This is a genomic window from Yoonia sp. R2-816, assembly GCF_046762905.1.
Classification (GTDB): Bacteria; Pseudomonadota; Alphaproteobacteria; order Rhodobacterales; family Rhodobacteraceae; genus Yoonia.
In genome coordinates this window covers 112,885-169,735 of sequence record NZ_JBKQXN010000216.1, presented here as the reverse complement: position 1 = coordinate 169,735, position 56,851 = coordinate 112,885, and the positions used below count along the sequence as shown (strand labels likewise).

The window sequence follows — 56,851 nt, the reverse complement described above, 5'->3', positions numbered from 1 at the left end:
ATCCACCTTGCATCGTACGCCGTCGCTGGTGCCGCTGATCGTGCTGCTGGTTGCGATTATCATCTTTACCGGATGGCTTGGCCCCCGGTTCCTGCCGCAAATGGCGCTGGTCTTTCAGCAAATTCAGATTGTTGGTATCCTGGCGTTAGCTCAGTCACTGATCATTTTGACCGCTGGTATCGACCTGTCGGTTGGGGCGATTGCCGTCTTTTGCTCTGTCATCATGGGGCAGTTTACGTTTCGATACGGATTTCCGCCATCGTTTGCGATTTTGTGCGGCTTTGTCGTCGGCACAGGGCTGGGCGCCGTGTCCGGTTGGCTGGTCAGCCGCGTCAAGATCCCGCCTTTTATTGCCACGCTCGGCATCTGGCAGATCGTGCTGGCCACGAATTACATTTATTCGCGTAATGAGACGATCCGGCCCCGCGAAATCCGCGACGATGCACCGGTTCTGCAATGGCTGGGCTACAAGCCGAACGAGCAACTCGTCATCTGGATCGAAAACGCCCGCGGCATCACATATGAACGTCTTCGCCCCAATGAGACGGACCAGTTTCTGCTCGACCTGTTGTGGCAGACCAAAATCACTTACGGCGTGTTGGTGTTGATCCTGTTGGCGATCATTCTGGCCTATATGCTGCGCTCAACGGCCTGGGGCCGCCATGTCTATGCCGTGGGCGATGATCCGGAGGCGGCGGAACTGGCGGGTGTCAACGTCAAGGGAACGCTGATGTCGGTTTACATGTTGTCCGGTTTTATCTGTGCCATTGCGGCTTGGGTCATGATCGGGCGGCTGGGATCGGTATCGCCGTCAGCCTCGACCGGGGTTGTGGGGAATATTCAGTCGATCACCGCTGTCGTGATTGGCGGCATATCGCTGTTCGGCGGGCGCGGATCAATCTGGGGTGCGTTTTTTGGCGCACTGATTGTCGGTGTGTTCGAACTGGGCCTGCGCATGGCCGGGGCGAATGCCCAATGGACCTATCTTATCATCGGCGCGCTGATCATCGGTGCGGTGGCGGTGGACCAGTGGATCAGAAAGGTATCGGCGTGATGGAACCTATCCTGAAGGGAACGAACCTGACCAAGAAGTACGGCAAGGTTGTCGCTCTCGACCAATGTGATTTTGAGCTTTATCCCGGCGAAATACTTGCCGTAATCGGGGATAACGGGGCAGGAAAGTCAACGCTGATCAAGGCGCTGTCGGGGGCGGTTGCCCCGGACAACGGTGAGATTTATCTGGAGGGTCAGCGCACCCATTTCCATTCACCAACTGACGCGCGGGATGCCGGGATTGAAACGGTTTATCAGACACTGGCGGTCAGCCCGGCCCTGTCAATTGCCGACAACATGTTCATGGGCCGCGAGTTACGCAAGCCGGGGATCATGGGTAAGTGGTTTCGAAAGCTGGATAAGCAGGCGATGGAGGCATTTGCCCGCGACAAGCTGACCGAGTTGGGGCTGATGACCATCCAGAATATCAATCAGGCGGTGGAAACTTTGTCAGGCGGACAGCGGCAGGGTGTTGCCGTGGCCAGGGCCGCAGCCTTCGGATCGAAGGTGATTATCCTGGATGAGCCGACTGCTGCTTTGGGGGTAAAGGAATCCCGGCGTGTGCTGGAGCTGATCCTTGATGTACGGTCCCGCGGCATTCCCATTATCCTGATCAGCCACAACATGCCGCATGTCTTTGAAGTGGCCGACAGGATCCACGTTCACAGGCTTGGCAAGCGGCTCTGCGTGATCGATCCCAAGGAATACACCATGTCCGACGCCGTCGCTTTTATGACGGGTGCGAAGGACCCGCCGGCGCATTGAGGGGGTTGCATCGCTTCTAAGGCGCTGTAGCTTCGGCAACTACACGGACCCACACTCACTGCCTAACTAATTAATTTAAATACATAAAGTACAATCGCGCACACGCAATACCCCCAACGATACCCCCAAAAAATTCTGCTAGAGCCAATTTACTGGCATCAGTTGGCGTAGATATGCGTTTGAATGTCCATGAATGCGCGCTTGATATCAGGGATAGCACCAAGTGCATTCTTGGCGCCATTAGTCCCGCCATATCTGACGCGCAAGAAGTCGCTGATTTTCGATAGGGCAAGTTCATCAACCCCGTGGATTTCATAGGCTGCTAGCACAGCTTCAAGAAAAGAGCGCATCTCTCCTTTAATCCCAACCAACCCAATGTCGCGTGCCGCACTTGCCCGTTGTGACCGCGCCAAGGGAACCAAGGTGAATTTGACATAGGCCAGCACGTCAAAGACGTCGCTGTTAGGCGCGTCAATCAACCGTTTCATGTCTTCTAAACGGTCATTGTCATAGCCGCGATCCGCAAGCACCTTGAAGAACTGGACGCGGGTTTCGGGATTACTCCAAATCGTGCGCAAGTGATCTTCGTCTTCCACCAGATCACTAAGATCACCGAACAACTGGTGCATGAACTCTTCACCAGAGATCATCTTTCCATCATGCGAAAAATAGGTCGTAGTCGCGATGTATTTGATTTGGCGCTCTTTGCCGTCCGCCAACTTTATCACAATCTTTGCTTCGGGTTCCGCGCCCGGTTCAGGCGGGTCGCCCGGACCTACGCCGGTTGGACTAGAAGGCGCTCGTGGCGGCTTGGGATCATCAGGCGGTAACGGTTCGCCATCCCACTCAGGATCATTGAAATGCTCGTATGCCTTCACAAAATCAAAAACCGTGAAGAAATCTTTGCCTTCAAACGTACGGGTGCCACGCCCGACAATCTGCTTGAATTCGATCATCGACTTCACGGGACGCATCAAAACGATGTTACGCACATTGCGGGCATCGACGCCGGTGGACAGCTTTTGCGATGTGGTGAGGATCGTGGGGATGCTGCGTTCGTTGTCTTGGAACTCGCGAAGGTGTTGCTCGCCCAGCGCACCATCGTTTGCGGTGACACGTTCGCAGTAGTGCGGGTCGTCGATATCTTTGATCTGGTTGATGTAGTCGCGCACGGCGGCGGCGTGGTTTTGGGTGGCACAGAACACAAGAGTTTTTTGGCGTGGGTTGATCTGATCCATGAATTCGTGAATGCGGCTTTGTTCACGTTCGGGGATGACGATCTTCGAATTGATTTCGGCTTCGGTATAGACGTGATCGGGGTCAATTTCGCCACCGACGACTTCATCATCGGGATCATAGACGTAGGTATCAATCGTGCTGGCCATTTGGCGCACTTTGAACGGGGTCAGGAAGCCGTCTTCGATCCCGTCGCGCAGGGCGTAGGTGTAGACGGGTTCACCGAAATAGGAATAGGTATCGGCGTTGACCTTGCGCTTAGGCGTGGCTGTCAGGCCAAGCTGCACGGCGGGTGAGAAATACTCCAGGATACTGCGCCACGTGCTTTCGTCTTTGGCCCCGCCCCGGTGGCATTCGTCGATGATGATGAAATCGAAGAAGTCAGTCTCATAGGCATGGAAATTGAATTCGTCTTCGCCGCTTTTCCCTTCCGTCATGAACGTCTGGAAGATTGTAAAGAACACCGATGCGTTGCGAGGCATCTTGCCTTTCTTGCTGATCTCTTTGGGGTTGATGCGGCTTAGGGCGTCCGGCTCAAAAGCGGAAAACGAATTGTAGGCCTGATCCGCCAGAATGTTGCGATCTGCAAGGAACAGGATACGCGGGCGGCGGGTTGGCTCGCCTGTCAGGCTCCATCGTGATTGGAACAGCTTCCACGCGATCTGAAACGCGATAGAGGTTTTGCCCGTGCCTGTCGCCAATGTCAGCAGGATGCGCCGCTCGCCCTCTGCCATCGCCTCTAGCACGGCATTTACAGCGCCAGCCTGATAGTAACGCGGCTGCCACTTGCCGCCGTCGGTTTCAAACGGCACTTGCCCGAAACGGTCGCGCCAAGCGTTGCCAGTGGGGTAACAGCGCGCCCACAAGTCGGCAGGCGACGGCACCGCGTCCACTTCTTGTTCGGCCCCTGTGTGGCGGTCGATTTCCCAGTAGCGCAGACCGTTGGTGCAATAGGCAAAGCGCGCGTCGATGCGTATGGCGTAGTCGAGCGCCTGGCCGCGCCCTTCGGTAAAGGCGAGACCGGCGCGCTTGGCCTCCATCACCGCCATGACGTGGCCATTCATGCGCAACACGTAATCCGCAGGCTTGGGGGCGTTTGTCTGGCCACCAGACATGATGCGACCGGGCCAGAGCATTTCCTCGCGATGCACCCGCGCACCCTCAACCTTGGTGGCACCTTCCCAGCCGTTGGCGGCAAGATCGGGGTCGATCCGCATGGCGCGAGTGTCAGCTTCGGTTTCGTCGCGCTTCATCTAACATCCGCTTTCTCGATTTTTTCTTCCTTTTAGACTTAGCCTTTGTTCTGGCAACCTTCGCAGGTCGAGAACTGCCGCTTTTGCGCTCCTGCTTTGCCTGCTCAAGCCTTTCATCCGCCAACTTCTTTTCAAACTCAGCCAGAGATATCTTTTGCTCTTCAGTCAACCTTAGCGCGTAGTCGTTGGATTCTCTAATCCTAGACCAGCTTGACCTGAGCTTCACAATTGTTGAGCCACCTAGGTAGTTACCTTTTCCCATCGTGCCTCATGTCAGTTCACCCGCAAAGGCCTTTTGCAAGAGCGATTGGCGCAGGTCGACGATGTCAGTGAGTTTGGTGAGGTAGTTTGCTTCGGCGACTAATACCTTATCTTTAATCGCATTCAGAATATTGATCGAAGCTATTTGCTGGCCTTTGTCGGGAAGCGGCATAGGCAGCTTTCTAAGATCGGCAAGATTAATGCCTTTGTAAGCGGCACCGGTCGTCACACCTGTTAACCAGCTTTGTGCGGTTTTGCTTGCAATAAACAAGGCGACATAGTCGGGCACTGCTTCTTGATCATTGACATCGACCATCGCGACCTCTCGTGAAATATTCCACCCAGACATTGTAGAAGGTACAACAGTCACACCTCCCAGGGTTCCCCGGACGTTAACCAATACCTCGCCGCCCCGGAGTATGGTTCTTGAATACTCTTTCGACAATTTCGTCGAAATTGATTTCATTCCTTCAAGAGTAAATGACAATGAGCGAACATTGCTTGTCCTCAAGCAAGGTACGCCGTCGTCGATTTGGTCACCTAGCTTGATAACGCCATAAGTGATCCCCCTTTCGCGACAGACATCTAGCAACGGTTTAGGTTTGTACCGTTGCGAAAGCTCCCGAAAATAGCCTTCAACAAAGTTGTCAAACAACTCCCGCGCGTTTTGGAGGTTGGCTTCGGCGTTTTCTTTGGCGCGGGTCAGCCCCTCAAACGCCGCATCCAAAACCGCCACAATCCGCTTTTGCTCTTCGAGGGGTGGGATTGGCAGTGCACGCGCTTCCATCGAATGCTTTGAAACGTGGATCATTGTGGCACCGGCACCTTGCTCCTCTTTGATACGCTCCTTGTCCCAATCGAAATAGTAGTAAAGGAATTTGCGGTCTAGTTTTTGCTCGGGATGCTGCACATTCCAGATATGGTAGTGAAAAATAGACTTCTCTCCTTCCCATATTCTTGGACCAAACGAAGCAGACCAAGCATAAAGAAGGTCCCCCGTTTCACAGTATTTCTTCGGTTCAAGTTCTAGGTCGGAATAGTACCATTTGTTGCTCGTAAAGAAGTTCCCGACGCGAAGAACTGGGTACTTCCCTTGATCAAGCAGCTCAGGCTTTTTGTAGGCCCTCCCGTTTACGAGTTCACAAACCTCCCCAAGCGGCTTAACGTCCCAGCCCGCCTTCACAGCATCCCTCGCACATTAGCGCTCCAGTTCATCACAAAAGGCAACAGGTCTTCACGTTCCAGCCAATCCTGTTCGGTGTCACCGTCCTGAAGATGCTTGGCTAAAGAGCCATCAAATGGCGCAAGCTCATAGTTAATTGCCAGTCGCAGTACTTCCTCGGCAAGGTACGTAACCAAGGCAGTCAAGTTCGCGTTCGGAGTTGCTAAATCTCTGGGATAGTCACCAAGCTGATCCATCAGATCGCTACCAAGATGATCCGCAAGAATATCCATCCCAACTGACGGCGGGGCGTTCTTCCATGCCGCGTCATAGATCGCGGTCAGCTCTTCTTCTGTCATAGCATCCCCCTGATCTGTTCCAAGATTCCAGCGGTCTCGGCATCCCGCGCCAGCATATCCTCTATGATCTCCACAGGGGCGCGCAGCGGGGCTTCCTCGGGCGCGTTGGGGTTCTTTACGGACATATCCATCGTCTCTGCATCAATATCTCCGCGCTGCACTGTCCAGCTTTTGGGGCTATCGGCTTTGGTCTTTTGAAACTCCACAAACTCTGCCAGCTCATCATCGCGCAGGGGGGATGATTTGCCCAAGGACCGTTCCGGGTCCAGCGCGTAGAACCACGTCTTATGCGTCTTGCGCCCTTTTTCAAAGAACAGCACGACGGTTTTCACCCCCGCCCCTTGGAACACCTTGGCGGGGCAATCCAGCACCGTGTGCAGATCGCAGGTTTCCAACAATTCGCGGCGCAATGCCGCCGCGTCACCATTGGACAGAAACGTATTCTTGATCACCACAGCGGCCCGCCCGCCTGCCTTGAGCTTGCGGATGAAGTGCTGGATGAACAGATAGCCGGTCTCGCCCGATTTGATCGGAAAGTTCTGCTGCACCTCTGGGCGTTCGCCACCGCCAAAGGGCGGGTTGGCAAGGATCACATCAAAGCGGTCCTTTTGCTGAATATCCATGACGTTTTCATTCAGCGTATTGGTGCGCCGGATATTGGGGGCCGTGATGCCGTGCAGGATCATGTTCATGATCCCGATGATGTAAGCGAGCGACTTCTTTTCCTGCCCGTAGAAGGTTTTGGTTTGCAGGGTGTTGAAGTCGGTCGCGGATATGTCGGGCGTCAGCATGTAGTCATAGGCTTCGCACAGGAACCCCGCAGAGCCGCAAGCCCCGTCATAGACCGTTTCCCCGATCTTTGGGTCAATCACCTTGAGCATGGCGCGGATCAGCGGGCGCGGTGTGTAGTATTCACCGCCGTTGCGGCCCGCGTTGCCCATCCGCTTGATGCGAGATTCGTAGAGGTCGGACAGTTCGTGCTTGGCCTCTTGGGTGTTGAATTCCAGCCCGTCCACGATTTCCAGCACGTCGCGCAGGGAATAACCCGAGCGGAATTTATTGGTGATCTCAGAGAAAATTTCCCCGATCTTGTATTCGATGGTGTCCGGGCTGGTGGCGTCTTCGCGGTATTTCTTGAGGGTCGGGAACAGCGTTTGGTTGACGAAGGTGATCAGGTCTTCACCTGTCAGCACGTCCTTGCGGTCGGTCCCGTCGTCGTTCTTGGCTGACGCCCATGTTTTCCAGCGCATCGGCGTCGGCAATTTCGGGGCATAGTCAGCCCCAGTCAGCTCCGCTTCGTCCTGCCGTTCTTGTTCGATGTCATCGAGATATTTCAGGAAGAGTATCCATGAAGTTTGTTCGGCGTAGTCGAGTTCGGACGCCAATCCTTCTTCATTGCGAAGTTCGCGGTCAATGCTGTTGAAGGCGTTTTCAAACACGTGGGATTCCTTTGGTTTTTGGGCAGGGTAGGATCAGGAACCGGGTGTCACAATGCGAATTAGGCCATGGCCGCTGATTTTATGATCTCCCCTTGCCTTTCCGTGGACACCGGGCAGTAAGCGCTCACCGTGGTGATCACACTCGTATGACCAATGTTCTGCGAGAATGCCTAGAAACCTTCGCGGGTCGGATAGGCCGTGTCAGCCCATTTCACCAAAGTCTTGCGAAATGCGTGCGGCGTGAAGGATGGAAGGTCGGCACGGGAGAAGGCTTCTTTGATGGCTCGGCGGATAGCGTTTGCGTTCTTGTAGATGTCCCGCTCAAAACCGACGACTTGCAGCATGCCGTTCATTTGGCCCGTCTTGAGCGGTGGGAACAATGGATCGTCGGGACCGAACAGTTTTTCGGTTCTTAAGAACTTCACCCAAGTTTCAATGCATGCCAAATATGCGTCACCTGTTGGTAGGAAGAATGTCGTGATCGACTTGCTGTTCTTCGTCCGCACTTCGCGCGCATCCTGATATACGCAACCGTCGATCATGTTCATATGCTTAAGCCTCAAGGAGGCAACTGCGCCATCCCGCGCGCCTGTCAGCATAAGGAAAGCAAAAATCGCTTTGTTGCGTTTGTCCGCTTCGGTGACCTCGGGCATGAAGTTAAACGCGTGGCGGGTCATTTCCATCGAAGGGTATGGCGTTTCGCGCACTGTGCTGGCGACTCGTTGGCCCTTGGCATCCATGTTGAAATAGTCCGCGTCGGAATGGCGAATACGGCCTTTGTATCCTGTTTGATCTGCAAGCCAAAAGAAGAATCCCTTGTTGGCGGTTAGGATCGTGCGGATCGTTGATTTCGACAACGGCTCGCCCGTGGCCTTGCTGATCTCGGCATTGATCCGGTCTTGGAACTTGTTCACCTGTTCGATGTGAAAGCGTTTGAAGTCGGCGTAATTGGTGCTGGCCTCAAAGCGTAGAATGCCTTCGGCAGCCTTTTGCACCGTGCTGGCATCTTTGCGCCTGGCGCGCTTGAGGTATTGCAGGTAGCGACGTTTGATGCGTTCGTTTTCTTCATTGAATTTCCGCATGGGATTGCTCCGCTCGGTTTGTGTCAGTTTAGGAGGATGATGGAGGTATCAATTAGGGTTCGCTGCCTGCCTCTTTCGTGATCTTGAATGCCGCCGCGAAACTATCAGCCGTGGAAGTGGCAATCATGCGGGTGCAGACGCCATCACAGCGTTCGCAAACGCCTTTCAACAACGATGTCCTTTGAGAGATTCGTCCGATTGTGACGGACATGCCTGCGGGTCTTTGAGCGGCACGACATGATAGACAGAAGAGCTGATCCGGACCCAATGGACGCTTTGCGGCTTTGTATTTGGCGCGTAGATATTCTTGGATCGCTGCGCCCAGGATCAGATAGGGTTTGCGTGATGACATCACCGCTAACCCGTCTTTGATCCAATTGCGGATCGTTGCGGGTGTCTTGCCTAATGCCACGGCAGCTTCGTTGATGTCGTACGTGAGAGCCGATTTGACGGCCATCGGGTTTGCGCGCTTACCCATCTGTCTGCCCATCAAACAAGGCGCGGATATCTTCAACTTTCCAAACGGTTGTGCGTGGACCTAGCTTTTGAGGTTGGGGGAAACGACCTTCTTTGACCCCTTGCCACCAAGTGGACTTGGAAACCGGGATCGGTCCGACGGGGAAAGGATTTGCGATAGGCGGACCAATCCGGTTTCGGGAAATGTACTGCGGTGTGTCATGGTTTGACCTCATCCAATTGCGATTGATGACGTCATGCAACATTTCAGCACGTCGAAGGCAGAACAGCATTGTCGTTGCCAGATTAGACCTAACCTACTGGACAGTTGGTGTTTTATAAAATTATTCGTTCAAGGAACAATTATTTGTCCGGCTTCCAGTCTTTTGGAAGATGCTTTGCTCCAATTTGAAGATATTTTCGAATCGTATCAGCTGACATGGGTAAACCCAGCTTGTCGCAAGTGTCTTGAATCGCCTGGGGGATTGGACTGCGGCGTTGCGTGGGGTCGTAGCCATATTCATGTATTGCTATTGCGGTGAGTAACTTCGAAAGGGAAGCAAGTTCGCGCCCTTCCATGGGCTTCCTCAGGTTATCATTGCTGTCACGCCTTAAATCACTTGCGGCTCCACGGTGACGTCGCGTTCGACCATTAAGGAAAGCATCGCGTCAAATCCCGGATGAACCTGAAGGCTAACCTTGTTTATCCACGCAAAAAGCGGCTCTGGTGCAACACGCTCGGAATACCCGTGGGGATCAAACTGCCTTGAAAGTTGATCAGCACGCCGCATCAAGAAAACTGCCTCTGGGAAAGGACTTTTTCCGCGTTGTGGGATTTCGGCCATCTCTTCGATTAAATCTGTGTGAGGCTCAAGACCAACAGACAAAAAAACAACTTCGCGTAGCTCAAAAAATGCCGAACGCCCCCAATGCTCATAGTCAGCCAAGTAGTCCGGCTTACCAAGTCCGGCCATATTGAACGCCCGTTGCCGACGCAAAATATCATTGGCGTCGCTCCGCCAAGTGGATGTCCATTCGCGGGTCTCTTCATCGGTAGCCCGTCCACGTTCATCAAATCGCGTGAAGATGGTCTCGTCTTCCAAATCCTCAAGTTTGTCACGAACAATCTTAATGGCTTGTTGGCGGCTCGCTTCAAGCCTCTCCAAGCGTGCGTCGTACTCAGATCCGAGAACAAGTGGAACAGCTCGTGGCTGCCATTGAACAAGCCCTGCCAAACTGTCTTCCAAAATGCGTTGAACTAACGACTCTTTGAGAATGCGGGCACCTTTGGGTCAAATTGGAGCGATTTCTATTTTGACCGTAGTTCATCCAAATATCTAGCCCACCAATCAGCCAACTTTACCCGCTCATCCCAGTGTTCTCCTCTCGCGTATGCTCGGCGGACTTCGTTTTTCTCAACATGGGCTAAGGCCCGCTCAATGGCGTCGGGATTCCATAGGCCGCTTTCGTTGGCCAATGTAGAAAACGACGCACGAAATCCGTGTGCGGTCATTTCATCACCGGAGTATCCCATGCGGCGCAGCGCTGCGTTAAGGGTGTTTTCAGACATCGGGCGCGTCCAGGTGCGCAATGATGGGAATAGGTAGGCACCTGGATTGTTCATCGCTCGTAATTGCTTCAACAATACCAAAGCCTGATCCGGCAATGGCACATTGTGATCACGGCGCATTTTCATCTTGGCTGCTGGGATCGACCAGATCCTTTCGGCCAGATCGAACTCTTCCCATTTGGCATTACGCACCTCGCCCGGTCGTTGGGCGAGCATGGCCAGCAACTTCAAAGCAATCCGCGTGGCGGCTTGCCCATCAAACTCGTCGATCTCAGCCATCAAGCGTCCCAACGCCTCAGGATCAATGATAGCGGCGCGATGAACACGGATTGGGCGGATCAATGCATCGCGCAAGGCATAGGTCGGGTCTGTCTCAGCAATCCCACTGGCCACTGCATAGCGAAACACCGACCCGATACGGGCGCGCAGGCGGTGGGCGGTCTCATAATTACCCTTAGCCTCAACTTTACGGAGGGTCTTGAGGATCATGGGCGCGGTGATCTCGGTCACGGGCTTACGCCCAAAATCACGATTGGCCAGCTTGAGGTGATATTCAGTCTTAGCCAGAGTTGCAGAGGATTTTACCTCACTTTTTTGATTGGCAAGAAATGACGCACCGACCTTCTCAAAGGTGTGACCCATTGCTTCCAGCCGCGAACGTTTTTCATCTTGCTTGACTTCGCTTGGGTCGATCCCGGCTGCAACCTTCGCACGGGCGTCGTCTTTAGCCTTACGGGCCTGAGCAAGCGATATGTCGGGATAAACGCCAATAGAATAGAGCTTTTCCCTGCCGTCCAGTCGGTACTTGAAGCGCCACAGGCGCGACCCGTTCGGCTTCACTAGAACAAATAGGCCCTCAAAATCGGACACCTTATAGGCCCTTTCGCGCGGCTTGAGGTTTCGAATCTGAATGTCTGACAATGGCATCTCTGGGGGTATCACTTTTCTTGACCGAACTCGACACCCCCAAAAAAACCCCCTATCTGGGGGTATCGCATCGCACGCTATAAAACCGCGCTGGACAATGGAGCATCGCGAAACCTATATAAACAAGGTTCATTCGGATGTCATTGGATGAATTTGGATATTTAAATGGTGCCCCCACACGGACTCGAACCGCGGACCTACTGATTACAAATCAGTTGCTCTACCAGCTGAGCTATAGGGGCACTGTCGCGCGAATTACCATTGCGATTGAGAGTTGGCAAGTCGGCTCGATCGTTTCTTTTGTCTTTTTGCGTGAGATGGGAGCAGGCCGCAAAAGGGCAGGGTGGCCAAGTCATCAGTGAGAGGCATATCCGGACCAGCACAGGCCTGGGCAGCAGTTGCCTAGCCGCGCCAGCTGCGGATCGGGCCGCAATCCATATGCACGAAATTGGAACCGGCATAGCGCCCAACGCCACCGGCGCGACAGGCGATGGCGGCATTGGCCATCTGAACCGTGGTTCGGCTTTGCAACCGCAGATCGGCGGCCTGACCGCGCATATGAAGAGAATTCCGCGCAACGCCGGAAGAGCGGCTGCGCAACATGGCATTGGTCTGTGGCGAACGGTAGCCGGACAAGAGAAGATAGGGTTCGCTCGTATCCATCAGGTTCAGGGCGGCTGACATGATGTCGATGGTGCGCAGGTCGATCTGGATCGCCTCACTTGTGCGCCAGTCGCGCATGAAGACGTTGATCTCGCGCACTGCTTCGGGAATGTATTCACCTTCGATCCAGTAGATCGTGTCGATCCGTTCACCTGTCCGGCCGGAATGCATGGCGATGCGGCGAATGTCGCCCGCGCGCCCGCGCAAAAAACCTGCTGCGTTTGAATAGGTTGGTGCCGCTGCGATTGCCGATGCTGCAAATGCCCCCAGCAATCCACGCCGGGTCATCCCCGAGGAAGTCAGTTTTGTCATGTCTGTAGCGCCTGTCCCGTCGCTCAATAACTCCGCTTTACAGCGGATTTTCCATCATGCCCCCAAGATGATGCTAGTTTTATGGCATATTTCGATTCGATCACCAAGAGGTGTTTAGCCCGTTATTGGTTAACGGCGCGGAAATCGGCGGCAAATTGCGCAAAGATGACACGCGCTTCCGTTCAAAAACGCTCCTCAAGGCGGCATGTTGGCAACACACACGGGTCGTGGCCAGCGCTTCGCCGCATTGTGAGTGGACAGGGCTGGGGTATGGATATTGATACTCTTCCCCATGGTGACTTTGCGTTAGTGTCATTTGAAAGAAGTTATGGGAAATTTGATTTATGCGAGTTGAAAGCCTGCCAATTCAAAGGGTGATGCTTCGTTTTGCAGCGATGTGTATGTTGCTGGTTTTTGGTCTGTTCAGTGTGCCGCAGGCCCATGCGCAGGTGACTGAATTCCGGCAGGCTGTGGCCGAGGCTGCGGCCGGCGACGATGACCTGATGGCATTCTACCGCGCGCGCAATTTCGAAGGTATCTGGGATGAACGCCGCCGCCGCAATGCGTTGCTGGCCGCGTTCAGTTCTGCAGGCGACCACGGATTGCCGATTGACCGCTATAATCCCGAGACGCTGCGCGCCCAGTTCCAATCGGCCACGACACCCGCCGCACAAGGCCGGGTCGAGGTCGAGGTCAGCCGCCTGTTTCTGCAGTACGCCCGTGATGTGCAGACCGGTATTCTGATACCGTCGCGCGTCGATAGCGGTATCCGCAGGCAGGTCCCATACCGGTCGCGTCTGGCGACGATCCAGGCCTTTTCGCAATCCAACCGTGCCGGTTTCTTGCGGGCCTTGCCGCCCGCATCCCCGGAATACACCCGCCTGATGCGTGAAAAACTGGCGATGGAGCGTTTGCTGGCTGATGGTGGTTGGGGGCCGACAGTCAGTGCCCGCAAGTTGGAACCCGGCGATACCGGGCCGCAGGTTGTTGCACTGCGCAACCGGTTGATCGCCATGAGCTTTCTGTCGCGCACCAATACGCAGACCTATGATCAGGCGATTACCACCTCCGTTCAGCGGTTTCAGCAGGCCAATGGGCTTGCCATTGACGGCACGGCAGGCCCCGGCACTCTGACCGAGTTGAACACGTCCGTAGAGCGTCGGTTGCAGGCCATTATCGTTGCGATGGAGCGGGAACGCTGGATCAATCGCCCCCGTGGTCAGCGCCACATCTGGGTCAACCTGACCGATTTCACCGCCAAGATCATCGACAATGATGTGGAAACGTTCAGCACCCGATCAGTTATCGGTGCCAATGAACGTGACCGTGTTAGCCCTGAGTTTTCTGATGTCATGGAGTTCATGGTCATCAACCCCAGCTGGTATGTGCCCCGTTCCATCGTCACCAAGGAATATCTGCCCCAGTTGCAGCGCAATCCAAATGCGGTGAACCAGCTGATCATCACTGACAGCCGGGGCCGTCAGGTCAACCGCGGTGCCGTTGATTTCAGCCAATATACCGCATCTAATTTTCCCTATTCGATGCGCCAGCCCCCGAGCCGGGGCAACGCGTTGGGACTGGTCAAGTTCATGTTCCCCAACCGCTACAATATCTACCTGCATGACACCCCGGCCAAGAGCCTCTTTGGCCGTGAGACCCGGGCCTTCAGCCATGGCTGTATCCGCCTGAATGATCCATTTGATTTTGCCTATGCCTTGCTGGCTAAGCAGATGGGCAACCCCGAAGAGTTCTTTCAGGCGCAGTTGCGCACGGGTCGTGAGCAACGTGTCGACCTGACCGAGCCGGTGCCGGTGCATCTTGTGTATCGCACAGCCTTCACCCAGGCCGATGGCCGGATGCAGTACCGTCGTGATGTCTATGGTCGCGATGGCCGCATCTGGGACGCGCTGGCCCGTGAAGGGGTGGCAGTTCGCGCCGTTCGCGGGTAAATCTTTCCTCGGGTAACCGGTCCGGGGACAAGATGGCACATTCCATAGCAGACATCGCAGCAGCGCTTGGGGCAGAAGCCTTTGGCGCCGTTGATCTTTTGGTGGATGGTGCAGCTGAGCCTGGCAGTGCCGGTCCTGATGATCTGGCTCTGGCAATGACTCCTGCCTACGGCGATGCGCTGGCGAAAGGGCAGGCGCGTGCCGCCGTTGTCTGGCCCGACGCGGATTGGCAGGCCTTGGGGCTTGAGGCCGCAATTCTGGCCCCCCGCGCCCGATTGGCGATGGCAGGTCTGACGCGGATGCTGGACCGAAAGCTGCCGGGCGAAGGGATTTCAAAGAACGCCTTGATTGATCCTGCGGCTCGGATTGGCACCGATGTGGTGATTGGCCCGTTTGCCGTCATTGGTGCGGATGCGGTCATTGGTGACGGATGCTGGATTGGCGATCAGGTCAGTATTGCCGTTGGTGTCACCATCGGACGCGACTGTGTCATTCACCCCGGTGTCCGGTTGCAGCGGCACGTGCGTATCGGTGATCGTGCTATCTTGCACCCCAATGTGACAATCGGTGGCGACGGGTTCTCCTTTGTTACCGCCGAGCCATCCAATGTTGAACTGGCGCGCGAGACGCTGGGCGATGCGCCCATGTCTGCCCCGGCAGATCCGACATGGCACCGGATCCATTCGCTGGGCGGCGTAGAGATTGGCGATGATGTAGAGATCGGGGCGAATGCGACGGTGGATGCCGGAACCATCCGCGCGACACGCATCGGGCAAGGCACCAAGATCGATAATCTGGTACAGGTTGGTCATAATGTGATTGTCGGGGACCATTGCCTGCTTTGTGCGCAGGCGGGTGTGGCCGGGTCCACCGTGGTGGGTGACAGAGTGGTCGTGGGTGGCAAGGCGGGTATCGCTGATAATCTGAAGGTGGGCGATGATGTTGTGCTGGGTGGCGGTTCGGTCGTGCTGTCCAATGTGCCTGCCGGACGGGTTATGATGGGCTATCCTGCCACAAAGATGCAGACCCATGTGGACAGCTATAAGGCATTGCGCCGTTTGCCACGAGTTCTGAAAGGTCTTGGAAAAGGTTAACCGCCTGTTTCAAAGCGGCCCCATTGTGACTACATCACAGATGAACAGAAATGGACGTCGAAGCGACATGAACACCCAGAAAAAGGTTGTCGAAATCATTGCGGAACAGGCGATGCTGGAGCCGGCTGATGTCAAGCTGGAACACACGCTTGAGGACCTTGGCATCGACAGCATGGCATTGGTCGAAAGCATTTTTGCGATTGAGGAATGCTTTGATATCTCAGTGCCATTCAACGCGAATGAGCCGGGTGAGAGCGATTTCGATATCTCTTCTGTTGCGGCTATTATTGCTGCGGTTGAGCGGCTGAAGGCCGAACAGGGCAAGTAAATGCGCCGGGTTGTCATCACCGGAGCGGGCACGATCAATCCCCTGGGCGAAAACGTCCTTGCCACCTTCGAGGCCATGCGCGAAGGGCGTTGCGGCATTGGCCCGCTTGAGATTGCGGATGTGGACCGTCTGGCAATCCAGATCGGCGGCCAGATCAAGGGCTATGACGAGGCGCAGCATTTCAACCGCCAGCAGATTGCGCTTTATGACCGTTTCACCCAGTTCACGCTGCTTGCTGCGCGCGAGGCCATTGCACAATCGGGTCTGAGTTTTACCGGTGCATTGGCTGATCAGTCGGGTGTTGTTTTAGGCACATCCGGCGGTGGATTGACGACGCAGGATGAAAACTACCGCGCGGTGTATGAGGCGGGCAAGAACCGGGTGCATCCGTTTATCGTGCCCAAGCTGATGAACAATGCCGCGGCCAGTCATGTGTCGATGGAATGGAACCTGCGCGGTCCGTCCTTTACGGTGGCGACCGCCTGCGCGTCGTCGAACCATGCGATGGGGCAGGCCTTCAACATGGTGCGTTGCGGTATGGCCAAGGTGATGGTGACTGGCGGGTCGGAGGCGATGTTATGCTTTGGCGGGATCAAGGCCTGGGAAGGGTTGCGGGTCATGTCCAAGGACGCCTGCCGCCCGTTTTCGGCCACGCGCAACGGGATGGTGCAGGGAGAGGGTGCGGGAGTGTTTGTGTTCGAAGAGTATGAACACGCCGCTGCACGGGGGGCAGACATCCTATGCGAAGTCGTGGGTTTCGCCATGTCCTCTGACGCTGCCGACATTGTTATGCCCTCAAAGCAGGGGGCGGCGCGGGCCATTGGCGGCGCATTGAAGGACGCCGGACTGGCTGGCGACAGTGTTGGCTATATCAACGCGCATGGCACGGGGACAGCCGCGAATGACAAGACGGAATGTGCTGCGGTCGCTGATGTGTTCGGGGCGCATGCGGACCAGTTGATGATATCGTCCACCAAATCCATGCATGGACATTTGATTGGAGGCACCGGGGCGGTGGAACTGCTCGCCTGCATCATGGCCCTGCGGGACGGGGTCGTAGCACCGACCATCGGGTATGAGGCACCCGATCCCGAATGCGCGCTGGATGTGGTGCCTAATGTCGCGCGCGATGCAAAAGTGGATGTGGCGCTTTCGAACGCCTTTGCTTTTGGTGGTCTGAATGCGGTGCTGGCATTGCGGTCTATCTAAGATCGCACGGCGTACCGCCGCGAGCTACGCAGGGCATTTCGCAAAATACCCAGTCGCCGTTCAAAGAGTTCCGCGAAAACCAGGCCCACGGCGATAGCGCCTAAGAGTAAAATCGCGTGACGACCTAAAATGTTTGAGGGCAAACTGGCATCCAGCAAATGCAAGGCGGGGTAGTGGGTGACGTAGATCGAGAAGCTGGCGCCGGCAAACCAGCGAACAGACGTCCAATTCAACCTGCTGTTATGCAGCAAATGTGCCATCCCGATCAGATGTAACGTGGTGAATATACCGATTATCGTGTTCCAGATGAATTCGTCTGAGAAGCGCAACATCTGGCGTGCGTCAGGTAGGCCCAGTGCGTCAGCCGTCAAAGTACTGAGTTGATCAGGCAGGTTTATCGCTTGGCATATCACATAGAGGGCAGGGGCGCCGATGCTGAGTAAGTAGGCCGAGGCGGGTTTCAAAACTGGCAATGACCCGGAAGACAGCCGATGCCAAAACCAGACACCCATGAGCCAAGCCGGCATCAAGAGAATGATCCGCGGCCCGGCGATCATGATCAAAACCAGAAGCACGGCGATGCGGCGTGCACCGCCCAAAAACACGGCTGCGCCGAAGATGGCGTAATAGGCCGCCTCGTAACTCAGCGACCATAGCGGACCGTTTGTGCCCAGTCGCGCAGGACCGGGAAAGGCGAATTCATTGCTGAAAGTAAGGCCTCGTCCCAACATTTCCCATAGATTGAGGGGCTGGAAATATTGCTGTGGATAGGCAGATGGATCCAGACCAATGCCAAGCCGGTCGAACAGAAATGTCAGCAAAATGGCGGGGATCAGCACGGACCAAAGTCGGGTTAATCGATTGAAAGCAAAACGACCCGCAGTTTGATCGCGCCCCGCAGCATAGGCTATCACAATTCCCGAGATAACGAAGAAAACAATGACAGCGTCACTGCCGACATTCCATTCACGCAGGATAAAATAGGTGCCATCGGTGAAACGGGGGTAGGCCCAATGTGACAGAACAACGACGACAGTTGCAACGACACGGATCAGGTCCAGCCATATGGACAGGCCGGGTTTCACTGCTGTTTGATGTGTTCGGACGGTTTGGTTTCAGTCGGTTTACGCAGGCTTTGCCAGCTATCCCTGAAGGGCTGAATGATCGCGGCGCGCAAGGTTGGATGAGGTTGTTCTATCAGATTTCCCTGCCCATCAGCGATGCCGAATTGTAGCACCTCTTCCTTTTCGGGAACGTAAAGCGTGCCGAACATCCAGTCCCAAAAGGCAAAGACCTCTCCGTAATTTTTGTTGTGGTGTTCAACTGCACTGGAATGGTGGATCTGATGCTGTGCTGGAGAAATGAAAACATGTTCCAACACACGCCCGTAGCTCAGCCAGATATGCGTATGCCGCAGATTGGCGCCGAACAGGTTGAACAGTACATAGCCCACATTGGCAGATCCGATCGCAATCACGTCCACCTTGCCCATAACTGCAAACAGGATGATCGCCTGCACGATACCGACGCCGATGGCCAAAATGATATTCTGGGTGACCTTGTAGATGGGGTGGACTCGCGACACGGTCACGGGGGTCAACACTTCGGCAGAGTGATGCACCGCGTGAAATGGCCAAAGTGTCGGCGATTCATGATGAAAATAGTGCGTCCAGTACTTGCAGAAATCCAAAGTCAGGATGATGAGCACAGTCGTCACAAATGTCCGCCAAAAAGTGCTATCGATTGGCGTGTATTCTGTGTTCGTCAGCCCCAACAGTTGTTCGAGGACCACAATGGTCACAAGCGGTGTGAATGTCAGCAGCGCGAAGAATCCGACCACATTCAGCAGGAAGTTGAGCCCGAATAGCTGTAAATCAACAATATTGGACCGATGTTTATAGACTGCAGAAGGCATCAGCCAACGCAGAAACGGCTGAGGCTTCGCCCGCCAGATCCAGATTGCATAAGCCAGTACAACGGTCGTGATCAAATAGACCAATGCAAGTCGGGATTCCAAGCCAAGAAAGGTCGCTGAGAATGCGCTTCCAATATTGTCGATCATTTCGCCCATAGTAAGCCCCAATACAGACTACCGGTAAGCTTAACCATCAAATGTGGAGGAACAATGACGCGACTATGGAAACTTGGCGGGCACGTTGATGCCCGGCCAGCTTGCAGCACGGCGTTTTATTCGAGGGTCACGACACCTTCAAAACCTGCTGTAAAACCTGTCAGGGACATGGTCAGCAGGACTTCTTGATCTGGTGCTGCTGCTGGCACCAGCCGCAGTGTCGCGTTACTTCCGCGCTTGAACTGATCGACCTCGGCCTGGGTGAATCCAAGCCGCGAGACGCAGCCGGCGGCATTGCAGAAGGTGAATGGGTATCGGCGGGCTTCACCGCCATCCACCGACAGGGTCAGTTGCTGGGTTAGCAGTGTTTCGAGTGGGACGACAATTGTAGCACCAGCAGCGGCGCGCGATCCGTCGGGCAGGCGGAACAGGTTGACCTCGGCCACTTGATTGCCGTCATTGTCCAGCAATAGCTGATAAAGATTGCATGGATCATTCTGCCCTTCCGGGGCCTTGACGCAGCGCATCTCCCAATCACCGAATTCCTGCAGCACGTAGGGTTCGCCAACTTTCGGCGGCAGAGGTTCACCAAGGATCAGATCATCGGGTGCGCCATCCTGCGCGGGTGCGTTTTCTTCCGCTGGCGTTTCTGTTTCGGTTTCCTGCGCTATCGCGGCACCGGCCTGTGTCAACAGACCAGCCAGAATGATGGATTTGAAAAAGCTGCTCATCTTGTTTGATCCTTCGCGTGTTTTTAAGGGCTTTAGCATGGTCAGACAGGGCTGTCAGCGCCAAAATCCGCGCGATGGGCAGGCATCCGCTAAGACTGTTCAGCCATAGAAAAAGGGCCCCAAAGGACCCTTCTTCGTTTTCTCCCTGTCGGACTTGGCCGACTAATTGCAGGGGAAGCTACGCAAAGCCATTGTGTCCGTCAACCGGAAATCTTTGCCTATCGATGTCATAAGATGGTGATCTTGCCAGAAAAAAGCCGTGCCCGCAGGCACGGCAAGTCTAACAGGGAGGAAATATGCCAAACCGCCCCGTTTGGGTGGCGTGACAGGCGTTTAGACTGGCATGGATTGGTTAAGAATGTATTTTGATCTGAAACAATCTGACGAGGGAGCAGTTTAAATGGGCGATCATATCTTTATCGGGGGCGGCGGGGCCGAATACGGAACGCCGCAATCCCTGTTGCTCGACAAGGCGAACCGGCATGGATTGGTGGCCGGTGCGACCGGCACGGGCAAGACGGTCACCCTGCAGATCATGGCCGAAGGGTTTTCGGCTGCCGGTGTTCCGGTGTTCCTGTCGGATGTGAAGGGTGATTTGTCCGGTCTGGCCGCCGCCGGGTCAGCCGAGTTCAAGCTGCATGACGCTTTCATGAAACGGGCTGATACTATCGGCCTTGATCTGCAATATGACAGCTTTCCGGTGACATTCTGGGATCTTTTCGGGCAGCAGGGCCATCCGATCCGGGCGACGGTCGCCGAAATGGGGCCGTTGCTGCTGGCCCGTCTGATGGAATTGACCGATGTGCAGGAAGGCGTGCTGAATGTCGCCTTCCGGGTCGCGGATGAGGAGGGCTTGCCGCTTCTCGACCTCAAGGATTTGCAGGCGCTTCTGGTCTGGGTCGGGCAGAACGCGCAGGATCTGTCATTGCGATATGGCAATGTAGCGTCGTCGTCCGTTGGTGCGATCCAACGGCAGTTGCTGGTACTGGAAAATCAGGGGGGCAATGCCCTGTTTGGCGAACCGGCGCTGGATCTGGCGGATATGATGCGGACCCGTGATGGCCGGGGCGAGATCAACATCCTTGCCGCCGACCAGTTGATGGGTAGTCCACGGCTCTATGCCACTTTCCTGCTTTGGTTGTTGTCCGAGCTGTTCGAGGAACTGCCAGAAGTGGGTAACCCCGACAAACCCAAACTGGTGTTCTTTTTCGACGAGGCGCATTTGCTGTTTGATGATGCGCCAAAGGCGCTGGTGGATAAGGTTGAACAGGTGGCGCGCCTGATCCGATCCAAAGGGGTCGGGGTCTATTTCGTCACGCAGAACCCCGGTGATATCCCCGAGGATGTCTTGGGCCAGCTAGGCAACCGGGTGCAGCATGCGCTACGGGCTTTCACGGCCAAAGACCGCAAGGAGCTGAAGACTGCCGCCGAGACCTATCGTGACAATCCGGAGTTCGATACGGCTGAGGCTATTCAGGAGGTGGGGACGGGTGAAGCTGTCACCTCGTTCCTGAACCCCAAGGGTATTCCGACGGTTGTCGAGCGCACGCTGATCCGGCCGCCGTCATCACAGCTGGGGCCAATCACCACCGCTGAACGCAAGTTCGTCATGCAAGCCTCTGATATGGCGGGAAAGTATGACACGCCCGTTGATCGTGATAGCGCCTTTGAGATGCTCAGAAACCGGGCTGATGCGGCTGCGGCCGCTGCCGAGAAGGCGGAGGCGGAAGAAGAAGCACTTGAAGAGAAGGAACGCGAGTTTAAGGCGGCCCGCCGCTATGACGGTGGCGGGACAGGGCGGTCATCGTCGCGCAGATCGTCCCGGTCATCGGGTGGTGGGTTTGGCGGCAAGCTGGCTTCGGTCATCACCAAAGAGCTGACCGGCACCACGGGGCGCCGCATCGTTCGCGGAATTCTGGGTGGATTGTTCAAGGGGCGCTAGACAGATGATTGACGGCACAATGCATCGCGGCGCGCGGCTGGTGACCTTTTTGCTGGGGTTGAGCGGTGCGATCCTCATGGCGGGGTTCTTGTATGTGATCACCTATCAACCGCAGTTGATTGAGGCGAAGGCGCAATCTTTCGTCATCAGTACCGTGGAAGAGCGTGTCAAACTTGCGCTTGATGCGGCCCAAACCGCTGCAGAGGAGAGTGACAACAGTTTGCTTCAGTCTCTTGCGGGCCGGTTCGCGGACAATGCCGAGGTACTGGCCGAGCAAAGGGACGCGGCTATCGCGGCACTGGTTCGGAATACTGCGGCAAATCGGTGCGCCGGTGACTGCGATGCAGCAACGATACGGGGAACAATTGCCAGCCAGGCCCTGCAATCACGCATTGCGCAATTCAAGATTGGCGAGCGGACGGTGGGAGAGTTTGTTGTCCAGCGGTATGAAGATACATTGAACGGGTTGAAAAAGGATTTGCAGACCTTCAGCCTCGCCAACCTGATCGCCTTTCTGACGCTCATGTTCATGGCAGTCTTTCGGGGGCGACTGGGTGCGCGCATTTTGCCTATGGCGATCTTGCTTGCTGCCTACGTGATTTATGCGTGTTATTGGTACGTCTTCGCGCAGGATTGGGCCTCGGCCATCATGTTCAACGACTGGGTTGCGGGGCTTTATGTGCTGACGATGTTTTTCGTCTATGTCGTGCTGATCGACTGGACGTTTCTAAGGGGTCGTCTGACGGTTGCCTTCATCCGCTCACTGCCTGAGGCGTTTGGGGCAATGCTATCGGGGTTGATGATCGATCTTTCAATTTAGCTGGTGATCGGGCGGGGGAAGTGCCCCGCCCCAAGATGGTGCTACTCGCCCAATGCAACCCCTTCGCGCCGGGGGTCGGCCCCGCCTTGCAAACCGTCCCCGATTGCGATGGCATGCAGGCCGGAATTCAGGCCGCGGATGTTGACCTCGTATCCCAGTTCAGTGAGCGGTGCTTCAAACGATACCGCGTCGCTGCCTTCCTCAAGATCGTAGGTGCCGAAGCGATTGACCAGATGCGGCATTGCGACGGCTTGCTGCACATCCATTCCCCATTCCAAATGGGCGATAATGGCTTGGGCCACATAGCCGATAATGCGACTGCCGCCGGGGCTGCCGATGACCAGCACAGGCTCACCATCCTGGGTCACGATAGTCGGTGACATGGATGAACGTGGCCGTTTGCCCGGTTCGACCCGGTTGGCGATGGGATAGCCATCGCTATGCGTGGCAAAGGAAAAGTCGGTCAGTTCGTTATTGAGCAGAAAGCCCCGCACGAACAGCCGTGACCCAAAGCCATTTTCAATAGTGGTCGTCATAGACAGCGCATTGCCGTAGGTATCGACGATGGAGATATGCGAGGTTGAGGGAAACTCGATACTGACATCATCACCCCAAAGCTGCGCGTGATCCCATGTGGGGTTGCCCGGCGCCACTTCTGGCAGGGCGACAAAACCATCGATGCGATCGCCTTCGATCAGCCCCGCTCGTTCTTCCAGATAGGCGGGGTCGACCAGACCCTGGGTGGGCATCGGCACGAAATCACTATCGGCCATGTAACGCCCCCGGTCGGCAAAGGCGAGGCGGGACGCATCGCCAATCAGCCGCCATGTGTTCGAGTCGCTTGGGTCCGAGATGTCGAAATTGTTCACGATCCCGAGGATCTGCCCGACTGTCAGTGCGCCGGATGATGGCGGCCCCATGCCGCAGACATCGTACACCCGATAGGTGACGCAGACCGGCGCGCGTTCGACCACGTCATATAGCGCAAGATCCAGTGTCGAAAGGACACCGGGATTACCTTCGGCATTGCGCACGGTGGCGACGATATCCTCGGCGATGGGACCAGTATAGAATGCATCTGTTCCACGGGTCGCGATCTGACGCAGCGTGTCGGCATAGTCCGTATTGATCAGGGTGTCACCGGCCTGCAAAGCGTTGCCGCCCGGAAAGAAGTAGGCGGCGGTAGCCGGAAAGCGTTGCAGTCTTTCGCTGTCATTGGCGATGGCGCCCGCCATGCGCGGCGAGACGGCAAAGCCGTTTTCGGCAAGGCTGATTGCTTCGTTGAAAAGGCCCGCCCAGTTGGACTGCCCCCAGCGGCGATGGGTATCTTCCATCAATTTTGGCGTGCCGGGTGTGCCGACGGACAGACCACCGACGACCGCGTCGAAAAAGCCAAGGCGTTCACCGTTTTCGTCCTGAAACAGCGTGGGTGTTGCGGCTAAAGGTGCGGTTTCACGACCGTCCAGCGTGGTGATTTCGCCAGTTGTCGCATCGTACCAGACCAGGAAGGCGCCACCGCCCAGCCCAGATGATTGTGGTTCAACCAACCCCAGTACCGCCTGAACGGCGACCATGGCGTCCGCTGCTGTGCCGCCATCGGCCAGAACGGCAGCACCCGCCTCAACCGCGAGCGGATTGGCAGCGGCTACCATCCAGTCTTCCGCAGAGACAGGAACGCCCGCCGTCTTGGCATCAAGGGCGGCCTGTGCCGCCTCTGACAGGTTCTCGAACCCGGCCAGTGCTGTGGCCTCCTCTGGGGCGACCGCATCTGCGGCTTGTTGGGCGATGGCGGGAGACAGCAGGCAGGCACTGAATAGGCAAGGGGTAAAGAAACGACGCAACATCATGATGGACCTCATTGTTGGAACGAATGCGGTCAGGGTGACGCAAGGGCAGGTGGAATGTAAAGCGGGTCGTGGCGGGCACGATTTCTCGTCGAAAAATCGTAGGGCCAAAAATCTTCGCGACGATTTTTAACAGATCATCGCAAGCGGTGCGTTATTGCAGATCACGGTGAATTGGTTACCGTTGGCCATCAGGCCAAATCCGCGCCGGACCTCTCATTCAAAGCGTTCGCGCCCGATCTCGCGGTTAACATCGCTGATCTTCCACCGGATGACGCCAATGCAGTCCCAATTCTGGATTAAGCGCGCCGCCGCCGACCGGTCCGCGCGCGCCCTTCGCCCTCTTTGACCGGGGCGCGGTTGAACTTGATCCATTCTGCGCCCGACGGGTCATTGTCGGTCAAGAAGTTGGCGGCGCGGATTGCTGCCATCTCGCTACCAGCGCGCGGTTTTGTGGAGCCAAGGCCGAAGAGCGTGACAAAGGTTTCGTCGTCCATGTCGTCGGGCAGGATGATACCGGCGGCGGCTATTTCGGCCTTTTTCTCGGCGATCTTGATCGGGCCGATTGGCAGTGCCACCGGGTTCATGATGGCAGAGGTCATGCCGGCGGTCATTGCCATGGGCAGGAAGGCGTTGTTGATCCCGTGACGGTTGGGCAGACCGAATGAGATATTCGATGCACCGCAGGTCGTGTTGACCCCCAGCTCTTCGCGCAGGCGCCGCACAAGGGTGAAGACCTGCAGCCCGGCGGTGCCCATGGCACCGATGGGCATCACCAATGGGTCCACAACGATGTCATGGGCCGGAATGCCGAAATCGGCGGCCCGTTCCACGATCTTCTTGGCGACAGCAAAGCGCACGTCGGGGTCTTCGCTGATCCCGGTATCGTCGTTGGAGATGGCCACGACTGGCACATTGTATTTCTTGACCAATGGCAGGACGAGTTCCAGCCGTTCCTCTTCACCGGTGACAGAGTTCAGAAGAGGGCGCCCTTCGGCTGCCGCCAGACCATTTTCCAGCGCGCCGGGGACGGAACTGTCGATGCAAAGCGGGATGTCGACCACGGCCTGCACTCGTTTGACCAGTTCGGTCATCAGTGGTGGTTCGACAAAGTTGTTGTCGGCGTAGCGGGGGTCTTCGGCCATCTTGTTGGAAAAGACTGCACCGGAGTTCACGTCCAGCACATTGGCACCGGCTGCGGCCTGCGCAATCGCGTCCGCCTCGACCCGGCTGAAATCGCCGCGTTCCAGTTCCTCGGCCAGGATTTTTCGGCCTGTGGGGTTGATCCGTTCACCGATCACGCAAAAGGGCTGGTCGAACCCGATAATGGCCGTCTTGGTTTTGGATTCGACGATGGTGCGTGTCATTCTAGGGTCCTTAGGATTGAGAGGCTGGAACGGCTGAACTGCCGCCATGATCGATTGCCCATTTTGCATTGGTCTTGATCCCGCCCAGCGGGAAGAAATGGACACTTTCGATATTGAAATCAGGGTTTGCGGCCTTGTGGGCGGCAAGTTCAGTCAGAACCTCGGTTGGTTCGTAGGGGAGCAGCAGTTTGGTCACATCCATCGCCCGCTTTTGCAGAACCTTGAGCGATGGCCCGACGCCGCAGGCGATGGCGAATTTGATCAGGGTCTGCAGCTTGGCGGGGCCGGCGATGCCGATGTGGATCGGGATCGTGATGCCGGCGTCGCGCAGCGCGTCGGCCCAAGCGATGATCGGCTTTGCCTCGAATGCGAACTGGGTAGCCAGTGCCATGTCGGCATCTGTTGTTTCGCTGAATTTCTGTTTCCAGCGCAGGGCATCCATGACGTTTCTGTCGGTGCCGTCGGTGTCGATATCACGGTTGCCTTCGGGGTGGCCGGCGACGTGCAGGCGCTTGAAATCGCCGAATAGACCGGTTTCCAGGAGCTGCATGGAACTGTGGAAATCGCCATGTGGTTCCGCCACACCACCGGCCAGCAGCAGCGCCTGATCAACGCCAGCCTCACCTTTGTATTGTGCGATCCATTCTGCCAGTGTGGCCTTGTTCTTGATGATGCGCGCCGGGAAGTGGGGCATGACGTTGTAGCCATCGGTAGCCAGCCGCTTGGCTGTCGCGACCATATCCTCGATCGGGGTCCCTTCGATATGCGCGATGTAGACGCGGGTGCCTGCAGGCAGAAGATCGCGGAAATCATCGACCTTTTCGGCGGTGCGCGGCATCACCTCGATCGAATAGCCTTGCAGAAACGCCTCAACATCCGGGTTGACGCTGGTCTCTGCGATTTCTTTGCGCTTGAGGAATGGAAGCAAGGACATAACGACCTCCGTAAGGCGTGGGGGGATGCGGGGCGGGGTTTTCAAGCCCAACCGTCATTGGTGATCAGGGTCTTTATCCGTTCGGCATCGTATTCGGCATCTATGTGGGCGACGGCGGTAGCGGCGGCTTCGGCATCTGTGCCCTCAGCCGGGTACGGGTCGGCCTTTCGGAAACCGGCCATGTATTCATCGGATTCGGCGGCGCCTGACTTCATTGCGGCCCGGTCGATTGCCTGTTCGAATCGTTCCGGCAGGGGCAATTTGGTGCCCCGACGGCCACGGCCCACGATGACCTGAGCGGGCATGTCGCGCCAGTAAACGATGGTGACGTCAGGCATCTGATTCCTCTTTGTTCTGATCCCGGTTTAACATCCGTTTTTCCTTGCCGAAGTCGGTTTTCGACATCGTGGATGCTCTGAGCGACTGCATATGGGTAACGTGCACATCGGTCCCACACCAGAGCAGTTGGGGGTCATAATCCTCATATCCAAGATGTGGATGGCTCACGAATGCGTACACAAGACTTGCACCGCACCCGTTGTCGCCCTAGCTTGGAGGTAACTCGAAATGGAGGGCGTGAACATGGCGCCCAGGCGTCCCAAAGGTGCGGGCGCGTTCCCCAAAGCGGTCGAAACCCCCGCGCCAAAACCGCCTGATCCGGCGACGCTGTATGCGGCATTGGATTTGGGCACAAATAGCTGCCGTATGCTGATTGCCCAACCCAAGGGCAGCCAGTTTCATGTGGTGGACAGCTTTTCCAAATCGGTCCAGTTGGGGCAGGGTTTGGAAAGCACGGGCCGGTTATCGCGTTCGTCGATGAACCGCACGATTTCGGCCATGCGCATCTGTCGTGAAAAACTGAAGCGTTACGGTGTCGAGCGGATGCGTCTTGTCGCGACGGAGGCCTGTCGTCGCGCGTTGAACGGCGATAATTTTGTGGCTCAGGTCCGTCGCGAGACCGGGTTGAAGCTGGAAATCATCAAGCCGGAGGAGGAGGCGCGGCTTGCTGTTATCTCCTGCGCACCGCTGGTTAGCGTGAATACTGAACAGTTGCTCGTCGTGGATATCGGTGGCGGTTCGACCGAGCTTGTCTGGATTGATCTGACCAACGTCCCCAAGCGCGAACGCCCGCGTGCGATCATGCGTCTGCATGCCGGGTTCAAATCCGATCCTGGTCCCTTTGCCGCGGCCAAGGTGGTGGACTGGATTTCTGTGCCATTGGGTGTTGCCACGTTGCGCGATCAGTTTTCGGATGTGGAAGACGATGCGGCCCGCTTTGCCCTGATGAGCTGGTTTTTCGAGGAAAACCTTGAAGAATTCTCGCCCTCTGTGGCCGCACAGGCACGCGAAGGGTTCCAGATCATCGGGACCAGTGGGACGGTCACGACTGTCGCAGCGAGCTATCTAGGGCTCAAGCGCTATGACCGGACAAAAGTGGACGGGCTGCGCATGACATCTGATCAGATCGACAGCGTGATCCGCGATTATCTGTCGTTGGGTCCGGCGGGTCGCCGCGCTGATCCGCGTATCGGCAAGGACCGGCAGGCGTTGATCATGTCGGGGTCTGCCATCCTGCAGGCGCTCATGCGGCTTTGGCCCACGGACCGGCTGTCAGTTGCGGATCGTGGCCTGCGTGAGGGGTTGCTTTACGCACAGATGTCGGCGGATGGGGTCTTGGAAGATACGCCGTTTTAGGCGATAGGCACCCAATGGCCAAAAAACCCACCAAAAATACTTCTGGACGCGGGCAGCGTGATCTGACCGTCAAGGTCAAGACCGCGCGCGGACGCAAGCTGAGTTCGACCAAATGGTTGCAGCGGCAGTTGAACGATCCGTATGTGAAGCGCGCCAAGGCTGACGGATACCGGGGCAGGGCAGCCTACAAGATCCTCGAATTGGATGACAAATACCGGTTCCTCGTCCCTGGTGCCCGGATTGTCGATCTGGGTTGCGCACCGGGTGGCTGGCTGCAAGTTGCGGTCAAGCGCGCCAATATGCTGGGCGAGAAGAAGGGCAAGGCGCAGGGCTATGTGCTGGGCATCGACCTGCAAGAGGTCGAGCCGATTGCTGGCGCCGAAATTCACCAGCTTGATTTCATGGAAGATGACGCCGACCAACAGGTCAAGGAATGGCTGGGCGGGCCAGCCGATGTGGTGATGTCCGACATGGCCGCCTCCGCCTCTGGTCACAAACAGACGGACCATTTGCGGATCATCGCGCTGTGCGAAGCGGCGGCCTATTTCGCGTTCGACGTGCTGAACGAAGGTGGGACATTCGTGGCCAAAGTGCTGGCCGGCGGGGCAGAGGGTGAGTTGCAAAAGCTTCTCAAGGCGCGGTTCACCAAAGTCGCCAATGTCAAACCGCCAGCATCACGGTCTGATAGCTCGGAGAAATTCGTTGTAGCGACAGGGTTTAAGGGCAACGCTTGAAGTCAGAAGACTGACTTAGTCGCCCTCCGGTCAGTCACGCGCTGTAGGGTTTGAGGGCCAGACATCTGCCACAACACCATAATGATCAGAGCCGATCATTGGGCGTAGCTCTGCTTTGCCGCCCAAGGCCCAGACCTGATCAAGCGGAAGTCCGACGCCCCAGAGGCGAAAGGTGGTTAGCCTCGGGGGGATGACTTTCGCATTTGTTAAGTGGCCGATGGTCTTTGCAGCTGCGCTCCACGGTACTGTATTGAAATCACCAGCAACGATTGCATTCCCGTTCACTTCCGAAAGCACTGGCAGAGCTCTCTCAAGATGTGCCCATTGCACATCCGGCCATGGTTGTTGCAGATGCACACCGACCACCCAGAAGGGCCCGTCGTGCCCTATCACCTTCACGGCCATCAATGATCGTTCTGGCGAACATCGGGTCGCATCATTGGAAAGTGGCCAGCGGGACAGAATAGCAATCCCGTTCCAGCCTTGCCATGGGCAGCGCACCTGATGGGGCAGTATTGATTGCAAATCGGACATCAAGGCGACGTTGTTTTCCGAGACCTCCTGCAACACGACGATATCAGGATTGGCATTCGCGATATCGGCTGCAAGCGCGGTGATCTCAACGTTCCGGTGCCATAGGTTCTTTGTGTAGACGCGAATTTTTCCCGCCTCGCCATCACCGGCGATGCGTGAATTGGCGACAACCAGAACCAAGGTAGCCAGCGCAAGCGCAGCCAACACATACATGCGGTTCAACAGCACCAGCAGAAAGAGGCAAAGAAGCAAAACATAGATTGCGATCCAACGACCGATGGCCAAGGCATCAAACATGGGGTGCAGATACCCAAGAAAGCCCATAGTAAGAAATAAGCCAGAGAGGGCAGCTATAGCCAGACAGGCCGTTTTCATGGGATCTTATTGCAGGCCAACAAGTTTTCCAAACGTGCAATCAGCCGATCAGATATCAAACCGCGGAGGTTCCATAACTAGATCGCCGCAGTCACGATGATCTCTACATGAAAATCGGGTGTTGCCAGTTTGGCCTCACCAGTCCACCGGGCTGGTGCAGCGCCTTCGGGCACCCAGGCTTCCCATGCGGCATTCATTTCTTCGAACTGGCTGGCAATATCAGACAGCCAGATTTGCGCTGTCAGCAGGTTGGATTTGTCTGTGCCTGCCTCGGCCAGAAGCGTATCGATCTGCCCTAGGATGTCGTTGGTCTGCTGGGTGATCGACGCACCGGGCGTGCCCACCTGACCGGCCAGATAGGCCACGCTGTTGTGGATGACCAGCTGGCTCATCCGCGGACCGACATGTTTGCGTGTGATATCCGGCATTTTGGACCTCATCTGGTTGAAAGTCATGGAGCGGGTAACGGGAATCGAACCCGTAACTGAAGCTTGGGAAGCTTTCGTGATACCTTTTCACCATACCCGCAGCGGGGATCTGGATACGCCCCGGCGCGGCCATCGTCAACGTATGTTTTGTGTCCACTGGGAGGGCAAATTGACAGGCGGGGACAACCCCGCATCATGATGTCCGCGCCCGCCGCCGTCGCCCTTGGCGTTCGCTATTGCCAGCGTTGTGGTTCACGGTCGGTATATCTACGATACTCTTCAGGATCGGGAAGGGTTCGACCGCGTTGGGGATGGCGGACGCGTTGACGAAATGTTCCTGAAAGCGCGGTTCGATCGCGGTTTCGATTTTGTGGATCTTGTGCACGACATCTTCGATCTCGCGCCGGGCGTCGGTATTGAGCAGGGCGATGCGAGCCCCGGTGCCTGCCGCGTTGCCCGCGCTGGTGACCTTGTCCAGTGGTGCGTCGGGGATCATGCCGAGGATCATTGCGTGTTTCGGGCTGATATGCGCCCCAAACGCCCCGGCGAGCACGATCCGGTCGACCTTGTCCACGCCGAATTTATCCATCAACAGCCGTGCGCCGGAATAGAGTGCCGCCTTGGCCATCTGGATTTGCCGGATGTCGGTGTTGGTCACGGTGATTTTTGGCCCGCCATTTTCGCTGCCGTCATAAAGCAGATAGCTGTTGGTGCGTCCGTCGGGGAAGCAATTGGGCGATCCGGTCTGTTCGACAGTTCCGATCAGCCCCGGCCCGTCGACAATACCGGCAAGGCGCATTTCGGCGATCACCTCAATGATGCCGGACCCGCAAATGCCGGTGACGCCGGTTTGCGCAATGGCCGCGTCGAATCCCGGGTCGTCGGACCACAATTCGCTGCCGATGACCTGGAACCGGGGCAGTTTCGTAACCGGGTCGATTTGCACATGTTCGATAGCGCCGGGTGCCGCTCGCTGTCCGCTGCTGATCTGCGCCCCTTCGAAGGCCGGGCCAGTGGGGGAGGAACAGGCAAGCACCTTGTCCTTGTTGCCAAGGATGATTTCGGCATTGGTGCCCACATCGACGACAAGCACGAGGTCTTCGGATTTGTCAGGGGCTTCGGATAGTGCGACAGCGGCGGCATCGGCCCCCACATGCCCTGCAATACAAGGCAGGATATAGACGCGCGCGGCCGGGTGCAGGTTGAGTTCAAGTTCGACAGCGCGGAGCGATATCGCCTCTGACGTGGCAAGGGCGAACGGGGCCTGCCCCAGTTCATAGGCGTCGATGCCCAGAAAGAGGTGATGCATGACGGGGTTGCAGACAAAGACCGCGTCGACGATCAGGTTGCGGTCGATCCCGGCTTCGGTGGCGATTTGCACGAAGAGCGCGTTCATCCCTTCACGCACAGCACGGGTCATTTCCTCGGCCCCGCCGGGGTTCATCATGGAATAGCTGACCCGGCTCATCAGGTCCTCGCCGAAACGGATCTGCGGGTTCATGATGCCGGATGACGCGACGACCTGACCGGAATGCAGATCACAGAGATGCGCCGCGATGGTGGTTGACCCAAGATCGACCGCCAGCCCGTAGATGGTACCGTCGTAGAAGCCGGGCCAGATTTCCATGATCCGCGGGCTGAAGACCGCGTCGCCCAGATGCACGGCGACGGTGACCTTCCATTCGCCCTTGCGCAGGGCTGGCTGCAGGGTCTTCAGCACACCAAGATCGGCCTCAAGCTCTGGCAGGTCCCAGTCGCGGCGGAGTGCGGCGACAAGCCGTTCCAGATCGCCCGACGGGTCGTGCATATCTGGTTCCTCGACCTCGACATAGTAGAGCCGGGTGGAGGGGTTCATGATGATTTCGCGTGCTTCGGCCCGTTTGCGCACGACCTGTTTGTGGACCTGGCTTTCGGCCGGGACGTCGATGATCACATCGCTTTGGATCGTGGCCTGACAGCCTAGACGCCGCCCTTGTTTCAGGCCGCGCTTTTCGTCGTATCGCGCCTCGACCGCGTTCCATTCCGACAGGGCATCGTCGGCGACGCTGACCCCGTGTTTGGGGAATTCCCCGTAGGAGGGCGTGATCTGGCATTTGGAACAGATCCCTCGCCCGCCGCAGACCGAATCGAGATCGACCCCCAATTGCCGTGCCGCCGTCAGAACCGGGGTCCCAACCGGGAAATGGCCCCGCTTGCCAGAGGGGGTGAAGATCACAAGAGGGTCACTGGACATGGATACGCCTGTTTGTTGTTGGCCCATACATATCGTGTGATGCCGGTGGGGGAAGTCCCGAACCCGTCATAATAAATATGAAAACGGCCACTTAACGCAGGATATCTGTTCCCATGATCCAGACTGCCAGCGGGACGGGCAGGGTAAAGATGGCGATGGCGATGATGGTGTGCTGCGTCCGGAACAGTCGGCTGAGTCCGGCGGCCATCATGATGCCGCCGCCGCCGCCCAGCGCGATGTTGCCGGGCAGATTGATCAGCGCGCCCAGCGTGACATAGCGGTAATTGATCAGGACCGGGGCCAGCCAGCGCGGCAAACGGTCGTTCAGCGTGGTCAGCCGCTGGTCCAGCGGTGTCGTCATGATCGTATGCAGCAAGGCGCAGACCCGGAACATATAGAGATCCGCGCAGAACCGGCTGAGCCGGTCAAGCGGGACGAACTGCCCGAAGAGAAAGGCCAGCGACAGCCCTGTCAGGGTCGCCAGATAGACGTAAGGTGCGGCACTTGCCCCCTGGATCAGCAGGACAGCGATCCCGATTTCGACCCCGGGCAGGAACGGGATGGCCAGCATTAGGGCGTAACCGATCAGGACCAGGATGATCAGCCCGATCATCGCCCCTTTGGCGCTGTCGCTTTCCAGTTGTGTGACCTTTGCCGACAGCGCATCCATGCCGAGTTTGGCCAGCAGAACAATCCCGAAGATCACGCCAAGGCGCAGGATCAATCGGATCGCGCCGTAGCGCTGTGGCGCGATTTGCTGAGGCTCTTTCAGGGTCATGCCGCACTCTGTCGTGGGGGCCGGGCGGCAGCAACCCACATTCGGGTGAGTTTGCTCTTTCCGACAGGTGCGTTCCATGCAATAGGGACGTGCCAACGATGCCACCCAAGGAGACGGTTGATGGAAATTCGCGAGGCACTTACCTTTGATGATGTTCTGCTGGTGCCGGGGGCGTCCAGCGTACTGCCATCCACCGCAGATACCCGCACCCGTGTCACCAAATCCATCACGATGAATATTCCACTGCTGTCCAGCGCCATGGACACCGTGACCGAAGGCCGTATGGCGATTGCGATGGCGCAGGCGGGCGGCATTGGTGTGGTCCACAAGAACCTGAGTATCGAAGCGCAGGCCAAGGAAATTCGCCGAGTGAAGCGGTTTGTGTCGGGGACTGTCTACAACCCTGTGACCCTGCGCCCTGATCAGACCCTGGCCGATGCCAAGGAACTGATGGAGCGTTATCGCATCACTGGTTTTCCTGTGGTCGGCGAAGGGGGCAAGGTCGTTGGCATTGTCACCAACCGCGACATGCGTTTTGCCACCGATGACGAGACCCCTGTCAGTGTCATGATGACATCAGAAAATCTGGCTGTTCTGACCGAGCCTGCTGATTTGGATGAGGCCCGGTCACTGATGCAGGCGCGCCGGATTGAAAAGCTGCTAATCACCGACGGGCAGGGAAAGTTGACTGGGCTGCTGACCTTGAAAGACAGTGAGCAGGCTGTTCTGAACCCGATTGCCTGCAAGGATCATCTGGGCCGACTGCGCGTCGCTGCGGCCTCTGGCGTTGGCGATGCCGGCTTTGAGCGGGCCGAAGCGCTGGTGGATGCGGGTGTGGATATGATTGTAATCGACACGGCCCATGGTCATTCGGAAGGTGTGGCTAAGGCAGTTGAACGGGCCAAGATGCTGTCGAATGAGGTGCAGATCGTGGCGGGCAATATTGCGACCGGGGCGGCCGCGAAAGCGCTGATCGGTGCGGGTGCAGATGCCGTGAAGGTCGGGATCGGACCCGGATCAATCTGCACGACCCGTATGGTCGCAGGTGTCGGTGTGCCGCAACTGACTGCGATTATGGATTGTGCCGAAGGCGCCGGTGACGTGCCGGTGATTGCTGACGGCGGCATCAAGTTTTCCGGTGATTTTGCCAAGGCGATTGCTGCTGGCGCCTCTTGCGCGATGGTTGGGTCGATGATTGCAGGCACCGATGAAAGCCCGGGTGAGGTCATCCTGTATCAGGGACGCTCGTTCAAATCCTATCGCGGTATGGGCAGCCTTGGGGCAATGGCTAGCGGCTCTGCTGATCGGTATTTCCAGAAAGAGGCCGCCAGTGACAAACTGGTCCCCGAGGGGATCGAGGGGCAGGTCCCCTATAAAGGATCGGCACATGCCGTTGTTCACCAGTTGGTTGGCGGCCTGCGTGCCGCAATGGGCTATACCGGCAATGCGACGATCGACGAAATGCGCAGGAATTGCCAATTCGTGAAGATCACGGGTGCGGGCCTGAAAGAAAGCCATGTGCATGACGTGCAGATCACCCGCGAAAGCCCAAATTATCGCGTTGGCTGAACAATGACCCCTGGCGCACGCGTCGCAGCGGCGATTGAGATACTGGATCAGGTGCGCGGCGGCATCCCCGCAGAACGCGCCCTGACCGCATGGGCACGCGGCAGTCGTTATGCTGGATCCAAGGATCGCGCGGCCGTCAGGGATCATGTATTTGATGTTTTGCGGGCCAAGCGATCACTGGGCGATGGTGACGGTCGCGCACTGATGATTGCAGTGGCCTTGCGCGATGGGTGGGATGTTGATGCCCTGTTTTGCGGTCAGGGCCATGCGCCTTCGGCATTAACGGATGCTGAACGATCTCCGGTTTCTGTCACGGACGCGGCGGCGGCCTGTGACCTGCCAGATTGGCTTTGGCCGTTATGGCAGGACAGTCTGGGTGATCAGGCTGAAGCCGCTGCACATGCCCAGCAGGCGCGAGCTGCGGTCTTCCTGCGGGTCAATACGCGACGCGGTGATCGGGAGAGCGCCATCAGGATGCTTGCTGATGACGGGATACTGGCCGTTCCGCATGAATCGGTTCAAACCGCCTCGCGTGTCGTTGAAAACCCGCGTCGCATCAAAACGTCGCAGGCGTATCTGAACGGCTACGTCGAATTACAGGATGCGTCGTCTCAGCATGCGGTGGCACAACTGCAAGTGCCCGCAGATGCGCGGGTGCTGGATTATTGCGCTGGTGGTGGCGGCAAGGCGCTGGCCTTGGCTGACATGTATGATTGTCAGGTTGTGGCCCATGACATTGCGCCAGACCGGATGAAAGACTTGCCTGCTCGGGCAGACCGTGCGGGCGTGCGTATCGAAACCCGAACGACGGCGGCGCTGGCAAGCGCGGCGCCCTTCGACGTGGTGTTTTGCGATGCGCCTTGCAGTGGTAGCGGGACTTGGCGCCGGACGCCGGACGCAAAATGGCGATTTTCAGAGGATGATCTGGCGCGGTATCAGAACATGCAGTCCGAAGTTATCCTTTCGGCGGCAGATCTGACCGGGCAGGATGGCATGTTGGCTTATGCGACCTGTTCAGTCCTGCGGCAGGAAAACGATGCGATCATCGACAAGTTTCTGAAAACACGGCCCGAATGGCGTGTTTTATACCGTGAACAACTGGTGCCCTGCGATGATTGGGACGGGTTTTTCCTGTGTTGTTTGACCCGCGACAATAGCAACCTGTGATTGCGTTTCCAATTGCGCTATGCTGCTTAAGGATTGATTAATCCTTGATGCGATAAGTCTAAAACAAATGCGTGATTGAGGTTCGTGTGTGCCATCTGACCAGTTGATTGAGATCCCGCCAGGTGCAAGGCTGCGGCGCTTGCCGATTTCTGCGGTGTTGCTGCTGTTCGCGGTGACGTGTTTTATTGCCGCCGCATTGGTGCCAGTGATCGCTCTGCGATATGGCCTGCTGATTGCGGGCGGTATCTCGCTGTTGCTAGCCCTGCTGCTGGCCGCGCGATATCTCGTTTTGGGACGCTTGAATGAGGATCTGACAGCCGCTGCGACTCTGTTGATCGCAAAGGATGCTGACAGCGCATTCGTGACCGATGCGGCATGCATTGTTCAGGATGCGAACAGCCCATCGCACGCACGATTTGGCCAGACAATTGGTCAGTCGATGCGACAGGTTCTTGGCACATTGATGGCCCAGCCAGATGGTTTGATGCGGCGCGTGAAGGAGCGTGTTGCCGCAGGGGGCCACAGCAAAGAGGATATTGTGACCCGCAGCGGTCATTTCCGGCTGAGCGTTTCGGCCATCGGCGACGGTGCCATGTTGTGGCGGCTCGATGATCTGGAAGATACAAGATACGCGCCCTTGGGCACTGCAAATATCAATCTGCCACATCTGCAAATCAGCGCGACGGGGACGGTTGCACAGATCAACGACGCCGCGCGCCGCCTTTTGGGAGGACGGCCCAAGACGCTGTCAGATGTTATCGAAGATCTGCCGGTCCGTGCCGGTCAGGTCCACAAAATCAAGACGACCGGAAACCGGACAACAGCGGTTGTGGCAGAAGTCACGGGGCGTGGCGGTGAGTGTGATATCTATCTGCTGCCCGATACCGGCACGACGGCCCCCAGAAAATTCAATGCTGGCTGGGACGCGATCGAGGATCTGCCAGTTCCTTTGATGAAGATTTCACCGGATGGTGAAATTCTGGCGTCAAACCGCGAGGCACGGCAATTACTGAATCTGCAAGACACGGCTGGTAAACGTATGGCTGACGTGTTGGACGGATTGGGCCGCCCGATCAACGATTGGCTGCGCGAAGCGGCTGAAGGGCGCGGCGGCAATGTCTCGCAGTTTTTGCGCGGGCGCAGCGAAAACCAAGATACGTTTGTTCAGGTCACGCTGAATATCTCAGGTGAGACCACGGATACCCACCTCATTGCCGTGCTGAACGATGTGACCGAACTCAAGACGCTCGAAGCGCAATTTGTGCAAAGCCAGAAGATGCAGGCCATCGGCCAACTCGCTGGAGGCGTGGCACATGATTTCAACAACCTGCTGACGGCGATTTCCGGGCACTGTGATTTGCTGCTTCTGCGCCATGATGAAGGCGACCAGAATTATGGTGATCTGATCCAGATCCATCAGAACGCCAATCGAGCAGCAAGTCTTGTGGGACAGTTACTTGCCTTTTCACGCAAGCAGAATCTGCAGCCCGAAATCATCGATTTGCGCGATACGCTGTCTGATCTGACCCATCTGTTGAACCGATTGGTGGGTGAAAAAGTGACGTTGCTGCTGAACCATGACCCGGCACTGGCCCAGATCAAAGCCGACCGCCGCCAGTTGGAGCAAGTTTTGATGAACCTCGTGGTCAATGCGCGCGATGCCATGCCCAAGGGCGGCGAAATCAGGGTGGTGACTGAGAACCTGTCGCTGAAAACGCAGATGGTCAAGGATCGGGCCATCGTGCCACCGGGCGAATATGTTGTGGTGAAGGTCATTGATGAAGGTCACGGGATTCCAGCCGAAAAACTGCCAAAAATCTTCGAACCTTTCTATACGACCAAGCGTGTAGGTGAGGGGACCGGCCTGGGGCTTTCGACGGCTTACGGCATCGTGAAACAGACCGGTGGTTACATCTTTGCCGAAAGCGAAGTGGACAAGGGGACGCAGTTTTCCTTGCTTTTCCCCAGCTATGATCTGCCTGTTGCAGAACCGCTTGAGGTGGCCACATCTGCACCCCAACCGATCAACACCGAAGCCGAGGGCGTTGTCCTTTTGGTGGAAGATGAAGCGCCGGTGCGGGCCTTTGCGTCTCGTGCCTTGCGTCTGCGAGGTTACACGGTGCTTGAGGCCGATTGTGCAGAGGCGGCACTGGAGATGCTCAACGACACTGAACTGGGCGTCGACATTTTTGTAACGGACGTGATCATGCCTGGCATGGACGGTCCCACCTGGGTGCGCGAAGCATTGGTCGACCGGCCCGATACGAAGGTGGTGTTCGTTTCGGGCTATGCCGAGGATGCTTTTGGCGATGATCAGTCGCGGATACCGAATTCAGTCTTTTTGCCCAAGCCATTTTCGCTGAATGCGCTCACCCAGACGGTTCAAGGTCAATTGCAGGACCGCCGGATGACGGCTTAGCGGCTTTATCGTCTAGGTTGCGGGTGAGCCGAAGATAGAGTGATGCGGTCTTTTTTGGAGCGGCCAGGAACGATGAAGCAGTAAGATAGACAATCGCGTTGGCCTGCTGAACCCGTCTGCACCTCCGGTAAAACAATCAAGAGAGTGGGCGCAGATTTGCCCCTGCGATTGATGAATGGTTGATCCGCACGCTCACCGCCGGTTGACGCCAAGCTGTCAGATTGGTTTCTGCCAGCCAGTTTTCCTTAATTAGAAAGGGCGACCAGATGTGCCGCTGATCCGGTCAGGGCGGCGTAATCGTCTTCGATCACGTGCACGGCGAAGTTGCTCATGAAGCCCGCAAACCGACCCTTGTCGCGGAAGGCTTCACCGAAGCCGAATGTTGACAGATGCGGTGCAAAGGCACGGGCGACGCCGCCGACCAGATAGACACCCCCAAAGGGCAGTTGAATCAAGGACAGGTTGCCACAAACCGTGCCGAGAATACGGGTGAACAGGCGCGCAGCCTCGACCGCGCGTTCATCACTGCCATTGGCGCAGGCGGTCATGATATCTTTGGCCGCGCGTTCGCGTGGATCGTCCGCCTCGTTGCCGAAGAACGCATAGACCCGTTCCAGACCGCGCCCCGAAAGCACATCTTCGACCGCCGGGAACCCGTGCGCTGTGGAAACGAACTGGCACAGCCGCAGCTCCATCTCGTTGCGGATGGGCAGGTTGGCGTGGCCACATTCGGACGGGGGCACCATGCGTCCGCTTTCAAGATCGAACACCGGTGCCGCGTTGAAGCCAGTGCCGACGCCGACCACCAGTTTAGCGGCATTGTTTTTCGGCTCTGGCCCAGTCAGGATGCTGCGGATATTGGCGGGGTCCAAATGGTCGAGCGCATGGCCCTGCGCCTGCAGATCGTTCAGGATGGCGACCGTTTCGGCACGTGTCGCCCGGCCAAGCGTCTCCTTGTCGATGGTCCAGTCAAGGTTGGTCATCGCCGCTCGTCCGTCACGCACAGGGCCGGCCACGGCCACGCAAGCAGCGATAGGATCAACGCCGTCCTCGTCAGCGATGTAGCGTTTCAGGACGGATTCGAGCCCCGGAAAATCGCTGTTGCTGTAGCGGCGCACGGTGCCGTCGACAATGCGGCGCCCGTCAGCCAGAGCGACGCGCGTATTGGTGCCGCCAATATCGGCGACCAGCGAATAGGTGTTGTCGGGATGGCTCATGGTGATCCTTAACGCGCGATGGCGGCTTTGAGCGCGTGATAGGACGCTTTGGGTGTCCGCTTCAAGGTCTCGAAATCCACATGTACGATCCCAAAGCGTTTCTCATACCCGAAGGCCCATTCGTAGTTATCCAAAAGCGACCAGTAGAAAAAGCCCTGCACGTTGGCACCGTCAGCGATGGCACGTTTGGTTGCCAGCATGTGGTCAGAGACGAAGGATGTCCGCTCCGGGTCGTAGACGGCACCGTTTTCGAGCGCGTCGGCCCAGGCCATTCCGTTCTCTGTCACGTAAAGCGGCAGGTCGCCCACATAGTCGCGCGACAATCGCGTCAGGAAATGGTGCAGGCCGTCCGGGTAGATTTCCCAACCCATCTGCGTGGTGGGCAAATCGCCCTCAACTGATGTGAGGTGCGGCCAGGCGCTGTTGGCATCGTGAAGCACGCGGTGGCGGGTGTAGTAATTCACGCCGAGCCAGTCCATTGGTTGGCTGATCAGGTCCATGTCGTCCTGCCAGCCAGCGGGCATGTGGGGTTCGAAACCGGCCAGCACCCCTTTGGGGTAGGTCCCCTTGGTGGCGGCGTCGATGAACCAGCGGTTGAAGATGGCGTCTTGTAGGTTGGCGGCGGCTTCCGCTTCTGGCGTATCATCGGCGGGGGTCGTGTGATCGAAGTTCAGCACGATGCCGCAGTTTTGCATCCCCTTGGCGCGCAACCGTTCCATGGCTGTGCCATGGGCCAGCATGATGTGATGCATAGCCCGCGCTGTGGCGCGCAAGTCGCGCAAGCCCGGCGCGTGGTGGCCAAGAAAATGCGACAGAAAGGACACGCACCACGGTTCGTTGATCGTGGCAATGGCCGCGACCCGGTCGCCGATCCGGTCGGTGATTACATCAGTGAAATCGCCAAAAAATTCACAGGTATCGCGGTTCGCCCATCCGCCCTCATCCGCCAGTGTTGAAGGCAGTTCCCAGTGATAGAGCGTCTGAAATGGCTTCAGACCCCGTTCAAGCATCGCATCGACCAGCCTGTCGTAGAAATCAAGCCCTTCGGCATTGGGTGTTCGCCCGTCCGGCATGACCCGCGCCCAGGAGGTCGAAAACCGGTAGGCGTCGAGGCCGGCATCTTTCAGTAGATCGAGGTCTTCGGGGTAGCGATGGTAGTGATCGCAGGCAAGCGCACCATCTTCTGCGCGTATGACATTGCCCGGCGTGGCGGCAAACGTATCCCAGTGAGTTGATCCGGCCCCGCCGAATTTGTGGCCTTCGATCTGGTATGCGGCGGTCGCGGCCCCGAAAGTGAAACCTTCGGGGAAATCGGAACGTTTGAAATCCATAATCAGTCCTTTCGGGGGGCAGGGCCGGTTGAGCCACCCACCATCAGTTCAGCCTCTAGCAAGGTCGTTTTTGGTGTGCCGCCCGGGTTGGCAATAATGTCGAGCAGTATATGCGCCAATTGCCTGCCTGCCTCGCGCACCGATGACCGGGTTGCGGTGAAAATCGGGACGTCACCGCCATTCTGCAGATAAGACAGGGCATCGTCATGGGTGATGATCGATACATCGCGGCCGATGGTCAGTCCCTGTTCTTCAACTGCACGCCGCGCCCCGAGCGCGCTAATCAGTGATGAGGCAAGGATCGCCGTTGGTGCGTTTGTTTCCTGCAGCATATCACGGGTGGATTGGTAACCAAAAACCTCGGTCATTTCGCCAGAGCGCATCAGTGCAGGGTCTACTGCGACGTTGTGCGCACGCAGGGCATCTTCGTACCCTGCGCGGCGTCTATGTGCAAAATCCATGACTTCCAGACCGTTGATCAGGGCAATCCGTCGGTGCCCCAGATCAAAAAGAAACCGGGTGGCCCGCTCAAAGGCACTGCGATTGTTGACGTCGAGCCATGCATAGGGGGTTTCGCATCCGGTGGCGCGACCGTGGACGGCGAATGGCAAGCCTAACTCCTGCAAAAGCGGGATGCGCGGATCGTTCATGCTCGGGCCATGCACGATCACCCCATCGACAGCCCGCCGCGATTTAAGGCCGCGATAGATCTGGTGTTCGTCTTCGTCGGCGACAATCGACAGGATCATCTCGTAGCCGTGGCGTGCATATGTTTCGCCTGCACCGGCGATGAAATCGCCGAAGATCGGGTTTACCATCTCGTGTTTTGTGGACATGGGAATGACATGGCCAATCGCGAGCGCCTTGCCGGTGGCCAACCCCTTGGCGCGGGTGCTGGGGCGGTAGTTGAAGGCCTTTGCTGCTTCCTCGACCCGGGCGCGTGTGGCGGCACTCACCTCCGGGTAGCCGTTCAAGGCGCGGCTGACCGTGGTTTGGCTAAGTCCCAGATTCTGTGAGAGTTCTTTGAGGTTCATACCGGTTTTTCGCCAAAGCGCTTTCAATTATGACGGCCGAAAGGGGCCGTCAGAAAATTCTCCGTAATCGTTTCAGTATCGGCGATGCCTCCGGATTCCAAGTATTTTTTTCGAGCGCTTTGGCCGGTTGACAGTAGGGTCAACTTGGATGAGGGTAGGGCATCCAAAGCGCTTTGGCTATGATTCCAAATTGCTGCAGGAAAGCCAAAGCATGGTAACATGCAAACGTAAGTCACGCGCAATGACGCGCGATTGGGAGGACATTCAATGAAAACGAAACTGTATGCCGGTGTGGCAGCGGTTGCCCTGACTGCAGGTGCCGTTCAGGCCGAGCAGATCACTGTTTTTGGCCCTTGGCTGGGCCCCGACCAGGAAAATGTCGAAAAGGTGCTTGCGGCGTTCGCCGAAGCGTCTGGTCACGACGTGCGCTACACTGGTTCAGACAGCTTCGAGCAGCAGATCCTGATCGATGCCGAGGCGGGGTCTGCCCCCAACGTGTCTGTCTTTCCGCAGCCCGGTCTGGCGTCCGACATGGCCAGCCGCGGTTTCTTGACACCGCTGCGCGATGGCACGGACGACTGGCTGCGTGAAAACTATGCCGCTGGTCAGTCCTGGGTTGATCTGGGCACCTATGCCAACGAAAACGGCGAAGACGGGCTGTACGGCTTCTTCTACAAGGTCGATGTGAAGTCACTTGTCTGGTTCATCCCCGAGAATTTCGAGGATGCAGGGTACGAAGTGCCTGAAACCATGGAAGAATTGAAGGCGTTGACGGATCAGATCGTAGCAGACGGCGAGACGCCGTGGTGCATCGGTCTGGGCTCTGGCGGTGCAACGGGTTGGCCCGCGACCGACTGGGTCGAAGACATGATGCTGCGCACGCAGCCGCCCGAAGTCTATGACGCGTGGGTCAGCAACGAGATGCCGTTTGACGCGCCAGAAGTCGTAGCCGCCATCGAAGAGTTCGGTGCATTCGCCCGCAATGACGACTATGTCGCCGGTGGTGCCGGCGCAGTTGCGACAACCGACTTCCGCGACAGCCCGAAGGGTATGTTTGCCTCACCGCCCCAGTGCTACATGCACCGGCAGGCATCGTTCATTCCGGCCTTCTTCCCTGAAGGCACGGAAGTGGGCGAGGATGTCGATTTCTTCTACTTCCCGGCTTATGCCGAGAAGGATCTGGGGTCTCCCGTTCTGGGGGCTGGCACGCTTTGGGCCATCACCAACGAGAACGAAGCAGCACATGAGCTGATCGCGTTCCTGCAGACACCAGAGGCACACGAGATCTGGATGGGTCTGGGTGGTTTCCTGACACCGCATACTGGTGTTGATCTGGGTGCCTTCAGCGATCCGACCCTCGGCAAGATGAACGAGATCTTGCTGGGCGCGACGACCTTCCGCTTTGACGCATCTGACCTGATGCCCGGTGGTGTTGGTGCCGGGTCGTTCTGGACCGGCATGGTCGACTATGCTGGCGGTAAGGATGCGGGCGAGGTGGCATCGGCCATCCAGTCATCCTGGGACTCGCTGAAGTAAGCCTGACGAGCTTCAAAGCATTGGGACGGTCCGGCCACCGGGCCGTCCCCACCAAAACATAGCCTAGGGAGGGGACTATGCATCCAGCATTACTTGGTCTTGTGACCATTGTGGTCGGTGTCGGCGGTTGTTTGGCGTATTTCTACTTTTCCAACCTCGTTCTGGACAAGTTCATCTTTCCCGCGAAGGGCACGGATGCAGGCCGGAACATCAATCGCGCCAATATGGTCCGTCCCTGGCTTTTTCTCTTTCCTGCCATTCTGGCCCTGGGCCTCTATCTGGCTTATCCGGTTGTTGCCACCCTGTGGTATTCGCTGACTGACCGCGATCAGGGCGGTGCCTTTGTCGGACTGGCCAATTACAACCAGATGTTTGGCGAACCGAAATTCTGGGAAGCCATGCGCAATAACATGCTTTGGCTGATTATTGTTCCTGCAGCCTCGACCGCATTTGGATTGTTGGCAGCACAGCTGACGGATCGAATCAAATGGGGCAGCTTTGCGAAATCCCTGATCTTCATGCCGATGGCGATTTCATTCGTCGGTGCGGCCGTTATCTTCAAGCTGATCTATGACACCCGCCCTGTGGATCAGAACCAGATTGGTGTGCTGAACGCTGTCTGGCTGCAGTTCGAAGGCGGTATTGGGTCGTTTCTGATCCTGCGATTGTTGCCGGGCCTCTTGACGATTTGCGCGGCTGCTGCTGCGTTGTTCGTCGCCTATGGGCAATTTAGGGCGGCAATGGAAAGCCGCGGCGGGGCCTTTGCCAAGACCATGCATGGTGTGCTGATCGCGGTACTGGTCTTTGTTGCGTTGGCGTGCCTGTCGTTGACTTACGGGGCCTTTACCAATGCCCATCCTTACGGTGAGCCGCAGACTTGGTTGACGATCCCCGGATGGAACTCTTTCTTTTTGATGATCGTCCTGATTTGGATTCAGACAGGTTTTGCCATGGTGATCCTGTCTGCTGCACTCCGCGGTATCCCCGAAGAAACGGTTGAGGCGGCGATTGTGGACGGGGCCAACCCGTTTCAGGTGTTTTTCAAAATCAAGATGCCGCAGATCGCAGGTACCATTGTAGTGGTCTGGACGACGATCACCCTGGTGGTGCTCAAGGTCTTTGACATCGTGTTTGCGATGACCAACGGCCAGTGGGAAACACAGGTTCTGGCCAACTACATGTTCGACAAACTGTTCCGCGCCAATGACTGGGGGGTTGGTTCGGCCAGTGCCATGATCATCATGCTGCTGGTCAGCCCGATCCTGGTCTGGAATGTATACAACGCCCGGAAGGAGATGCGGTAATGGATAATATTGCTGGCAGCAAGTCGAGCCTTGGCTGGGCGGTACAAATCTCGGTCGTGCTTTTGGTGGCGTTGTGGCTGTTTCCAACGGTGGGTCTGTTGGTGTCGTCCTTCCGGACATCGGATCAGATTTCCAGTTCCGGCTGGTGGCAATCGCTGTTTCCCACCGAGCAGAACATGACCCTGCGCACCACTGACCCGGATAACGAAGGTGCTCAGACGCTGGTTGATGGTGTTTACACTATTTCGGGCAATCTGTTTGGCGAGCCGGGCGATGCGGAGATCAGTGTTTGGGGCACGTCATCCCGCGCGATTGATGTTTATACACCCGGCGAAACCGCCGATCTGGGTGATGGTGAAACGATCACCGTGCAAGCGAATGGCGATTATGTCTGGACCGGAACTGAGGAGCTTTCCGGTCGAGGCCAACGGGCTTTTGTGACAGCGACAACGCCCCCCGACTTTACGCTGGACAACTATGAACAAGTCCTGCTGAGCGACAATGCAACGGATAGTATGGCCAAGGCGTTCTTCAATACGCTGACTGTGACGATCCCGGCGACCATCATTCCCATCGTGATTGCGGCTTTTGCTGCCTATGCGCTGGCTTGGATGGATTTTCCGGGGCGGGCCATTCTGATCGCCATGGTCGTGGGCTTGCTGGTGGTGCCCTTGCAACTGGCGCTAATCCCCCTCTTGAAACTGCATTTGGATATCGGCATCGGGAAGGGGTATTTAGGCACCTGGATGGCCCATACCGGGTTCGGGTTACCGCTCGCCATATATCTCTTGCGCAATTACATGGTGGGGCTGCCGCGTGACATTATTGAGAATGCCAAGGTGGACGGTGCGACGGATTTCCAGATCTTTACCAAGATCATCCTGCCGCTATCCTTCCCGGCGCTCGCATCATTTGCGATCTTCCAGTTCCTTTGGACATGGAATGACCTGCTGGTCGCCAAGGTGTTCCTGATTGATGCGACAGGTGACACGACAGTGATGACCAACCAAATCGTGGAGCTTTTGGGTACACGGGGTGGCAACTGGGAAATCCTCGCCACGGCAGCTTTCGTGTCGATTGCGGTACCGCTGGTCGTGTTCTTTGCCATGCAGAAATACCTCGTCCGCGGCCTGCTGGCCGGGTCGGTGAAGTAAGTGACAACCGTCCCGGGCTTGACCCGGGACCTCAACCACGCCGCTCCTACTAGGTCCCGGGAAAAGCCCGGGACGGGGCCGCGATAGGAACGACATTGATGAACACGAACCTGGCCACACAGCCGGACATGGCCATCGACAAGGACTGGTGGCGCGGCGCAGTGATCTATCAGATCTATCCGCGCAGTTATCAGGACAGTAATGGCGATGGGGTGGGCGACCTCTTGGGGATTGTCCAGCGGCTGCCTTATATCGCCTCGCTGGGGGTCGACGCGATCTGGATATCTCCCTTCTTCATGTCGCCGATGAAGGATTTCGGCTATGACGTGAGCGATTATTGCGATGTTGATCCGATGTTTGGGTCACTGGCTGATTTCGATGCTGTGGTGGATACGGCGCATCGGCTGGGCATTCGTGTGATGATCGATCTGGTGCTAAGCCATACCAGCGACCAACACCCATGGTTCGGTGAAAGCCGTTCCAACCGGACTAACGACAAGGCCAACTGGTATGTCTGGGCTGACCCGAAGCCGGATGGAACGCCACCCACCAATTGGTTGTCGATCTTTGGCGGATCCGGCTGGCAGTGGGATGCTCGGCGCGAACAATATTACCTGCACAATTTCCTGGTGTCTCAGCCTGATCTGAACTTCCACGAGCCCGCCGTGCAGGATGCGCTTTTGGATGTTGCCCGGTTCTGGCTGAATCGGGGTTGTGATGGGTTCCGGCTGGATACGATCAATTTCTATATGCATGACGAACAGTTGCGCGACAATCCAGCGCTGCCCCCGGAAAAGCGTAATGCGACGATTGCCCCGTCAGTTAACCCCTACAACCATCAGGAACATCTTTACGACAAGAACCACCCGGACAATGTGAAGTTTCTGGCGCGGTTGCGTGAAGTGATGGAACCTTATGGTGCTGCTGCGGTGGGTGAGGTGGGCGATGCCCAACGTGGTCTTGAGATTATGGGCGAATACACGGCCGGCGATGATCTGATGCAGATGTGCTATGCCTTTGAATTCCTATCCAAGGACCAGCCAACCGCCGCCCGTATTGTCGAGGTCATGAACCGGGTTGATGAGGTGGCTGCCGATGGCTGGGCCTGCTGGGCGTTTTCGAACCATGATGTGATGCGTCATGCCAGCCGCTGGTACCTGCCACCGGCGGCCCAGCGTATGTTTGCGACGCTGATCATGTGCTTGCGCGGTTCGGTCTGCCTGTATCAAGGCGAGGAACTGGGGCTGCCCGAGGCGGATGTGCCGTTTGAGGCATTGCAGGACCCCTATGGCATTGAGTTCTGGCCGGAATTCAAGGGGCGTGACGGCTGCCGGACCCCGATGGTGTGGGAGCCGAGCAACCAGAATGGCGGGTTTTCATCCGCAAAACCTTGGTTGCCCGTCGCTTCTGAGCATCTGCATATGTCCGTTGCCGCACAAGAGGACGAGCCGGGCGCGCTGCTGCACCATTACCGCAAGGCCATCGCGTTCCGCCATTCGCACCCGGCTATCAGTGTCGGTGCGCATGACGGGCTGCGCGCCAAGGGCGATGTGGTCTATTTCACGCGCACATCCGGCGACCAGACGATTTTCTGTGCATTTAACGTGAGTGAAACACCATCCGATTTCGATCTGCCCGAGGGGGAATGGACACCTATTGGTGCCGAACTGGGTAGTGCGCATGTATCTGCGGATGGACGACTGCATCTTGGGCCGTGGCAAGTTAGCCTCGCGCTCAAGCGATAAGAACATGAAGGGGAGTGAGACATGGCCGATCTGAAACTGGTGGATGTTGCCAAGACCTATGGCGGCACAGTGGATGTGCTCAAGAACATCAATCTGGACATCAAGCAGGGTGAGTTGATTGTTTTTGTGGGCCCATCAGGCTGCGGGAAATCCACGCTGCTGCGCATGATTGCGGGGTTGGAAAAGATCACCGGGGGCACGTTGGAGATCGATGGCCAATTGGTCAACGATGTCCCACCAGCACAGCGCGGCATTGCCATGGTGTTCCAGTCATACGCGCTTTATCCGCATATGACAGTACGCGATAACATGTCCTTTGCGCTGAAACTGGCCAAGAAATCCCCGCAGGAGATTGACGAGGCTGTCAACCGGGCGGCGAAGATCCTGCAATTGGATGAATATCTGGATCGCCTGCCCAAGGCTTTGTCGGGTGGTCAGCGCCAGCGTGTAGCGATTGGTCGTTCCATCGTGCGCGATCCGAAGGTGTATCTGTTTGACGAACCGCTGTCGAATCTCGATGCCGCCCTACGTGTCGCCACCCGGATCGAGATTGCGCAGCTGAAAGAATCCATGCCCGAAAGCACGATGATCTATGTCACCCACGATCAGGTCGAGGCGATGACGCTGGCCACTCGGATCGTTGTACTCGCCAACAAGGGGATCGCGCAGGTCGGATCACCGCTGGAGCTTTATGAGCGCCCGGAGAACGAGTTTGTGGCCCAGTTTATTGGCTCACCGGCGATGAACTTGCTGAGCGGTGAGATCGTCGAAACCGGTGCGCAAACCAAAGTGAAACTCGACGATGGCGGCAGTGCGTTTTCTGCGGTGCCGACCGAGAGTTCTGACAAGGGGCTGAAGGTCAATATCGGCGTGCGTCCCGAAGACATGATCCTGACGGAGGGCGATGATTATCTGTTCTCTGATACGGTAAGCATTGTCGAGGCGCTTGGCGAGGTCACACAGCTTTATTTTGAACCACCGCGTGCTGATACGGACACAGATACAGTGATTGCCAAGCTGCCTGGTATTCACACAGATATCCGGGGCAAGGCCCTGAAATTCACGGCTGATCCCGCCAAGGTTCAGATCTTCCACAACGGCAAATCGCTCTACTATCGTTAACAAGTTCGCGGTTGCCAGTGTCGCGTCGATGTGATCGCATCGGCGCGATTTCTATTTGGGGTAGGCGATGAAAGTACCTGAGAACACACTGAAAAAGGCGTTGGTCGCGGGCCGGGTGCAGCATGGGCTATGGTTGACGACCGGGTCACCTGTGGCTGCGGAAATTGCCGGTGATGCCGGCTTTGACTGGTGTCTGATTGATGGTGAGCATGGCCCCAACACGATCACCGATATGTTGCCGCAGGTGCAGGCGTTGCGTGCCACAGGGACGCCGGTTGTGGTGCGGATTGCCAGTGCCGAGGTCTGGATGGTCAAGCAGGTGCTTGATCTGGGTGTGCAGACAGTTCTTGTGCCCATGGTCGATGATGCTGCAAAGGCGGATGAGATGGCGCGGGCCATGCGCTATCCGCCGGATGGCATTCGCGGTATGGGAGCCTTGCTCGCACGGGCCTCCGGATTTGGGGCTGTCGCCGATTATCCAACGGCCGCTAATGCGCAGATGTGTCTGCTGGTGCAGGCTGAAAGTGCCGCAGCCGTTGACAACATTGATGCCATCGGAACCACGCAAGGGGTTGATGGTGTTTTTGTCGGCCCGGCTGATTTGTCTGCCGATATGGGCTATCCCGGACAACCAGACCACCCAGAGGTGACCAAGGCGATTGAGCATCTGATTGCCCGAACGGTCGCTGCCGGCAAGATCGCCGGGATCGTCATCTTTGATGAAAGCCAGTTCCAGACCTATGCCGATATGGGGGTCACGTTCCTGGGTGTTGGTGGCGATGCACTGGTGCTGAATACCGCCTTGCGCGGGCTGGCTACCCGCGTCAAAGCTTCCTGATTTTCAGGGTCGTGATCCGGTTCTGATCCTTGCTGACCACTTCGAACCGGAATCCGTGGAAGGAGAACACCTGACCTTCCAGCGGGATCATTTGCGCCTCGTGGATAACCAGCCCGGCGACTGTGTTTGCTTCTTCGTCGGGCAGGTTCCAGTCATGTGACCGGTTCAGGTCGCGGATAGTCATGCCACCATCAACCAGATATGCGCCATCTTCGGTTTCTTCGATCTGGTCTTCTTCGTGATCGTCAAATTCATCGGCGATTTCGCCCACAATCTCTTCGAGAATGTCCTCAAGCGTGATCAGCCCTTCGAGCCCGCCATATTCATCCACCACCAGCGCAAAATGGGTCTTTCGTTTAAGAAAGTTACGCATCTGTTCATCAAGCGTTGTGGTTTCCGGGATGAAGTAGGGCTCCATGGCGACCCGCATCACATCGAACTTTGCAAGGCCTTTGATGTCATCATCGCCCGCGAGCAGCTTGTGCATGGCGCGCAGCAGATCCTTGGCGTGGATCACGCCAACAATGTTTTCCTGATTGTCCTGGAATAAGGGCAGGCGGGTATGCTGGCTGGTCAGGATCTGGGCGAGGATGTCTTCGGGCGGCATGGCCGCATCAATCATCTCGATCCCTGAGCGGTGCAACATGACCTCTTCCACGGTACGGTCGTTCAGATCGAGCGCGCCAAGGATGCGGTCTCGGTCTTCCTTTTCCACAATCCCTTCGGAATGGCCAAGTGACAGCGCCCCAGCGATTTCTTCACGGACAGCCAAGATGTGGCTGTCGGGGTCCGTGCGGACGCCGAACAAGAACAGCACACCGCGCACCAGATAGCGGACGGCCGTCACGATGGGCGAGAATATCAGAACGATCAGCCCAATAGGCGCGGCCACACGGGACGCGACGGTTTCAGGGTATGTGATGGCAAAGGTTTTGGGCAGGACCTCAGCAAAGATCAGAACAAGCAAGGTCATGATCAGGGTTGCGGCGGCGACCCCATTCTGGCCGAAGAGCTGGGTCAAAACGGCTGTCGCCAATGAGGTAGCGAGGATATTCACCACGTTATTGCCCAACAGGACCGAGCCGATCAGCCGTTCATTATCTTCGGTGATCTTCAGCGCGCGTTCGGCACCTTTCGATCCCTTGTCGGCAGCCGTCCGCAGCTTGCCCCGCGACGCGGCGGTCAGCGCCGTCTCGGAGCCCGAGAAGAACCCGGACATCACCAGAAGAACAAGAATAGCAGCAGCCGTGATCCAGAAGGCGGCGTCAGAGATCGAGGATTCCATCAGAGGCTTTCACATAAAGACATTGCATTTATGGGGGTTAGACGTGCCAGCTTCAAGCCTTGGAAGGCTTTGCCAGCGGGTGATGATCCAGCACCAGTTCCTTGAGCCGGGCATCCAGAACGTGTGTGTAAATCTCGGTCGTGGCGACATCTGCATGACCCAGCATGGTCTGGATAGAGCGCAGATCGGCCCCGCCCGCCAACAGATGCGTGGCAAAGGCATGCCGCAGAGTGTGTGGGGTGACCTTGGCGGGTGATACGCCGCCGGCGACGGCAAATTCCTTGATCAGTCCAAAGAACCGTTGCCGTGTCATATGCCCCGCAGCCCCGCGCGAGGGAAACAAAAACTTTGACGTTGGCTTGCCCGCGCGCCGCACGGCTTCTTCAGCGTCATCGCGTTCGACCAGATAGGCGGCAAGTGCAATGCGTGCGGGTGGCGAAAGCGGCACCAGCCGTTCCTTGCCGCCCTTGCCACGCACCAGCAACATGCGCGGATCGCCCCGTGCGGCAGAGACAGGCAGGCTGACCAATTCGGTCACGCGCATCCCTGTGGCGTAAAGCAGCTCCATCAGGCAGGTATTGCGCAACCGGTCGCGTGGCGTGTTGCGGGCCGCGTCAAGCAGTCGATCCACTTCTGCAATCTCCAGCGTTTTCGGCAGCCGTTGTGCCCGGCCGGGCCCCTTGATCTGGATCGCTGGGTTGTCGTCGCGCCAGCCTTCGTCAAATGCGAAACGGTAGAGTTGCTTGACCGCTGATAGCCGCCGGGCACGGGTGGACTTGGCCAGGCCTTCCGCTTCGCAATCAATCAAGTAGCTTTCGATATTGTCCTGTGTAGCGGTGCCATAATGGAGCGATTTGTCTGCCAGCCATTCCGCAAATGCCTGCAGATCGCGGGCATAAGCCAGTTGTGTGTTGGTGGCGGCGTCCAATTCTGCAGCTTGCGCTTCAAGAAAGGTTTGCACCCAGCGGGCCATTGGCTGTGTGGCGTTGGTCACGTTTCCCGGTCCAGGATCATCAATTGCAATGCCGCCCGGCGCGCTGTGTCCTCCAGCCCGACCGAGCGGAACAATGCCAGTGCATCGGTGACGGAGCGCATATCGCCAGAGTAGCCTTCGTTAAAGAGGGCGACGGCGCGCAACAGGGCCTCGCCCAGTTTGCCCTCGGCCACGAGGTTTTGCAGAACGTCAGGTGGTGGCGCGCCGTTGAAAGCGGCCTGAATGGCCAGCTCCTTCGGGGTTGTCACCCGTACCTCTTGCGGCACACCGCGTGCGATGGCCATCAGGAACGGGTCGTGATCGGACCCAGCGGCATCAAGCGCTGCGGTTTCATAGTCGCCAGATAGCAGGCTGATTTCGAAGGCAAGTTTGTCGGCCTCCCCATCTAGCGGCAGGTCGATCAGGTCCATGCCATAAAGCTTTGCGAACTGGATTTCGGCCTGTGCCTGTTTCATGGCGTTCCAAGCAGTGGACAGAGTTCGCGCAATGGCATCAGTGTCGCGCGATTGCATGGCCGCATCGAACCGCTGTATCGCTGCGGCCCGTTCCCAGATCCCGCCAGAGGCGGCGGGTGTGCGGGCGGTGTAGACCTGTTGCAGGACGTTTTCGGAAACAGCCCCGTGACGGGCAAGCCTTTCCGCCGCCTCGATCTGGGATTTCCAGGCGGTGGTGCTGCGCAGATCGGCATGGGCAAAAGCCAAGGGCAGGTTGCGGGTGATCAGTGGTTCGCCAATCGCCTCATGCATGCGGAACATCAATGGGCTGACGCGCGCTGGCGGTTCCAGCGACGGCTCACCCTCGTAAAGTTCGGGGTCAAGAAAGCGGGACAGCAGCGCCTCTTCCTGTTCGGTGATGTCGCCCAGCACGCGATGGGTGTTCAGCGTCAGTGCTGCGGCAGCCCAATCGCCATTGCGCGCCAGGCAAAAGATGCGGGCAGGGTAGGTGGGCGCAACTGACGGCGTGTCGCGGACAACATCGCAGGCCTGATCCTCCGTCCCGGTCAGAAGGGCCACGTCGAACCAGCGGCGAAACAAGGGAACGGTGTCCGGTTCGGCGGCTTCGATAAGCGATTTGGCCTGTTCCAACGCGCCGAGGTCCAGAAGTTTGTCGACGCGCGCCAGAAAAAGCGCACCATCGGGACCCGCGCCGAGCGGCGGATCAGCCTCGGCCAGTATCAGCACCTTCAGGAATTCCTGAATGGCAGGCAGCGTTTCGACCCGCTCGGCCTGAACCAGTGTGACCAGCGTCGCCTCATCACTGCCTGACCAGATGGATGGCGGCAGGCCGGTCACACTGGCGGGTAGCAGGCCGATGCGGTCCTTTGAGGGGCGGTCCAGCGGGCTGACGGTGATTTGCGGTGTCGTAATCTCGCTTGCCACGGCTGGTTCGGCAATGGCTGCCGGTTCGATGCTTTGTGACAGCCAGTCGATGGCGGATAAAGGGGCACCACCCTCTTGCCCGGCAGCCGCCGTGGCAAGGACCATCGCCAGCGCGGTCAGCGGCCTAGTTTGTTTCCAGCGTGACAGGGCGTGTTACCTCTTGGGTTGGGGCGGCAAAATCAGCGGGGAAGAATATCGGGCCAATATAGGCGTAAGCAACAAGTGCCACGCCCGCCAGTACTATCAAAAACAGCAGTGCCTTGATCAGTCGCCACATTGCCCGCCCCTTGCTTACTTTTCTGCCTCGATTAGTGGTCTGAATGCCACTTGTTACGGTGTTTATATATGGTCTTTTGCGCAAGATCACGGCATTCATTCATTAATTTTTCATGTGGCGGCGGTTGGCCGAACAGGAGGTCTGGGCATATGGCGGATGCGCCGCAATTCCATCTGCATCGGACAGTTGTGTTGGTGGGGATGATGGGATCGGGTAAGACGGCGATTGGCCGTGCCCTGGCCGCACGTCTGGGCGTTGATTTCGTTGACAGCGACAGCGCCATTGAAGAGGCTGCCGCCCTGACGATTGCCGAGATTTTCGAGCGTGACGGTGAGGATTTCTTCCGCGAGCGCGAAGCCGAAGTATTGCGCCGCCTGTTATCCGGCCCGCCACAGGTCGTGTCCACAGGTGGTGGTGCGTTTCTGGCGGAGGGAAACCGTACTGCCATTGCCGAAATGGGCATTGCCCTATGGCTGAATGCGGACTTGTCCATTTTGTGGGAAAGGGTCAGGCACAAGGATACGCGACCGCTGCTTCGGACCGCTGACCCCAAAGGCACGCTGAAACGCATTTTCAATGAGCGTACCCCGATCTATGCCAAGGCATCGCTGCATGCGGAGATTGTCGCGGGGGCCTCGATTGAAGAGACAACACAAGGGGTTATAAACCTTTTGCTGGCCCGCCCTGATATTCTGGAGACCGATTGATGATTGCCGAAACCGTGCATGTTGACCTGCCGGGTCGCGCTTATGATATCCATATCGGTCCGGGCCTGCTGGATCAGGCGGGGGCGTTTCTGGCTGAACTGGGCGGACGGCGGCACGTCTGTATTGTGACGGATCAAAATGTCGCGGACCTGCATCTGGCGCAATTGCAGACGGGACTGGCAGAGGCTGGTCTGACATCTGAGGCTTTGGCGCTGCCGCCGGGCGAGGCCACAAAATGCTGGGCTGAACTGGAACGCACGGTGGAGTGGCTGTTGGCGCAGCGGGTTGAACGCGGTGACGTTGTTGTCGCCTTTGGTGGCGGGGTGATAGGTGATCTGGCCGGGTTTGCAGCAGCAATCCTGCGCCGGGGTGTCCGGTTCGTGCAGATCCCGACCAGCCTGCTGGCGCAGGTCGACAGTTCTGTTGGCGGCAAGACGGGGATCAATTCGCCCAGTGGCAAGAACCTGATCGGGGCATTTCATCAGCCCAGCCTTGTTCTGGCGGATACCGCATTGCTGGGCACATTGACCCCGCGCGATTTTCTGGCGGGGTATGGTGAGGTCGTCAAATACGGGTTGCTGGGTGATGCCATGTTCTTTGACTGGCTAGAAACCGAAGGTCCGGCACTGGCGGCTGGCGACACGGCGGCGCGGGTGCGGGCGGTGAAACGGTCCTGCCAGATGAAGGCCGATATCGTGCAGCGTGACGAGACAGAGCACGGGGACCGGGCGCTTTTGAACCTGGGGCATACATTCTGTCACGCGCTGGAGGCCGCGACCGGTTATTCCGACCGCCTGCTGCATGGTGAAGGCGTTGCCATCGGCTGTGCGCTGGCGTTTGAACTGTCGGCCCGGATGGGTCTGTGCAGTCAGGAGGATCCAAGCCGGGTGCGGGCGCATCTGCGGGATATGGGCATGAAGGTGGATATTGCCGATATCCCCGGCGATCTGCCGGATGCGCCCGGGCTGCTGGATCTGATGGGTCAGGACAAGAAGGTGAAGGACGGCAGGCTGCGGTTCATTCTGGCGCGCGGGATTGGGGATGCGTTCATCACATCAGATGTGCCGCGCGACAAGGTGCTGGGTGTTCTGACCGATGCGTTGGCGGGCCGCTAGTCTGGATCGTCAAACAGATTGATCCCGTGTTTCCGGGCAAAGTTCAGGAAAATCGGCACCTCCATCACGAAGAGGGTGATGATCGTGAAGACCGCCCAATTGCTGTGAAAGAACAACATGTTGAACCGGGTGCCGGTGCCCCAGAACAAGGCACCCGCCACGGTCAGTGCGAGGGCGGACAGAACCACATCAATGGTCATGATGCGGTTCAGCGTCTTTTCTTCAAGGCTGGGGTAGATGCCCAGATACGCAACCGCCAGTATCACACCGTTCAGGATCAGAATCTGGGCTTCTGGCGCAAATTGCATATGGCTTAGAACGGGATCTCGTCGTCCATGTCGCTGCCGCCACCGCCTTGTTGCGATGATCCGCCGCTATAGCCGCCATCATTTCCACCATAGCTGCTGCCACCGCCACCGTAGCTGCCACCGCCGCCGCCGCCGCCTTCGCCGCGGCCATCAAGCATGGTCAGATTGCCGCCAATGCCTTGCAAGACAACCTCGGTCGAATAACGGTCCTGGCCGGATTGATCCTGCCATTTGCGTGTCTGCAGTTTGCCTTCGATGTAAACCTTGGAGCCTTTCTTGAGGTATTGTTCGGCAACCCGCACAAGCCCTTCCTGAAAGATGGCAACGCTGTGCCACTCGGTCTTTTCGCGCCGTTCACCGGTGTTACGGTCTTTCCAGGTTTCGGATGTGGCGATGCGCAGGTTACAGACCTTGCCGCCATTCTGGAATGTGCGCACTTCCGGGTCCGCACCCAGATTGCCGATAAGAATAACTTTGTTCACTGATCCGGCCATGACGCCCTTTCGAATCTTTTGATTGCGTTTTGGTAAACGTACATTGGTTAATGAAGGGTTGCCACAACTGGGGCTTGGTCATCTGCCAAAAAAGCACTACGGTTGCCGCGATTATCAGGTTTGGGCATTTGACATGCGAAATTCAGGATTGGTTTTGGGTGTTGTAGGCGTGATGGCCGCAACGGGTCTTTCCGCTCAGGAACAGGTTTCGACGATGTCGCGAACATCGCTGTTTCAAAGCCAGCTATCGGT

General features: G+C 57.3%; 54 protein-coding genes and 2 tRNA genes (2 of these 56 running past the window's edge). 22 read left to right on the top strand and 34 right to left on the bottom strand.

What is annotated here, in order from left to right:
• Together ACFWW2_RS14960 and ACFWW2_RS14955 are read left to right on the top strand one after the other, a co-directional pair.
• On the top strand, positions 1-1,054 hold the 3' portion of the coding sequence (locus ACFWW2_RS14960; protein WP_393929105.1) for an ABC transporter permease. The gene continues 101 nt to the left of window position 1, outside the view; the window shows 1,054 of its 1,155 coding nt (coding positions 102-1,155); its start codon lies off the left edge, out of view; the stop codon is at positions 1,052-1,054.
• Positions 1,054-1,818 (top strand): ATP-binding cassette domain-containing protein, encoded by a 765-nt coding sequence (locus tag ACFWW2_RS14955; RefSeq protein ID WP_393929103.1) that lies wholly within the window; start codon positions 1,054-1,056, stop codon positions 1,816-1,818. Before ACFWW2_RS14960 ends, ACFWW2_RS14955 begins: the two co-directional genes overlap by 1 nt.
• Before the next feature lie 158 nt (positions 1,819-1,976).
• Here ACFWW2_RS14955 and hsdR read toward each other — a convergent pair whose 3' ends face one another.
• The 13 genes from hsdR to ACFWW2_RS14890 all read right to left on the bottom strand — a co-directional run bounded on the left by hsdR (position 1,977) and on the right by ACFWW2_RS14890 (position 12,538).
• Positions 1,977-4,307: an EcoAI/FtnUII family type I restriction enzme subunit R gene (gene hsdR, locus ACFWW2_RS14950; protein WP_393929101.1), complete on the bottom strand. Its 2,331-nt coding sequence runs from the start codon at positions 4,305-4,307 to the stop codon at positions 1,977-1,979.
• A complete protein-coding gene (locus ACFWW2_RS14945; protein ID WP_393929099.1) occupies positions 4,282-4,569 on the bottom strand; it encodes a hypothetical protein in 288 nt (95 codons plus the stop codon). The genes hsdR and ACFWW2_RS14945 overlap by 26 nt, the downstream gene beginning before the upstream one ends.
• Before the next feature lie 6 nt (positions 4,570-4,575).
• The gene (locus ACFWW2_RS14940; RefSeq protein WP_393929097.1) at positions 4,576-5,751 is read right to left on the bottom strand and encodes a restriction endonuclease subunit S; all 1,176 of its coding nucleotides are present in this window, start codon (positions 5,749-5,751) and stop codon (positions 4,576-4,578) included.
• Positions 5,748-6,089, bottom strand: coding sequence for a hypothetical protein (locus ACFWW2_RS14935; RefSeq protein WP_393929095.1), 342 nt, complete (start codon positions 6,087-6,089; stop codon positions 5,748-5,750). The genes ACFWW2_RS14940 and ACFWW2_RS14935 overlap by 4 nt, the downstream gene beginning before the upstream one ends.
• The gene (locus ACFWW2_RS14930; RefSeq protein WP_393929094.1) at positions 6,086-7,528 is read right to left on the bottom strand and encodes an N-6 DNA methylase; all 1,443 of its coding nucleotides are present in this window, start codon (positions 7,526-7,528) and stop codon (positions 6,086-6,088) included. The genes ACFWW2_RS14935 and ACFWW2_RS14930 overlap by 4 nt, the downstream gene beginning before the upstream one ends.
• Positions 7,529-7,698: 170 nt before the next feature.
• Positions 7,699-8,610 carry a tyrosine recombinase XerC gene (gene xerC, locus ACFWW2_RS14925; RefSeq protein WP_393929093.1) on the bottom strand — a complete coding sequence of 304 codons (912 nt, stop codon included), beginning with the start codon at positions 8,608-8,610 and terminating at the stop codon, positions 7,699-7,701.
• Between the two features lie 52 nt (positions 8,611-8,662).
• Positions 8,663-9,088 (bottom strand): helix-turn-helix domain-containing protein, encoded by a 426-nt coding sequence (locus tag ACFWW2_RS14920; protein WP_393929091.1) that lies wholly within the window; start codon positions 9,086-9,088, stop codon positions 8,663-8,665.
• Entirely contained in the window at positions 9,081-9,302 is a 222-nt protein-coding gene (locus tag ACFWW2_RS14915) for a helix-turn-helix transcriptional regulator (RefSeq protein ID WP_393929427.1), read from the bottom strand. Before ACFWW2_RS14915 ends, ACFWW2_RS14920 begins: the two co-directional genes overlap by 8 nt.
• A gap of 127 nt (positions 9,303-9,429) precedes the next feature.
• A complete protein-coding gene (locus tag ACFWW2_RS14910; protein WP_393929089.1) occupies positions 9,430-9,645 on the bottom strand; it encodes a hypothetical protein in 216 nt (71 codons plus the stop codon).
• Positions 9,646-9,677: 32 nt separating this feature from the next.
• A complete protein-coding gene (locus tag ACFWW2_RS14905) occupies positions 9,678-10,301 on the bottom strand; it encodes a hypothetical protein (RefSeq protein WP_393929088.1) in 624 nt (207 codons plus the stop codon).
• Between the two features lie 74 nt (positions 10,302-10,375).
• Positions 10,376-11,506: a tyrosine-type recombinase/integrase gene (locus ACFWW2_RS14900; RefSeq protein WP_393929086.1), complete on the bottom strand. Its 1,131-nt coding sequence runs from the start codon at positions 11,504-11,506 to the stop codon at positions 10,376-10,378.
• 223 nt (positions 11,507-11,729) lie between these two features.
• Positions 11,730-11,805: transfer RNA gene (locus tag ACFWW2_RS14895), tRNA-Thr, on the bottom strand.
• Between the two features lie 160 nt (positions 11,806-11,965).
• Positions 11,966-12,538, bottom strand: coding sequence for a YcbK family protein (locus ACFWW2_RS14890; protein ID WP_393929084.1), 573 nt, complete (start codon positions 12,536-12,538; stop codon positions 11,966-11,968).
• 395 nt (positions 12,539-12,933) lie between these two features.
• Between ACFWW2_RS14890 and ACFWW2_RS14885 the strand changes: the two genes are divergently transcribed.
• The 4 genes from ACFWW2_RS14885 (at position 12,934) to ACFWW2_RS14870 (ending at position 17,118) form a co-directional block, all read left to right on the top strand.
• Complete coding sequence (locus ACFWW2_RS14885) at positions 12,934-14,487, top strand: murein L,D-transpeptidase (protein WP_393929082.1); 1,554 nt, start codon at positions 12,934-12,936, stop codon at positions 14,485-14,487.
• Positions 14,488-14,519: 32 nt separating this feature from the next.
• Positions 14,520-15,581 (top strand): UDP-3-O-(3-hydroxymyristoyl)glucosamine N-acyltransferase, encoded by a 1,062-nt coding sequence (locus ACFWW2_RS14880; RefSeq protein WP_393929080.1) that lies wholly within the window; start codon positions 14,520-14,522, stop codon positions 15,579-15,581.
• A gap of 67 nt (positions 15,582-15,648) precedes the next feature.
• Positions 15,649-15,909 carry an acyl carrier protein gene (locus ACFWW2_RS14875; protein ID WP_393929078.1) on the top strand — a complete coding sequence of 87 codons (261 nt, stop codon included), beginning with the start codon at positions 15,649-15,651 and terminating at the stop codon, positions 15,907-15,909.
• On the top strand, positions 15,910-17,118 hold the full coding sequence (locus ACFWW2_RS14870; RefSeq protein ID WP_393929076.1) for a beta-ketoacyl-[acyl-carrier-protein] synthase family protein: 1,209 nt from the start codon (positions 15,910-15,912) through the stop codon (positions 17,116-17,118).
• Here ACFWW2_RS14870 and ACFWW2_RS14865 read toward each other — a convergent pair.
• The 3 genes from ACFWW2_RS14865 to ACFWW2_RS14855 form a co-directional block, all read right to left on the bottom strand.
• On the bottom strand, positions 17,115-18,203 hold the full coding sequence (locus ACFWW2_RS14865; protein WP_393929074.1) for an acyltransferase family protein: 1,089 nt from the start codon (positions 18,201-18,203) through the stop codon (positions 17,115-17,117). The two genes, ACFWW2_RS14870 and ACFWW2_RS14865, sit on opposite strands and share 4 nt — an antisense overlap.
• Complete coding sequence (locus ACFWW2_RS14860) at positions 18,200-19,189, bottom strand: sterol desaturase family protein (RefSeq protein ID WP_393929072.1); 990 nt, start codon at positions 19,187-19,189, stop codon at positions 18,200-18,202. Before ACFWW2_RS14860 ends, ACFWW2_RS14865 begins: the two co-directional genes overlap by 4 nt.
• A 116-nt stretch (positions 19,190-19,305) precedes the next feature.
• Positions 19,306-19,920 carry an invasion associated locus B family protein gene (locus ACFWW2_RS14855; protein WP_393929070.1) on the bottom strand — a complete coding sequence of 205 codons (615 nt, stop codon included), beginning with the start codon at positions 19,918-19,920 and terminating at the stop codon, positions 19,306-19,308.
• 400 nt (positions 19,921-20,320) lie between these two features.
• Between ACFWW2_RS14855 and ACFWW2_RS14850 the strand changes: the two genes are divergently transcribed.
• Positions 20,321-21,862, top strand: a complete 1,542-nt coding sequence (locus ACFWW2_RS14850; RefSeq protein WP_393929068.1) for a helicase HerA-like domain-containing protein — start codon at positions 20,321-20,323, stop codon at positions 21,860-21,862.
• A gap of 4 nt (positions 21,863-21,866) precedes the next feature.
• Positions 21,867-22,682 carry a hypothetical protein gene (locus tag ACFWW2_RS14845; protein WP_393929066.1) on the top strand — a complete coding sequence of 272 codons (816 nt, stop codon included), beginning with the start codon at positions 21,867-21,869 and terminating at the stop codon, positions 22,680-22,682.
• 41 nt (positions 22,683-22,723) lie between these two features.
• Here the strand turns inward: ACFWW2_RS14845 and ggt are convergent, their stop codons facing one another.
• The 4 genes from ggt to ACFWW2_RS14825 all read right to left on the bottom strand — a co-directional run bounded on the left by ggt (position 22,724) and on the right by ACFWW2_RS14825 (position 27,165).
• Complete coding sequence (ggt, locus tag ACFWW2_RS14840; RefSeq protein WP_393929425.1) at positions 22,724-24,526, bottom strand: gamma-glutamyltransferase; 1,803 nt, start codon at positions 24,524-24,526, stop codon at positions 22,724-22,726.
• Positions 24,527-24,825: 299 nt separating this feature from the next.
• Positions 24,826-25,893 (bottom strand): dihydropteroate synthase, encoded by a 1,068-nt coding sequence (locus tag ACFWW2_RS14835; RefSeq protein WP_393929064.1) that lies wholly within the window; start codon positions 25,891-25,893, stop codon positions 24,826-24,828.
• Positions 25,894-25,903: 10 nt separating this feature from the next.
• Positions 25,904-26,827 carry a methylenetetrahydrofolate reductase gene (locus ACFWW2_RS14830; protein ID WP_393929062.1) on the bottom strand — a complete coding sequence of 308 codons (924 nt, stop codon included), beginning with the start codon at positions 26,825-26,827 and terminating at the stop codon, positions 25,904-25,906.
• A 41-nt stretch (positions 26,828-26,868) separates the two neighbouring features.
• Positions 26,869-27,165, bottom strand: coding sequence for a virulence factor (locus ACFWW2_RS14825; RefSeq protein ID WP_393929060.1), 297 nt, complete (start codon positions 27,163-27,165; stop codon positions 26,869-26,871).
• A 244-nt stretch (positions 27,166-27,409) separates the two neighbouring features.
• On the opposite strand from ACFWW2_RS14825, the gene ACFWW2_RS14820 reads away from it, so the two are divergent.
• Together ACFWW2_RS14820 and ACFWW2_RS14815 are read left to right on the top strand one after the other, a co-directional pair.
• A complete protein-coding gene (locus ACFWW2_RS14820) occupies positions 27,410-28,522 on the top strand; it encodes a Ppx/GppA phosphatase family protein (protein WP_393929058.1) in 1,113 nt (370 codons plus the stop codon).
• A gap of 14 nt (positions 28,523-28,536) precedes the next feature.
• The gene (locus ACFWW2_RS14815; RefSeq protein ID WP_393929056.1) at positions 28,537-29,256 is read left to right on the top strand and encodes an RlmE family RNA methyltransferase; all 720 of its coding nucleotides are present in this window, start codon (positions 28,537-28,539) and stop codon (positions 29,254-29,256) included.
• A gap of 30 nt (positions 29,257-29,286) precedes the next feature.
• Here ACFWW2_RS14815 and ACFWW2_RS14810 read toward each other — a convergent pair whose 3' ends face one another.
• From ACFWW2_RS14810 to ACFWW2_RS14790, 5 genes are all read right to left on the bottom strand, one after another.
• The gene (locus ACFWW2_RS14810) at positions 29,287-30,114 is read right to left on the bottom strand and encodes an endonuclease/exonuclease/phosphatase family protein (RefSeq protein ID WP_393929054.1); all 828 of its coding nucleotides are present in this window, start codon (positions 30,112-30,114) and stop codon (positions 29,287-29,289) included.
• A gap of 128 nt (positions 30,115-30,242) precedes the next feature.
• Entirely contained in the window at positions 30,243-30,593 is a 351-nt protein-coding gene (locus ACFWW2_RS14805; RefSeq protein ID WP_393929052.1) for a RidA family protein, read from the bottom strand.
• Between the two features lie 26 nt (positions 30,594-30,619).
• Positions 30,620-30,693, bottom strand: a tRNA-Gly gene (locus tag ACFWW2_RS14800).
• Between the two features lie 93 nt (positions 30,694-30,786).
• Complete coding sequence (locus ACFWW2_RS14795) at positions 30,787-32,826, bottom strand: ASKHA domain-containing protein (RefSeq protein WP_393929050.1); 2,040 nt, start codon at positions 32,824-32,826, stop codon at positions 30,787-30,789.
• 91 nt (positions 32,827-32,917) lie between these two features.
• On the bottom strand, positions 32,918-33,604 hold the full coding sequence (locus ACFWW2_RS14790; protein ID WP_393929048.1) for a hypothetical protein: 687 nt from the start codon (positions 33,602-33,604) through the stop codon (positions 32,918-32,920).
• A 120-nt stretch (positions 33,605-33,724) separates the two neighbouring features.
• Here ACFWW2_RS14790 and guaB point away from each other — a divergent pair, with 120 nt between their 5' ends.
• The 3 genes from guaB (at position 33,725) to ACFWW2_RS14775 (ending at position 38,759) form a co-directional block, all read left to right on the top strand.
• Positions 33,725-35,173 carry an IMP dehydrogenase gene (gene guaB, locus ACFWW2_RS14785; protein ID WP_393929046.1) on the top strand — a complete coding sequence of 483 codons (1,449 nt, stop codon included), beginning with the start codon at positions 33,725-33,727 and terminating at the stop codon, positions 35,171-35,173.
• Between the two features lie 3 nt (positions 35,174-35,176).
• A complete protein-coding gene (locus ACFWW2_RS14780) occupies positions 35,177-36,340 on the top strand; it encodes an RsmB/NOP family class I SAM-dependent RNA methyltransferase (protein WP_393929044.1) in 1,164 nt (387 codons plus the stop codon).
• A 139-nt stretch (positions 36,341-36,479) separates the two neighbouring features.
• Positions 36,480-38,759, top strand: coding sequence for an ATP-binding protein (locus ACFWW2_RS14775; RefSeq protein WP_393929042.1), 2,280 nt, complete (start codon positions 36,480-36,482; stop codon positions 38,757-38,759).
• Between the two features lie 245 nt (positions 38,760-39,004).
• Here ACFWW2_RS14775 and ACFWW2_RS14770 read toward each other — a convergent pair whose 3' ends face one another.
• Genes ACFWW2_RS14770 through ACFWW2_RS14760 form a run of 3 tightly spaced genes read right to left on the bottom strand, consistent with a single transcriptional unit; the run spans position 39,005 to position 42,341 of the window.
• Positions 39,005-39,976: a glucokinase gene (locus tag ACFWW2_RS14770; RefSeq protein ID WP_393929040.1), complete on the bottom strand. Its 972-nt coding sequence runs from the start codon at positions 39,974-39,976 to the stop codon at positions 39,005-39,007.
• An 8-nt stretch (positions 39,977-39,984) separates the two neighbouring features.
• Entirely contained in the window at positions 39,985-41,307 is a 1,323-nt protein-coding gene (locus ACFWW2_RS14765; protein WP_393929038.1) for a GH1 family beta-glucosidase, read from the bottom strand.
• A gap of 2 nt (positions 41,308-41,309) precedes the next feature.
• A complete protein-coding gene (locus ACFWW2_RS14760) occupies positions 41,310-42,341 on the bottom strand; it encodes a substrate-binding domain-containing protein (RefSeq protein ID WP_393929036.1) in 1,032 nt (343 codons plus the stop codon).
• A gap of 267 nt (positions 42,342-42,608) precedes the next feature.
• On the opposite strand from ACFWW2_RS14760, the gene ACFWW2_RS14755 reads away from it, so the two are divergent.
• The 6 genes from ACFWW2_RS14755 to ACFWW2_RS14730 all read left to right on the top strand — a co-directional run bounded on the left by ACFWW2_RS14755 (position 42,609) and on the right by ACFWW2_RS14730 (position 50,040).
• The gene (locus ACFWW2_RS14755) at positions 42,609-43,877 is read left to right on the top strand and encodes an ABC transporter substrate-binding protein (protein ID WP_393929034.1); all 1,269 of its coding nucleotides are present in this window, start codon (positions 42,609-42,611) and stop codon (positions 43,875-43,877) included.
• 77 nt (positions 43,878-43,954) lie between these two features.
• Entirely contained in the window at positions 43,955-45,181 is a 1,227-nt protein-coding gene (locus tag ACFWW2_RS14750; protein WP_393929032.1) for a carbohydrate ABC transporter permease, read from the top strand.
• Positions 45,181-46,335, top strand: coding sequence for a carbohydrate ABC transporter permease (locus ACFWW2_RS14745; RefSeq protein ID WP_393929030.1), 1,155 nt, complete (start codon positions 45,181-45,183; stop codon positions 46,333-46,335). Before ACFWW2_RS14750 ends, ACFWW2_RS14745 begins: the two co-directional genes overlap by 1 nt.
• Positions 46,336-46,433: 98 nt before the next feature.
• The gene (locus tag ACFWW2_RS14740; RefSeq protein WP_393929028.1) at positions 46,434-48,080 is read left to right on the top strand and encodes an alpha-glucosidase; all 1,647 of its coding nucleotides are present in this window, start codon (positions 46,434-46,436) and stop codon (positions 48,078-48,080) included.
• Positions 48,081-48,101: 21 nt separating this feature from the next.
• Positions 48,102-49,202, top strand: coding sequence for an ABC transporter ATP-binding protein (locus ACFWW2_RS14735; RefSeq protein WP_393929026.1), 1,101 nt, complete (start codon positions 48,102-48,104; stop codon positions 49,200-49,202).
• A 67-nt stretch (positions 49,203-49,269) separates the two neighbouring features.
• Positions 49,270-50,040 (top strand): HpcH/HpaI aldolase family protein, encoded by a 771-nt coding sequence (locus ACFWW2_RS14730; protein ID WP_393929024.1) that lies wholly within the window; start codon positions 49,270-49,272, stop codon positions 50,038-50,040.
• Here the strand turns inward: ACFWW2_RS14730 and ACFWW2_RS14725 are convergent.
• Genes ACFWW2_RS14725 through ACFWW2_RS14710 form a run of 4 tightly spaced genes read right to left on the bottom strand, consistent with a single transcriptional unit; the run spans position 50,027 to position 53,975 of the window.
• A complete protein-coding gene (locus ACFWW2_RS14725) occupies positions 50,027-51,325 on the bottom strand; it encodes an HlyC/CorC family transporter (RefSeq protein WP_393929022.1) in 1,299 nt (432 codons plus the stop codon). The two genes, ACFWW2_RS14730 and ACFWW2_RS14725, sit on opposite strands and share 14 nt — an antisense overlap.
• Before the next feature lie 52 nt (positions 51,326-51,377).
• Positions 51,378-52,298: a site-specific tyrosine recombinase XerD gene (locus tag ACFWW2_RS14720; protein WP_393929423.1), complete on the bottom strand. Its 921-nt coding sequence runs from the start codon at positions 52,296-52,298 to the stop codon at positions 51,378-51,380.
• Between the two features lie 17 nt (positions 52,299-52,315).
• Positions 52,316-53,803, bottom strand: coding sequence for a hypothetical protein (locus ACFWW2_RS14715; protein WP_393929020.1), 1,488 nt, complete (start codon positions 53,801-53,803; stop codon positions 52,316-52,318).
• A 19-nt stretch (positions 53,804-53,822) separates the two neighbouring features.
• Positions 53,823-53,975 carry a hypothetical protein gene (locus tag ACFWW2_RS14710; RefSeq protein ID WP_393929018.1) on the bottom strand — a complete coding sequence of 51 codons (153 nt, stop codon included), beginning with the start codon at positions 53,973-53,975 and terminating at the stop codon, positions 53,823-53,825.
• Positions 53,976-54,124: 149 nt separating this feature from the next.
• Between ACFWW2_RS14710 and ACFWW2_RS14705 the strand changes: the two genes are divergently transcribed.
• Positions 54,125-54,682, top strand: coding sequence for a shikimate kinase (locus ACFWW2_RS14705; protein WP_393929016.1), 558 nt, complete (start codon positions 54,125-54,127; stop codon positions 54,680-54,682).
• A 2-nt stretch (positions 54,683-54,684) separates the two neighbouring features.
• Positions 54,685-55,797, top strand: a complete 1,113-nt coding sequence (aroB, locus tag ACFWW2_RS14700) for a 3-dehydroquinate synthase (protein ID WP_393929421.1) — start codon at positions 54,685-54,687, stop codon at positions 55,795-55,797.
• Here the strand turns inward: aroB and ACFWW2_RS14695 are convergent.
• Both ACFWW2_RS14695 and ssb read right to left on the bottom strand, forming a co-directional pair.
• Positions 55,794-56,105 (bottom strand): hypothetical protein, encoded by a 312-nt coding sequence (locus tag ACFWW2_RS14695; protein WP_393929014.1) that lies wholly within the window; start codon positions 56,103-56,105, stop codon positions 55,794-55,796. The genes aroB and ACFWW2_RS14695 overlap by 4 nt on opposite strands.
• Positions 56,106-56,110: 5 nt before the next feature.
• Positions 56,111-56,599, bottom strand: coding sequence for a single-stranded DNA-binding protein (ssb, locus tag ACFWW2_RS14690; protein WP_393929012.1), 489 nt, complete (start codon positions 56,597-56,599; stop codon positions 56,111-56,113).
• Between the two features lie 133 nt (positions 56,600-56,732).
• Here ssb and ACFWW2_RS14685 point away from each other — a divergent pair, with 133 nt between their 5' ends.
• A protein-coding gene (locus ACFWW2_RS14685) for a lytic transglycosylase domain-containing protein (protein WP_393929010.1) crosses the window boundary here: on the top strand, positions 56,733-56,851 show its beginning. 472 nt of this gene lie beyond the right edge of the window; the window shows 119 of its 591 coding nt (coding positions 1-119); the start codon lies at positions 56,733-56,735; the stop codon falls past the right edge of the window.

Bases quoted from the DNA above. Each gene is read 5' to 3' on its own strand.
- ACFWW2_RS14705 (WP_393929016.1), top strand. From the start codon at position 54,125: ATGGCGGATGCGCCGCAATTCCATCTGCATCGGACAGTTGTGTTGGTG.
- ACFWW2_RS14825 (WP_393929060.1), bottom strand. From the start codon at position 27,165: ATGCCTGACGTCACCATCGTTTACTGGCGCGACATGCCCGCTCAGGTC.
- ACFWW2_RS14910 (WP_393929089.1), bottom strand. From the start codon at position 9,645: ATGGAAGGGCGCGAACTTGCTTCCCTTTCGAAGTTACTCACCGCAATA.
- ACFWW2_RS14920 (WP_393929091.1), bottom strand. From the start codon at position 9,088: ATGGGTAAGCGCGCAAACCCGATGGCCGTCAAATCGGCTCTCACGTAC.
- ACFWW2_RS14770 (WP_393929040.1), bottom strand. From the start codon at position 39,976: ATGAGCCATCCCGACAACACCTATTCGCTGGTCGCCGATATTGGCGGC.
- ACFWW2_RS14780 (WP_393929044.1), top strand. From the start codon at position 35,177: ATGACCCCTGGCGCACGCGTCGCAGCGGCGATTGAGATACTGGATCAG.
- ACFWW2_RS14945 (WP_393929099.1), bottom strand. From the start codon at position 4,569: ATGGGAAAAGGTAACTACCTAGGTGGCTCAACAATTGTGAAGCTCAGG.
- ACFWW2_RS14790 (WP_393929048.1), bottom strand. From the start codon at position 33,604: ATGACCCTGAAAGAGCCTCAGCAAATCGCGCCACAGCGCTACGGCGCG.
- ACFWW2_RS14795 (WP_393929050.1), bottom strand. From the start codon at position 32,826: ATGTCCAGTGACCCTCTTGTGATCTTCACCCCCTCTGGCAAGCGGGGC.
- ACFWW2_RS14760 (WP_393929036.1), bottom strand. From the start codon at position 42,341: ATGAACCTCAAAGAACTCTCACAGAATCTGGGACTTAGCCAAACCACG.
- ACFWW2_RS14845 (WP_393929066.1), top strand. From the start codon at position 21,867: ATGATTGACGGCACAATGCATCGCGGCGCGCGGCTGGTGACCTTTTTG.
- ACFWW2_RS14830 (WP_393929062.1), bottom strand. From the start codon at position 26,827: ATGTCCTTGCTTCCATTCCTCAAGCGCAAAGAAATCGCAGAGACCAGC.
- guaB (WP_393929046.1), top strand. From the start codon at position 33,725: ATGGAAATTCGCGAGGCACTTACCTTTGATGATGTTCTGCTGGTGCCG.
- ACFWW2_RS14820 (WP_393929058.1), top strand. From the start codon at position 27,410: ATGGCGCCCAGGCGTCCCAAAGGTGCGGGCGCGTTCCCCAAAGCGGTC.
- ACFWW2_RS14890 (WP_393929084.1), bottom strand. From the start codon at position 12,538: ATGACAAAACTGACTTCCTCGGGGATGACCCGGCGTGGATTGCTGGGG.
- ACFWW2_RS14735 (WP_393929026.1), top strand. From the start codon at position 48,102: ATGGCCGATCTGAAACTGGTGGATGTTGCCAAGACCTATGGCGGCACA.
- ACFWW2_RS14815 (WP_393929056.1), top strand. From the start codon at position 28,537: ATGGCCAAAAAACCCACCAAAAATACTTCTGGACGCGGGCAGCGTGAT.
- ACFWW2_RS14805 (WP_393929052.1), bottom strand. From the start codon at position 30,593: ATGCCGGATATCACACGCAAACATGTCGGTCCGCGGATGAGCCAGCTG.
- ACFWW2_RS14810 (WP_393929054.1), bottom strand. From the start codon at position 30,114: ATGGGCTTTCTTGGGTATCTGCACCCCATGTTTGATGCCTTGGCCATC.
- ACFWW2_RS14870 (WP_393929076.1), top strand. From the start codon at position 15,910: ATGCGCCGGGTTGTCATCACCGGAGCGGGCACGATCAATCCCCTGGGC.
- ACFWW2_RS14730 (WP_393929024.1), top strand. From the start codon at position 49,270: ATGAAAGTACCTGAGAACACACTGAAAAAGGCGTTGGTCGCGGGCCGG.
- ACFWW2_RS14695 (WP_393929014.1), bottom strand. From the start codon at position 56,105: ATGCAATTTGCGCCAGAAGCCCAGATTCTGATCCTGAACGGTGTGATA.
- ACFWW2_RS14880 (WP_393929080.1), top strand. From the start codon at position 14,520: ATGGCACATTCCATAGCAGACATCGCAGCAGCGCTTGGGGCAGAAGCC.
- ACFWW2_RS14850 (WP_393929068.1), top strand. From the start codon at position 20,321: ATGGGCGATCATATCTTTATCGGGGGCGGCGGGGCCGAATACGGAACG.
- ACFWW2_RS14725 (WP_393929022.1), bottom strand. From the start codon at position 51,325: ATGGAATCCTCGATCTCTGACGCCGCCTTCTGGATCACGGCTGCTGCT.
- ACFWW2_RS14720 (WP_393929423.1), bottom strand. From the start codon at position 52,298: ATGGCCCGCTGGGTGCAAACCTTTCTTGAAGCGCAAGCTGCAGAATTG.
- ACFWW2_RS14915 (WP_393929427.1), bottom strand. From the start codon at position 9,302: ATGAGGTCAAACCATGACACACCGCAGTACATTTCCCGAAACCGGATT.
- ACFWW2_RS14750 (WP_393929032.1), top strand. From the start codon at position 43,955: ATGCATCCAGCATTACTTGGTCTTGTGACCATTGTGGTCGGTGTCGGC.
- xerC (WP_393929093.1), bottom strand. From the start codon at position 8,610: ATGCGGAAATTCAATGAAGAAAACGAACGCATCAAACGTCGCTACCTG.
- ACFWW2_RS14955 (WP_393929103.1), top strand. From the start codon at position 1,054: ATGGAACCTATCCTGAAGGGAACGAACCTGACCAAGAAGTACGGCAAG.
- ACFWW2_RS14740 (WP_393929028.1), top strand. From the start codon at position 46,434: ATGAACACGAACCTGGCCACACAGCCGGACATGGCCATCGACAAGGAC.
- ggt (WP_393929425.1), bottom strand. From the start codon at position 24,526: ATGTTGCGTCGTTTCTTTACCCCTTGCCTATTCAGTGCCTGCCTGCTG.
- ACFWW2_RS14755 (WP_393929034.1), top strand. From the start codon at position 42,609: ATGAAAACGAAACTGTATGCCGGTGTGGCAGCGGTTGCCCTGACTGCA.
- ACFWW2_RS14860 (WP_393929072.1), bottom strand. From the start codon at position 19,189: ATGGGCGAAATGATCGACAATATTGGAAGCGCATTCTCAGCGACCTTT.
- ACFWW2_RS14710 (WP_393929018.1), bottom strand. From the start codon at position 53,975: ATGTGGCGACTGATCAAGGCACTGCTGTTTTTGATAGTACTGGCGGGC.
- ACFWW2_RS14765 (WP_393929038.1), bottom strand. From the start codon at position 41,307: ATGGATTTCAAACGTTCCGATTTCCCCGAAGGTTTCACTTTCGGGGCC.
- ACFWW2_RS14855 (WP_393929070.1), bottom strand. From the start codon at position 19,920: ATGAGCAGCTTTTTCAAATCCATCATTCTGGCTGGTCTGTTGACACAG.
- ACFWW2_RS14835 (WP_393929064.1), bottom strand. From the start codon at position 25,893: ATGACACGCACCATCGTCGAATCCAAAACCAAGACGGCCATTATCGGG.
- hsdR (WP_393929101.1), bottom strand. From the start codon at position 4,307: ATGAAGCGCGACGAAACCGAAGCTGACACTCGCGCCATGCGGATCGAC.
- ACFWW2_RS14935 (WP_393929095.1), bottom strand. From the start codon at position 6,089: ATGACAGAAGAAGAGCTGACCGCGATCTATGACGCGGCATGGAAGAAC.
- ACFWW2_RS14875 (WP_393929078.1), top strand. From the start codon at position 15,649: ATGAACACCCAGAAAAAGGTTGTCGAAATCATTGCGGAACAGGCGATG.
- ACFWW2_RS14745 (WP_393929030.1), top strand. From the start codon at position 45,181: ATGGATAATATTGCTGGCAGCAAGTCGAGCCTTGGCTGGGCGGTACAA.
- ssb (WP_393929012.1), bottom strand. From the start codon at position 56,599: ATGGCCGGATCAGTGAACAAAGTTATTCTTATCGGCAATCTGGGTGCG.
- ACFWW2_RS14885 (WP_393929082.1), top strand. From the start codon at position 12,934: ATGTGTATGTTGCTGGTTTTTGGTCTGTTCAGTGTGCCGCAGGCCCAT.
- ACFWW2_RS14715 (WP_393929020.1), bottom strand. From the start codon at position 53,803: ATGGTCCTTGCCACGGCGGCTGCCGGGCAAGAGGGTGGTGCCCCTTTA.